Raw genomic sequence first — 57,671 nt, forward strand, 5'->3', positions numbered from 1 at the left:
AATCTTGAGTAAATGATGAAAACTCTCGAATCTCATGCTGTTCTTTCCCATTATCATCAACCGTAATTAAACAGGCCGAAATTTTGTCTTTATGGACATCCAAACCACAACAAATTGGGTGAACGATTTGGATTAATGTGTTATTTTTTGATCTCTTGGTCATGGCTATCTCCTTATATTTTCTTGGTCGAAAAAAAATTTGATAGCTATGACCATTTTTCAAAATTTGCAAGTGTTTCATGCTTCGTTGTGTCCGCTAGGACATGGGGGTTATATGAAAGAACCAATACGTTGCTCTCATGTTTTGTTGTGAGTTGAGCCTGGATGTTGATAGACCAATTTTAGGGTTTAAGCATGCAGGCAAAAATATTTATTAAAAATTGAGCATAGTGTTCATCATCCACCTCAATGCAATCAAAGTCGAAACCATTCATATTTGTTATACTTTTTTATGGCGATCATGCTTAATCTTAATCAAAAAAGGCCGCAATTTTTGAAAACTGAGGCCTTAAAGTGTATTTGAAATCAAAAATTATGAATTTTTTTACCGCCGACGTTAATTATCAAGGGTTTCAACGTCTACCCAACCCAGGTCAAAATCTCTCCAGGCCTTGTCAACGCTATCACCGACAGTTCCGAATAAACTATCCAGGTCCTTTTTCATCGGAGACCAGTCTGCCGGGCATTCATTTTTCAGTTGATCAAGGCGGTCCTGAGCAGCCGCTATCTCTTGTTCAATCTGCCCTATGAATGGTGCCATTTTTTCTTTTTCTGCAGAATCATAATTATCTGCAACCTTTTTCATAGCGTCTAATTTTTGTTTCCAAGCAGTCACTTCAGCCAACATTACTTTACAATAGTCTTTAACTTCCATGATTTCTCCTCTTAATTAGATTAATGATAGACATATAACCTCTTACAAAGACGAAAGAAATCGTCATACAATAACAAATCAGAATAGTCTTCGAATATCCAGGCAGCAACTGACGAAAATTTCATAAAGCTATATGATTATTTACTATACAATGTTTATCGATAATTTTATATGGTTTTTAACAAATTTAGCTACGCTTTGTGGCTGCACGAAAAAGCAGATGGGCTCAAGGCCAAACCTTCCCACAGCATCATAGGCGTCATTTTCAAAATCCCCATTGCATACCTACCTGAAGGTATATATAATGCGGACCATTAAATTGAGGGGCAATCTATGGCGAGAAAAACAAAAAAAGAGGCGCAGAAGACACGGCAGCAAATTCTGGATGCCGCGCTGAAGATCTGTTCTGAAAAGGGCTATTCAAAAACCACGTTCGTGGATATTGCCAATGAGATAGGATTGACAAAGGGTGCGGTTTATTGGCACTTCAAAACAAAACCTGAACTTTTGGCTGCTATGATCTCATATGGTGAAGAAAAACAGTACAATCTCTTTGAAAATATGATGCTGGAAAGCGTAGCAGACCTGCGCCGGGGAATCGCCGAATTTGCCAATACCTTTGTTAGTGATGAGGAGGCCTGGAAGTTTGAGTTTTTCTGTGGTTTCCAGATTGAATGGTCAACCGAGCTCATGGCGGAAGTGCATGAAAAATTAGCGGAACTGCGCGTTGATCCAATGAAGGAATTTGAAGAAAAACTTGTGCGGTTGCAGGAAAAAGGCGCGCTAAGTAAAGAAAAGGACGCCCGGTCCCTTGCGCTGTGTTTCGCTTCATCTTGGATAGGCGCAATGCATTTGGCCATGTACGGCGAGTATGATCTGAATAAATTTGTGGAAGTGGTCCTGGAAAGTTTTGACCTGCTGTTCGGCCCGCTTTCCATCTGAGGCATCGCACGTCAATATAACAGCCACGGGCTGACCTGACATATCAATTGCAAGGCATAGCCCACAACAAAGCTTGAAAGATCTGAGTAACTTACCCAGACGTTCTTATAAAGGAAAAATCTAATGGGAAAGGCAGTAGGAAACGCGGTGATCGCGATCATTTTGATCAGCGTGGGTTATGTTATCAATCTGGTTATTCCTTCAGGCGACCAGGGGCCGGGCATGATGGAAATGGGCCAAATGCCGCCGCCTGCGGTAGTCGCAGTTGAGCTGAAAGAGAAGCCCCTGGATGTGCTTGACGACCATATTGCAACGGTGGAGCCGGTGCAGGAAGTTATGGTCCGCTCGGAAGTTTCGGGGTACATTGATGATGTCCATTTCACGGAGGGATCTTTTGTGAAAGAAGGCGACCTGCTCTTCACCATTGACCAGAAACAATACCAGGCCAAAGTTGACGTTCGCCAGGCAGAGCTGGCCAGTGCAATAGCCGAACTGAACCGTGCAAAAAAATACTTCAAGCGTATGCGTGAGGCAAATAAACGCAGCGTTTCTCAGTCGAATCTCGACACTGCGGAAAGCGACCAGTTGCAGGCCGAGGCCAGCCTGAAACAGGCGGAGGCCAATTTGAACCTGGCCAAAATTGACTTGGGGTATGCCAAAGTGCGGGCGCCGATCAGCGGCCGAATCGGCTTGGCCAAGGCAACCAAGGGTAACTATGTCACTTCCGCCTCCAACGAACTTGCCCGCATTGTGCAAATCAGTCCCATCCGTGTAGTTTTTTCCATGACCGACCGCGCGTACCTGGATTTTCGTGCCCAGGAACTGGCGGGTGCCTCTGACGATCAGGCTGCCCGCATTCGCCTGCCCAACGGTACACAGCTTCCGCTGATTGGCAAAAAAGAGTTCGACGACAACGTTATGAATGCCGAAACCGGTACCATGGCAGTCCGCTACCTGTTCGATAATCCCGACGGACAACTGGTCCCCGGCGGCTATGTCAACATTCTGCTTGGATCCCGGCAACGCCCCATGGGCATCCGGATCCCCCAGCGGGCACTGTTGCTTGACCCAAAGGGTTCCTATGTGCTGACAGTCAACGGAGAGGGACAGATTGGCACCGCCCGGGTTGAGACCGGAGACTCGGTTGAAGGAGACTTTGTGGTGCTTTCCGGACTGAAGGCCGGTGACCGTATCGTGGTTGACGGTGTGCAAAAAGTGCGGCCCGGCATGACCGCCCAGGTAACTTTGCAGGAGGCCGGACAATGATTTCACGCATATTCATTGACCGCCCGCGCCTGGCGGGTGTGGTTTCCATTGTCCTGATGCTGGCAGGGATTCTTTCGATCACCTCCCTGCCCATTACCCAGTATCCCCAGGTCACCCCCCCGCAAATCGTGGTGCGTGCAAGCTACCCCGGTGCCAGTGCCGAAGTCATGGCCGACATCGTGGCCGGACCCATTGAAGATGCCGTGAACGGCGTACAAAACATGATTTACATGTCATCGACCTCTGACAATTCGGGAAGCTACTCGCTCACCGTAACGTTTGCTGTGGGTACTGATCCGGATATGGCCCAGGTAAAGGTACAGAACCGTGTGTCCCAGGCCGAACCTATGCTGCCCAGCGAAGTTGTGCAGGAGGGCGTGACGGTGGAAACAGAATCAGCCGACATGCTCGGCTTCGTGATTGTCCGCTCCCCCGACGCAAGTCTTGATGAACAGGTAATGAGTGACTACACCTATAAAATGATCCAGCCTGCCTTTGAACGGATCCCTGGCGTCAGCCGGGCACAGGTTTACGGTCCCAAATACAGCATGCGCGTCTGGCTTGATTCCGACCGCATCTCCGCACTCGGTATCGGCGTCGATGAAATAACGGCAGCCATACGCAACCAGAATGTGCAGGCCTCCATCGGCGCCATCGGCTCCACCCCGGACGACGGCTCCGGACAGGTCGCCTTTACCCTGACCGCCCAAGGACGGCTCAACGACACAGAATCCTTTGGCAACATCGTGGTGCGCACCGGCACAGACGGTGCCGTTGTCTACCTCAAGGATGTGGCACGCATCGAAAAAGGCTCTGACAACTATCTATTTTCCGCCAAATACAACAACGCACCCTGTGTGGCGCTGGGCTTAAGCCGGACTCCGGGTTCCAACGCCCTTGACACCATGGATGAGCTGCAGACGGTAATGAAACGCCTCGAAAAGGATTATCCCGAAGGCCTTGAAGCCGTGCTGTCCTATGACGCCTCGAAATTTGTCCGCACCAGCATCCGTGAAATCGTATCCACCCTGGCGCTGACCTTCCTGCTCGTGGTTATCGTCTGTTATGTTTTTTTGCAGAACTGGCGGGCCACACTGATTCCATCCATCACCATACCGGTCTCGCTATGCGCCACCTTCATGGTGCTGGCTGCCTTCGGCTACAGCATCAACACACTGACGCTCTTCGGCCTGGTACTGGCCATCGGCCTGGTGGTGGATGACGCCATCGTGGTGGTTGAGCGGGTCATGGAGCTGATGGAAAGCGAAGGGCTGGACCAAAAAAGTGCAGCCGTAAAAGCGATGCAGCAAGTCAGCGGAGCGGTCATTGCCACCACGTTGGTACTGCTGTCCATTTTTGTTCCCATTGGATTTATGGCAGGCATAACCGGCAAAATTTACCAGCAGTTCGCTGTGTCGATTTCAGCAGCGGTCTTCTTTTCCACGCTCAACGCCCTCACACTCAGTCCTGCGCTCTGTGCGACCTTTCTTCAGGTGTCTAAACCCGAACAACGGGGGCCGAAGCACTGGTTCAATACCGTACTAAACCACGTACGGGGCAGCTATGTCTCCGCCAGCATCTTTATTGCCCGCAAACTGATTTTGACCACCCTGATCCTGCTTGGTGTATTCGGCGTTACCTATTTCCTGTTCAACACCAGCTCGTCATCCTTCCTGCCCGATGAAGACCAGGGCGTCATTTTCGGGATGGCACAGCTGCCCGAAGGCGCCACCCGAACCCGCACCGAGGCGCTGCTGGAACATGTGTTGACACCGCTGCAGGATGAACCGGGAATTGAGTACACCATTCAGGTCACCGGTTTCAGCATGATGGGCGGTTCTGCCGAGAATGTGGCCTTCTTCATGTTCGGCCTTGACCATTGGAGCAGGCGGGAATCTCCCGGATTGAGCATTACGGCCATCCAGCAAAAACTACAGGGACGCCTGGCTGCGGAGCCCGGAGCCCAGCTCAACCTGTTTGTGCCCCCCGCCATCATGGGCCTGGGCAACAGCGGGGGCTTGGACATTCGTCTTCAGGCCACAGGGGACAACGATCCCCAGCAGCTCCAGTCTGTTATGAACAACTTTTTGATGCAACTTAACATGGCCCCGGAAATTATGTTCGGCTTCAGTGCCTATTCCGCTGCAACGCCCCACCTCTATCTGGATGTGAACCGCACCAAAGCCGCGTTGATGCAGGTCGATGTCAGCACTATTTTCAGTGCACTGCAGAACTATCTGGGTTCATTTTATGTGAATGATGTCAACTTTGACGGACAGGTGAACAAGGCCATTATCCAGGCTGACTGGGCCCACCGGAAGAACATTGAGGCCCTGGACAATATCCATATAAAAAGCCGCACCGGCGCCATAGTACCGCTGGGCAGCCTGGTTAAGATAAGAACCACCCTGGCACCGCGAATGGTCGAACGCTACAACAAGTTCCCGGCCGCCGGCATCACTGCTTTTACAGCACCGATGGTCAGCAGCGGCGATTCGATGTTGAAGGTTTCCAAGCTTGCAGAAACAACATTGCCCGAAGGCTATACCTTTGACTGGTCGGGATTGAGCTACCAGGAAGCCACCGCCGCAGGATCAGCCAACCTGATTTTCCTTATGGCCATTATCTTTGCCTATCTTTTTCTTGTGGCGCAATATGAAAGCTGGACCACGCCGCTGCCGGTAATCCTTTCAACCTCAGTGGCCGTGCTTGGCGCCCTGGCCGGTCTGATAGTGGTCAAATTACCACTAAGTATCTATGCCCAGCTCGGTGTGATTCTGCTGGTGGGCCTGGCCAGCAAAAACGCGATTCTTATCGTTGAATTTTCCAAAGCCCGGCGGGAAGAAGGCCTGTCCATCATTGATGCGGCCGCCGATGGGGCCAAGCAGCGGTTCCGTGCCGTATTGATGACCGCCTTCACCTTCATCCTCGGCGTGCTGCCCATGGTGTTTGCCAGCGGCGCCGGCTCTGCCAGCCGCCAGGTCATCGGTACCACGGTGTTCTCCGGGATGGTAGCCGCCACCTTGTTTGGAATTTTGCTGATTCCGGCACTTTTTGTGATGTTCCAGAGGTTCCGGGAAAAGATGTACGTCGTGCGAAACCGCTGGACGACGAAGAATATCTCCGTGTTGCTGGTATTATTATTGCCGGTGATCATGACCGGTTGCATGACAGTGGGACCGGACTATCAGCGGCCGGCCCTTCCGGATATTCCCGACACACGGGAAGTGGAGGTGGATGCGGCCCAATGGTGGAACCAATTCAATGATCCGGGGCTGACCGATATGGTCCAACGGGCGTTGAACAACAACCACGACCTCAAGACAGCCGTGGCCCGGGTCCGCCAAGCCCGTGCCCAGCTGGCCCGGACCAGGGCCGCCTACGGGCCGACCGTCGATCTAAGCGGCAGTATCACCCGCTCCGAGTCTTCGGCAAACGGTATGTCGGACACCGGTGCCACCACGCTTTACAGCACCGGATTCGATGCAGTCTGGGAAATAGACATTTTTGGCGGGACCAAGCGTGCCGTTGAAGCGGCCCTTGCGGACTGGGACGCGATCCGGGTCGGGCTGGATGATGTCCGGGTCAGCGTGGCCGCGGAGACAGCGATCGCCTATCTCAGCATCTGCACCTACCAACACCGACTGACCGTATCCCGGGCCAACCTGGAAGCCCAGCAGGAGACCTTTGAAATTCTTTCCGACCGTTTTAACGCCGGCTTAAGCAACGGACTGGCCGTACAGCAGGCGCGTTATAATCTGGAAAGCACACGGGCCGCAATCCCCACCCTGGAAGCCGGACTGGAAAGTGCCCGGAATGCTTTATCGGTACTGGCAGGCGAAATGCCGGGCGCTTTGCAGACCCCTAATATCGACCGGATACCGCAATCTGATCTGGTGCTTGAAGGCATTCCCGCAGACCTGTTGCGCCGCCGCCCGGATATCCGGCGCGCCGAGCGGGAACTGGCAGCCCAGACAGCACGAATCGGTGTTGCCGTGGCCGATCTTTATCCCAGGTTTACACTGACCGGATCCATCGGATTGGAGTCTTTGCAGGCATCTACCCTTTTCGAGTCCGACAGTGGGAAATACAGCATTATCCCCGGCATACGCTGGCCGATTTTTTACTCCGGTTCTATTCGTAATAATATTAAAATTCAGGAAGCGGTACAGGAACAGTACCTGTATGCATACGAAGCGGCAGTACTGAATGCCGTTCAGGAAGTGCGTGATGCGCTGATAAATTACCGTAAGGAAAAAGAGCGCAGCGCTTCGCTCAGGGACGCTGTTGAAGCGGCCCGTGCTGCGGAGGAATTGGCCCAGGATCAATACCGCAATGGCCTTTCCGACTTCAACAATGTGCTTGATGCCCAGCGTTCGCTGCTCAGCTTCCAGGAAGAGCTCGCCGTCTGCGAAGGCACGGTAAGCCAGAATACCGTTCGGCTCTACAAGGCACTGGGGGGTGGCTGGAGTTCTCTTGAAGAGTAGTCCCGCCGCTTCAAACGGCATGTTACCCAAAATGGACTTGATCATCTTTTCTGATTATAACGGATTTGGGGGACTAAGTCGGAGAGCGATGAAATAGACTGAAAAAAATCATTTTCTGCGTTATGGTTGAAGTGCTCAACAGCAACTATAACAAATAGGAAAAATGATGCCCCCAGCCTCTAACACTGCTCTCCGACTGAATCGAACTATTTGTATGCACATTTGTCAAGCACAATATTGCCTGCTCATTCAACATGCCATTGAATTTCGGATAATATTGGACGTGGCAATCAAGGAGTATCCCAATATTTTTCCGCCTGAAATCGCCTTCGGATACAAAATGAAGGATGCAAGAGTCTCCAAAAAAATGAAATTAACAATTAGGAGAATAACCATTGCTGGTATCAGTTATACAATAAGGCCGTCTTTTGCTATGCCCTATATGACTGGATTTGTAAAAGATGTTGAAAAACCCTTATTTTTGCGTAAATTTGCAGTTCCGTTTTGGGCTCTGAGTCACTGTTTTGGGAAAAATGCCATGTATTGGTATCGCCTTGAGGCAACTATTGGTCGATACAGCCTCGTTGGAACCACTATCAAATCTCCAGAGAAAATGCCCCAGCATCTTTCTGCTGATGAAAAACACACCCGTCTTCTCGGACAAAAGACCTATATTGCCACGATGGTCGGAAGTAACTGTATTTTAGGAGCCTGTGTCTCGGAAACCGCCTCCGGCAAAGATCTTCAAAAAGCATACGGTGTTTTTAAAAAGGAAGCTGAATGCATTAATCCGGAATATAGGCCGGATACGGTCAATACCGACGGATGGCCGTCAACGCAAAAAGCCTGGAAAAAACTGTTTCCCAAGATAACTGTGCTATCCTGCTTTTTACACATTTTTATTGGCATACGTGATCGGTCTCGCAAAAAAATACAAAGAGTCTTTTGGAGATGTGGTCACCAGGTTATGGGATTGCTTCAGGGCAGAATCCAAGAGATCATTCTCACAGAGAGTTCGCAGGCTTTCTGAATGGTGTCAAAATATGGACAATGAAGTACCGGCCGTCATTTCAGCCAAGATCAAGAAGCTCAGGGAAAATCTTCCACAGTTTTCTCAAACCTATGATTTCCCTGGCTCACATAGAACGAGCAACATGGTTGATCGGCTGATGCAGCGGATGGACCGTCATTTATTCAGTACCAAGTATTTTCATGGCACTATGAAAGCTGCTAATCTCAGCACGTGCCTGGACTCTTATCCAAAATTTTGCGCCAGTCAATCCATGGACGGTAAAGCAAAAAGGCTATGTGAGTTCTTTTGAAAGCGTTAACGAATTTAAGTATCACGAAAACTGGCTTCATAACCTTTTAATTTCGGGTTCTTTGGGGGGCTTACGGACAGGTCCCCAAAATCCGTTATAATCAGCATAGTTTTCAATTGGCCATCGTGGCACAGGCCTTCAATTTCCTGAACATACGGTCGAATCGTATAAGGCAGCCGCACGCATGGGCGCAGGTGTTTTAGAGTGTGATGTTACGTTCACCCGAGATCATGCGCTGGTCTGCCGCCATTCCCAGTGCGATCTGAACACCACGACCAACATCCTGGCTACCGATTTGGCCCGGAAATGCAGCGTTCCTCCCGAATTCGATGCTGATGGAAACCTCACCAACGCTGCAGATATAAAATGCTGCACCAGCGACATCACCCTTGAAGAGTTCAAAACGCTTCAGGGGAAAATGGATTTCTGTAATATCAACGCCACGACTTTGGAAGAATATATGAACGCCACCCCGAACTGGCGCACTGATCTTTACAGCGCGAAAGGGACTCTTGTCACCCATGCTGAAAGCATCGAACTTTTTAAAAGCTTAGATGTTAAAATGACCCCGGAACTCAAAGCACCGAGCATCGAAATGACACCTGGCTACACCCAGGAAGATTATGCACAACAAATGATTGACGAATATAAAGCCGCCGGGGTTTCGCCGAAAGACGTCTTTGCCCAGTCGTTCAATCTGAATGACGTGCTTTATTGGATCGAAACCGAGGCAGAGTTCGGCAAACAGGCGGTTTATCTTGACGACATCGACAGCCCGGACGAAGGTTATCCGAGTGTCGCTGATTTAGTGGACCTGAAAACCCAAGGGGTAAACATCATCGCTCCGCCGACCTGGGCGCTGCTGGCTGTTGATGACGACAAGCGGATCATTGCTTCGGACTATGCCCTATGCCCTGAACGCCAAAGCGGCCGGGCTGGACTGATGCCGGTTCGGGCATCAGAACGCACGGGAGGTCTCCTTGATCATGGGATGGATTTCTTCAATGATTGAAAAAACCTTTTCAGGATCCAGCTCCAGAATTTTCAGTGCAGACAGGCCGGACAGGTCCCTAATGACTTGATCGTGGTCCAGTTCAAATTCATCGTTGGTTTCCAGGGTAAGATCGCCTTCTTCCAACTCAGAGTCATTGTTTTCATTCTTTTCTAAAAAAAAGAGGAACCCCAGTTCCCTGGCAAGGGAATCCGCAAGGCTGAGCACAAGCAGCTCCTTGTCCGTATTCTCTTCAAACTGGTCCCAGTGGTGAAATTCGGCAATTTTTATAATCTGTTTGGAAAAGTTCATTTTTTTCAGCAGAACCCCGCCAAAGGTGGTGTGGATTTCGTGAATGGCACGCTGCAGATCCTCATCAGTAATAGGGAGATCCGGATACATGTCCACAAAGACCTTCATCAAAAGCATTTTACCGATATCATGGACCAGGCCCATCAGAAAAATGGTTTCCAGGTTGTCAAACTCTTTTTCTTCGGCCAAGCGTCTTGCCAGTGTGGCCACAGCAAAGGAGTGAACCCATAGTTTGTCCATTTCTGATTTAAGCGCTTCATCGTCTGAATCAAAAAGATTTTTGGTTGCAAGGGCCGAACATACACCCAGGGTGCGTTTAAGGCCAAGCCTCACCAGCGCGCCATTCAGGCTGGTTACATCGTCCAGGCCTTTGTAAAGTGAGGAGTTGGCAATGGTAATAAGTTTGCTTGAGATCACCAGATCCTTTCCTACGATTTTTGCCAGATCATCAACAGAGGGGTCTTTTCCGGTCAGCAGCTCCTCAATCTCCTTGACAATGCCCGGGAACACCGGCAGTATGATTTTTCCCGAATAAAACCGTTTGATAATCTCAGCCACACAGGCACTGTGGGACATGCTTTCTTCGTTGTTTTTTTCTGCGGTGGCAGGCTCAAAGCCCATTTGGGACAGACTTTGGATCAACTGAACCTGGCTTATCGGTTTTGTAAGGTACCCGTTGCACCCGCGTTTGATGCAGGCATTGATTGTGCCCAGGTTCATCCGGGCGGTTATCATTATAATTTTTACCCGGTCTTTTTTGGGAATTTTGTCCTCATTCTCTTTTTTGCGGATATGTTCAAGAAGTTCCTGACCGCCCATGCCGGGCATGGATACATCAAGGGTGATGAGATCAAAGGGTTTGTTTTCCGCCTTTGCCTTGTCAAGTTCCGCCAAGGCGTCTTTGGCGTTGTTCACGGCCACGCAGGTACCCATATCTGTCATTTTTGAGAGCAGAATATTTCTGGATATATTTTCGTCATCCACGATGAGAATTTTCATGTATCCATCCTTATGGTGAGGTTTTTATATGAAAGATCTGTGTAACCCACACAGATCTTTCAACATTCGTTGTGGGCTGAGTCTGGGGCTCGATAGACCCGGTCAGCCCATGTCTGTTATTATTGGAATATCATCCATGATATCGTTTTCGGATTCGTCAAGGCCCTGCATTATTACGGCTTGGGAGATTGTTCCGTCTACCAGAATTTTTAGGGGCCTGTCAAACCGGATGTGTTTCAAATACCGTTTGGTAGTAACCGGTTCCCGGCCGGCAAGAAAATCATAATCAATAAAATCATTGCCTCTGTCCTGTACGGTTATATAAGGAATGCCAAGGGCGGTGATATTCTGAAAAAAATGGGAGCCCTGGGAAAAATCCGCCTTGACGCTTTCAATGGTGGTTTCCACCATGACCCCCACGTTGGAAATATCGCTCCATACTACGGGAATGCCCAGCCACCGGTCCGAAGACCCCCATCGTCCCGGTCCGATGAGTACATATTTTGTTCCGGTATCATTGAACATGGCATTGATTTTGTTAATTTCCCCTGCCACCAAAGACATTCTATCCGATTCAAAGGTTTTGGGATCCACATACACGATATCTCGTATATCTTTGTATTCGCCGTTGCCAAGGGAACGGGTTGAATGGCAGAATGCGTTTTCAATGTCCGTTTCTAAGATTGTTACCCCAAGGTTCCGCTCGTATTGGCACATGGGCCGGATTTGCAGCAGGGAGAAGCGCGGTTTTGACCGGACACCTTCAACGGGAAGGTCCACGGCAAATTCCAAGTCAACGGATGCGCCCATCCAGCGGGTCCCCAGGGCTGTGACTTCGGCCAGGATGTCCGCCAGTGGGAAAGCGTTATATTTTAGAATATTGGCAAAGGTGAGCACAGGAAACTCCTTGTCGGAAAACCGGTCCCGGATACGGTTATCCTGCATATTAAAGGTGGAGCAAAGCATCCGGACGGCCGGATGATCCTTGGTATCGACAATGTCCAGCCGGGTCAGACATGGATCCTCACCAATGCCGAAAAATTTTTCATGGGTCGGGATTTCATCCATTTTCAGGGCGTAAAAATATTTCTGTGAGTTTTCCAGAATATCATCAACCATGGAAAACTGGGGCAGAAACTGTGGATACTTCGGACAGAGCCGGAGGGTTTTTCCGCCGTCCATGACAATTTTTCCAAGTCCCAGCGCAATGTAGGAAATGCCGTCTTCGGCGTTGAGGTGGGCAATGGGATAGAAATTATAGGACTGGACGACCCCTGAGATAGAAGGGTAAAAATAATTTTTGTGCCGGGTTCCGGTGATCTGCTGGAGTACCACGGCCATCTCTTCGTCCTCGGTTCTGTGCATGGTGGACTGGGCATAGGATCTCGGGGCTTTCAGATAGGTTGAGGCATATACCAGCTTTACCGCCGTGATCAGGTGCTCAAGACGTTTTTCAGTGTTTGTGCCGGAATTGGGCAGCATATAGGTTTTATAAATTCCCGCAAAGGGCTGGTAATGGGCGTCCTCAAACAGGGACGAAGATCTGACGGCAATGGGATAATGCACATGTTCAATATACGCCCTTAAATTCATTTCCAGGGGGCGGGGCAGTTCCGCTTGGAGAAATCGCTCTGTCACCTGGGCGTCATCCGGTACCTTATCCTGCTCTATAAGCCGGGTCAGCTTGTTCTCCTCCACAAACATGTTGAATCCGTCCGTGGCAATGACAAAGGTCTGGGGAATGGTAATGTCAATGTCCGGAAACTTTTGCTTCAAAGAGGGATCTACGCCCAGTTGATGGGACATGAACGCAAGCCCTCTGGCCTTGCCCCCTAATGACCCGGTTCCAATTTTCACGAAATCCGTGTCCAAGTCAAATTTTTCAGGATCAAATTCAATGACAAGTCCCTGGCGTGAGTCTTTACGGCGGTTACGGATGCGCTCTATGAGAAATCGCTTAATTTCTGATGCGTCGGTGAAATCTTTAATGGTATAGGGTTTAAGGCTCAGGGCAAAATCGACTTCGCTGCGGGCAAGCAGCCATCGGGAAAAATCATTGTGCCTGGCATGGTGGAGCACGGATGCATCGGGTATATCCGGCAGCAGTTTTTCAACTTCCCTTAAATTGGAAGCCCGGGCGATTTCACTGTTGTCCGGCATGCGAAACACAAACGCCCCGAATCCTAAATGTGTGACAAAAAAACTTTTGATCTGGTCATGGAGATTGTTGGAGTTTTTATTAATAAATTGGGCAGGTATGGCTGCGGCAATGTTTCGATTTTTCTCCTGCGTACTCAGGATCAGGGTGGGCAGATCCGGAATTTCCGATTTGATCCGGGTTAAAAGTTTGCAACCGGCATGGGGGTCTTCCTGCCCGTTAATGGCGTAGCGCATATCCGTGAAAACGCTGAGGACATAGGGTTTGTAGCGCTCGAACAGGGTCATGGCCTGTTCATAATCATGGGCCACAAGGAGTTTGGGGCGACCTCGCCTCTTTAAAATCCTTTGCTCTTCATTAATGGAATCATCCATGACCGACTGGGTCTGGATGACGATATGTTTGTATAGAACCGGCAATAAGGAAGAGTAATGATAGGGGGAATCCTCTACTATTATAATAACCCTGACCTTTGCATTGTTTGTGTCAAAGGCCACATTTTTTTCATCTTCAAAATTTTTTATAATGGCTAGCAGCAGGTCGGCCTTTCCTCCCCATATATAGGTCCGGTCAACAGGGGCTTGCCGGTCTTCATTCGCATGCCGATTAATATCCCAGGTGTTGTGAAACAGCAGGTAAAATGGGATCTGTGAATATTGCTCTTTCACCTGTCTGCCGAATGTGTAGACATCCATCCCGGCCAGTCCCGGCATGGCAAGTATCAGGTCAAAAGGTTTTTGTTCAAGATGCTCAAAGGCTTCCGTGACCGAGAATGCAAGGGTCAGTTTCGGGGGTTTAGACAGATTCAGACCCTTGTATTGATTTATAATCCGGTTTGAAAGCCGGCCCTCTTCTTCCATAATAAACGCATCATAGGGGCTGGATACCAAAAGGATATCCATCACCCTATAGGCCATGAGTTCATGATATATTTTTATGGAAGATGCATCAGCGCCTGTTTCGTCTGCCATCAGATTTTTTCCCGAAAGAGGGGGTTATATGAAACTATAATTCGTGTTTGGACGATAAGTTGCCCAGCTGCAAGGCGCAGAAAAATTTAAAACCGGAGCAACCTTATGGTTGTGAGGATTTTATATTTTTCTGCAACGCCGCAGATGGGTGACTTATCGTTCAAACATTAGTATAACTGGTATTTTACAAGTTTACCATCCAACCCCCCGATTTCCAGATTTTTTTTCCATGAGGGGGCCAAGGGCACATGTTTGATAAAACCCGGATCGCCGAAATAGACATAGGCCGTACAGCTTTTGCACTTTTCCTTTAAGAATAGGCCAAGGTCTTTGTAAAATAATTTCATGTTCTGGTCTTTGCCCATGCGGATACCGTAAGGGGGATTGGTAACAATGACGGCGTTTTTCACCGGGTCAAGTTGTCTGAAATCGGATAGATCAACGTCGATTTCTCCGCCATGGTGAAGCCCCATCAGGTTGGTTCTTGTTGCTTCAACGGCAGTTTCGTCTATATCGCTTCCCCGGATAAGCCCCCTGGGTAATGGCCGGATGGCTTTGTCTGCTAAGGCTTTTACCGCCTCCCATTCCCGGGCATTAAAATCGGGCAGGCGCTCAAATCCAAACTCTTCACGAAAAACCTGGGCCGGAATCCGGCTGTAATGCATCAGGGCTTCGCACAGAAGGGTCCCGGACCCGCACATGGGATCCAGCAACGGTTCTTCTCCATGCCATCCGCTCAGGGCGATAATGGCGGCAGCCACGGTTTCCTGCATGGGAGCCGAAACCCTGGCTTCCCTGTATCCCCGCTTGTGCAACGGCCCGGAACCTGCGTCAATGGAAATGGTGGCCCGGTCTTTATGCACGTGAACATTGATCATGATCCAGGGCTCCTGGGTATTTACCGAAGGCCTGCGGTTGGTTCTGTCCCTGAAATAATCGGCAATGGCGTCCTTGACTCTTAATCCTGCAAAATTGGAGTGGGTGATCTGTGACTCAGACACGTTGGACGCGATGGAAAAGGTTTTTTTGGGGGTTAAAAACTCTTCCCATCGAATTGTTTTGGCACCCTTGTACAATGCATCCTTGTCCTTGCATTCAAACTCGACCAGGGGCACAAGTACCCGTGATGCCAGACGGGAAAGATAAACTATTTTATAGAATGTGGATTTATCCGCTTCAAACCAGATGCCCCGGAATACAGGCTGTGCATTTTTTCCGCCAAGGTCCTGGATCTCTTGTAAAGCCAGGCTTTTGACGCTTTCAGCAACTTGGGCAAAATAGCGGGATTCCCGCTCGTAAATATATTTAAGCTTGGCCAGTTTCCGGGTTCTGCCTTGTCCCTTCTGGAGAATGGCCTTTTTGGGTGTGTTCAACTTGGGTTCCTATGCCTCCTGGTAAATTTTAATTCGACAGGCTGTTACACACTGCCAATTTTCCAATTTTTTGTGTTGGAGAATTTATATCAGATTTTATAGGAAAGTCACAATAAGTTGTTGAATTGCTTTCATCCTTTGTTGTGGATTGAGCCTATGTGTCGATAGACCAAGGTCAGCCCATGGCTGCTATCCGGCAAGATCAATGAATCCTTGGATATAATCGGTTGTACTGTCCTGGTCCCGGATGCCCACACTGATCTCTTTCCAGATGCCGCCCGGGCCGATGGAAATTGCTTTCAATCCAAACCTTTTTTGACTCTCTTCCACCAGCCAGCGGGGCAGGGCTGTGACGCCTCTGCCCGCAGCCACCATCTGGAGCATGATATCCGTGGTTTCAATGGTTTTATGCTGTTGGGGACGACATTGGGCCGGAATGAGACACCGGGTGAAAATATCCAGACGTTCCACGGGGACGGGGTAGGTGATCAGCACCTGGTCCAGCAGATCTTGGGCAAGGATGTGGTCGCGCCGGGCCAGGGGATGGTTTTGGGGAACCGCCAACACATGTTCATACTCAAAGACCGGCGTAAAAGAAAGAGTCTTTCTTATTACAGGATCCGGGGTGATGAGCAGATCGATTTCGAAATCCAGCAGCGCCTGTATGCCATCAAATTGAAATTCCTGTTTGACATCAACTTCCACATCCGTCCACTGGGCAAGATATTGGGCAACAATCGTTGAAAACCAGCGGTAACATGGATGACACTCCATTCCGATACACAACATTCCCCTTTTGCCCTGTGCATATTGCTCAAGCATCTTTTCGGCCAAAGCAAATTGGGGCAGTATTTTACGGGAAACCCCCAGTAAATACCGGCCGGACCGGGTCAGGCGCAACCCCCGGCCGTCTTTTTGCCAGAGTTGGGTGCCGATACTGGATTCAAGTTTTTTCATGGTGTGGGTCAGGGCCGGCTGGGTCAGGCAAAGGGCTTGGGCTGCCGCTGTCAAGGTTCCCTTTCGGTCAATTTCGTTCAATATGGACAGATGAATCCGGTCAATCATAAGGTTAAATAATATTTTATATTTTTTCTATTATTTTTGTTTATGAATAAATATCTGATTAAAGTAGTCTGGTCAATAAAAACCGTCTACCCGGAAAGCAAAAATGGGAATCGTATTGAGCATAAAATACCCCTCGCGGTTTTTATAGATCTCCGTAACTTAATGATTTCATGAACCTTTATTGACACATCATCGAGGGTTAAAACAAAAAAAATAGATTGATAAGCGTTTCCTAAAATATAGATTGACAAGCGTTTCCTATTTTATTAAATTTTTTAATCTTTTTTTATGAAATTTTAAAATTTTTCATGGAAAAAGAGAATTAGGGACGGTTCTCCAAACCATTGGTTGATTTATAATACGCCATAACGGACGTAGTAAGGCAGTGGAAGGAACTCTTACCGATTTTGGGAATTGAAGAATCTGTTGCCGATGCTGCAAACAGATTGAAGGAGCGTTATCATCTAAAACGAGGATATGTAAAATGGATGTTATGGGAAAAAAAATCAAGCGTCTCTTGATTGCCAACCGCAGTGAAATCGCTATCCGTGTAACACGTGCGGCACATGAGCTTGGGATAGACACGATTGCGATCTACTCCCAGGAGGACCGATTTGCACTTCATCGGTTTAAGACCGGGGAAAGTTATTTGATCGGAGAAGGAAAAGGCCCTATTGAAGCCTATCTGGATGTTGAAGGGATTGTTCAGCTTGCCAAGGAAAAAAATGTAGATGCCATCCATCCCGGATATGGGTTTCTTGCAGAAAAGCCGGAATTTGCCGAGGCATGTGCCGAGGCCGGTATTAAATTTGTCGGGCCCTCACCGGAGGTTATGCGTAAATTGGGGAACAAGGTGTCTGCCCGCAAGGTGGCGATAGACGCTGGAGCCCCTGTTGTTCCGGCCAGCGAACCATTGCCCTATGATGATGAAAAAGTCATTCAGATCGCAGAAGAGATCGGCTACCCGCTTATGTTGAAAGCCAGCTGGGGCGGCGGCGGCAGAGGCATGCGGGCCGTGGAAAGTACCGATGAGGTTCTGACCCAGGTTGATGCGGCCCGCAAGGAGTCCGCCGCAGCTTTCGGCAGTGATGAAGTCTATTTTGAAAAACTTGTCAGAAGGGCCAGGCATCTTGAGGTTCAGATTCTGGGGGATTCCCAGGGCAATATCATCCATCTGTTCGAACGTGACTGCTCTGTTCAAAGAAGAAATCAAAAGGTTGTTGAAAGAGCACCGGCCACTTTTCTTTCCGATGAAAAGCGCCAAGAGTTGTGCAATGCAGGCCTGGCCATAGCCAAAACCGTAGGCTATGAAAGTGCCGGAACCGTTGAATTCTTAATGGATATGGAAAACGAAAAGTTCTACTTCATGGAAGTCAATCCAAGAATTCAGGTAGAGCATACGGTAACAGAGGAAGTCACCGGTGTTGACATTGTCAAGGCACAGTTAAAAATTGCCCAGGGCATGCTGATTGGCGATCCTGGAAGCCTTATTCCAAAGCAGGAGGATGTCAGACTGAAGGGACATGCCATCCAATGCCGTATCACCACGGAAGATCCGGAAAACAACTTTATTCCCGATTACGGAAGAATTACAGCCTATCGGACAGCAGCCGGATTCGGCATTCGCCTGGATGCCGGAACCGCTTATTCCGGGGCCATCGTTACCCGCCATTTTGATTCCCTGCTCACAAAAGTAACCGCGTGGGGTGGAAATGAAGAGGAAGCACGTTTGAAAATGCATCGTGCCCTAACCGAATTCAGAATCTTAGGCGTTGCCACAAACCTGCAGTTTCTGGTGGGCTTGATTCTCCATCCAACCTTTGTAAATGCCGAATATACCACTAAGTTCATCGATGAAACCAAAGAGCTCTTCTCTTTTACCAAGAGACGCGACCGGGCAACCCGGCTGCTTTTTTTCCTTGGCGATGTAATTATCAACGGGAATGAAGATGTTAAAAACAGACCCGTTCCGGCAGCACATGTGCATCAGCCGACCGTACCCAAATATACTGCCCAGAAGGCCCAGCCAGGGCTCAAGCAATTGCTGGACAAAGAAGGACCCCAGGCCGTTGCAGATTGGATGAAAAAGCAGGACAAACTTCTGATCACTGACAAGACCATGCGTGATGCCCATCAATCCCTGCTTGCTACCCGGGTGAGAACTTTCGATCTTGTGAAGATTGCACCCACCTATGCCGCGCTCTTGCCTGACCTGTTTTCAGTAGAGTGCTGGGGTGGGGCAACTTTTGATGTGGCCATGCGGTTCTCCAAAGAGTGCCCCTGGGAACGTCTCCAGCAATTGCGTGAGGCCATGCCCAACCTGTTGACCCAGATGCTGCTCAGGGCGTCCAATGGTGTGGGATATACCAATTATCCGGACAACGTTATTACCTACTTTGTTAAACAGGCTGCTGAAAACGGTATGGACCTTTTCCGTGTTTTTGATTCCCTGAACTGGGTTGAAAACATGCGGCTGGCCATGGATGCGGTGTTGGAAAACAATAAAATTTGTGAAGCTTCCATATGTTATACAGGTGATATTCTCGATCCCAACAGAACAAAATACAGCCTGAAATACTATGTTGATATGGCAAAAGAGCTGGAAAAAGCAGGGGCACATATCCTGGCGATCAAGGATATGGCAGGATTGTTAAAGCCGGCTGCGGCAAAAGTGCTCGTTGGTGCCTTAAAAGATGAAATTGGTTTGCCCATTCATCTTCACAGCCATGATACCAGCGGCATTGCCGGTGCAACACTGCTTGCGGCAGCAGACGCAGGCGTTGATGCCATTGATTGTGCCATTGATTCCATGAGTGGGTTGACCTCACATCCCAATTTGGGGTCCATTGCCGCCGCACTTAGAAATACGCCACGGGATACCGGCCTTGATCCGGAGTCTCTGGCTTTGGTTTCCAACTACTGGGAAAAAGTAAGGCAGATGTACATTGGTTTTGAAAGCGAATTTCATAGCGGAACCTCTGAGGTGTATCTGCATGAAATGCCCGGCGGCCAATATACTAATCTGCGCCAGCAGGCCAGAGCTTTGGGCATTGAAGAGAGATGGCCTGAAGTGGCTAAGGTCTATAAAGACGTTAACGAAATGTTCGGCGATATCGTAAAAGTGACACCCAGTTCCAAAGTGGTTGGAGACATGGCCTTGTCCATGATTACCAGCGGCATCACCAAAGAAGATGTTCTGGATCCGGGAAAAGAAGTCTCTTTTCCCGAATCGGTCGTTACCTTTTTTAAAGGCATGATGGGGCAACCTCCCGGAGGATTTCCCAAGGAATTGCAGAAAAAGATATTGAAAGGCGAAGAACCCATTACGGTTCGCCCGGGACAACTGCTTGAGCCTGCTGACATGGACCAGGAGCGTGCCCAGGCCGAAAAGCTGGTGGAAAGAAAAATTTCCGACTGCGAACTTGCTTCCTATTTGATGTATCCGGATGTATTTGTTGATTACATGAAACATCGCAGGAGCTTTGGCAATGTAAGTGTTCTGCCGACCCTTAATTTCTTTTACGGAATGAAACGGGAAGAGGAGCTGTACGTTGATATCGCCTCCGGTAAAACCCTTATTATTCGTTTCATGGCCAAGGGAAAGGCCGATGAAGAAGGAAATAGAGAGGTCTATTTTGAACTTAACGGCCAAGCCCGGATTGTTAAAGTGCCGGATCGCTCCAAAGCACCGGAAAGAGCACCACGGGAAAAAGCCAACCCGGCAAATCTGGGTGAAGTTGGATCACCCATGCCGGGCCTGATCTCTGCAGTTTGCGTTTCAGAAGGAGATGAAATCGAACGCGGCGATGTGCTGGTAACCATCGAAGCAATGAAAATGCAGACCAATGTGGTTTCAGATGTCCCCGGTGTTGTGGAACGAATCGCCACATCTGTGGGAACACAAGTTGATGCAAAGGATCTGCTGGTTGTTATTAAACAGGCGGACGAATAACGTTAGATTTCTTGCCGTGCTAAAGAAAGCCGATTCACCCATTGGGTGGATTGGCTTTCTTTTTTTATTTCATAGATAGGTTCAAGCCCTCTATTATTTGCCACCAATGCCGCGATAAATATCTCGGCGGAACTTGCGGTCTTTTCGTTTTGCCAGAGCACAATTCGGGATGTATCAAACGAAAAAGACCCTGAATGCCACACGGACAAGAGCAAAAAATACAGGTGGGGACTTTGGGGTCAGGCTAAATCTTGAACTTTTTATTATAATAGTTTAGTTTTCTTTTACTGGCTGTGTCAAATATTTTTAGGAATAAAACAGCACTTAAAAAGACAATTCCAGGCATACTGTTGAAGCGTTTGAAATATTCTTTTATGGTTTGCTAAATGGGGCTGACAGGTATTTAAAAATGAGCCAATCCGGCGGCCAAGTAAGCCTTCAGGTTGAAACCCGCCTGATCTCCGCATGGGGCATTTCAGATCCGGGTAAAAAAAGAAAATACAATGAAGATGCTATTTTTATAGATGATCAAGGCAAATTTATGCTGGTAGCGGACGGCATGGGAGGGCAGCGCAACGGGGCCCGTGCAAGTGCCATGGCCATAGCGTCGGTAAACCGGTTGTTAATGCCCGAGATTATCGACCGGGAATTGGCAGACATTACTGTATCCGGAAAGATGCCCCCAGAAATAAGCGGCTTATGTTCCGTGGTTGAAACGGCCGTGCTTGAAACCAATCAAATGATATACAGGACAAATTGTCTGGAACATGAAACAAAAAATAATTTCATGGGGACGACATTGGCTGGTGTTTTTTTAGCTCCTTCCGGATATATCATTACCTTTCATATTGGGGACAGCCGCATTTACAGGCTTCATAATGAAAAATTAACCTTGATGACCCGGGATCATTCCTTGTACCAGGAATGGTTGGAAAGTGGACAAATCGCAAAACAGCCCAAAAAAAATATTTTAACCCGGGCCATTGGTTTTGACGAATACGTTAAACCGGACACGCATTTCAGTAGATATGCAAAGAATGACTTCTACCTTCTTTGCAGTGACGGCTTAACAAATATGTTGCCCGAAAGAAGAATTGAAGCCGTCTTAACCCGGCATTGTAATAGCTTCGATTGCGCAGATGTATTGGTAAAAGAGGCGAATGCCAATGGCGGAGCGGATAATATCAGCGTGGTTGTGTGCCGGATAAAACATTCATAATTTTACCCTTGTTATTTGAAGATACGCGATCATGAATAAATATCAAATTTAAAAGGAATTAAGAAAATGCCTCCGGCAGCAAGAATTTCAGATATGCATACCTGCCCCATGGTGACCGGTACGGTTCCCCATGGGGGAGGTCCCATTGTGACAGGATGTACCACGGTTATTGTCAATTTTATGCCGGCAGCCCGTGTGGGAGACACCGCGACCTGTGTGGGCCCGCCTGATACAATTGCCACAGGGTCTGCCACCGTGATGATAGGCAACATGCCGGCAGCCAGGATGGGAGATCAAACCGTGCATGGCGGCGTTATTGTTTCTGGTGATCCTACCACCAATATTGGGTGATATCAGCTTTCCAAAATCGAGGAGAGGGGGGATGGAGTTATTTCAAATGTCCTGATTTGTTGATACGTTACACATAATCTTTTTTCTCAGCTGACGGTTTCCTGATGAATCAAATAGGCCAAAATAAATGCCTTTAGAGTTAGAAAAAATTTACCGTTGGCTTGCCTTGATTTGTTTCCTTTGATAGAAAATACTATATTCTTTCCAAAGGGATGACATGTTTAAATCTTGCTTGCCATAAAAAGCCTCATATCCTTGAAAAAGAATCTACTAACCAAACAGACGAGTATTTTACTTCTGCTATGTTACATATTCGAAAAGATCAAATGAAGGTGTTGTCCGGTTATTATAGGAAAGCATTTATGAAGAAGCTCCGCTCTTACTTGGTCGACCAATACCCTGTTGAGTACGGTGCGATTGATACTGAGAGTACAGACCAGTATTTCGAAGAAGTCATGGAAAAGTCCAAGCTTTACGGTATCAAAATACAAAGAAATATTGCTGAGTTTGGGGGCTTTTGTATGATATATGGAATGAATTTTGAGAAAAAGAATGAATTCGCAAGGACACATTATATTCTGACAAGCAATGAAATGGCCGAAGGTACTAAGTTGCTTCAGTTGCGTAAATTTTTTGAAAACTATGATGGTAACTAGTTGCATTCATGACTAGTCTAAGCAGCTTTTCTTCATGTTCTGATGGCGAGTCGGGGATTGAGCAATGCCCAGTGAACACAAACACCACGATTCCCTGTGATGTCTATTCTTTGGTGGTCAGCGAGGCTATCTCGAATAAAAGCCTGGACTGTAGTAAGAAGCTCCGAAAGGAGCCATTTCCCGCGAATGCCCCGAATCACCTGAAGAATTATTTCTCGACCTATGACCTGATCCTTGAGGCTGTGTCGGAATACAAGACTAGTGATCCTGCGCCACTAAAGAATGTTGCCAGCCTTAGTATCGAAACGTCGTCTATCTGGACCTGTCCTCTTGGCAAGCATATTCTAATTGCTGTAACACCACTTGGCAACTACGACGCCCACAAGACGTGGCTCAATACTACGGTACAAGGATATAAGATAGAGGGTCTAAGCACGGAGAAAGACAAGGCGGTCAATATCGGTAAATGGTTGTCGCCATTTTGGGTATTTGGTGATGATTACATCAAGGAGTTCAGAATAGATGCAGAGGGTTGTGGTGTTCGTGATGAGGGAGACCCGCTGACTAACTTGAATGCGCTTGTCAGGGTATATAGAAAAGACGACTATGAGCTTTATTTCAAGATTCCACCTTTCAAAAAGATTAAGCGTAGCCGTGCAGGCTCAGTTGACGCGAAAGGAAATAAAGTCATTTCCCAGTCCGAATCTTTAGAACGGGGTGGGCAGATGCAGTCAGAATCATCTTCTGTTAGAACCGTCAATAAAAAAGAACATACTGATTACACTACGGAAACTTTAGGCGCAAAAGACGGTGCTGGCTACACTACATTAAGCGAATCTTCTGGAAAGAAGAAAAATAATGACTACGTTGCGGAATCCGAGAAATATCAGGAAGGCCGTGGTTCTGTTACAGTGAATGATTCTACTGATGAAGGCGAGGAATTTCTTTTCGAACTTGAGCGCCAGGATGAGATAAAACCTACTGTCTCCCTCAAGCGAAACGGCAGTGAGGTTAATTTTACCAAAGCTATTAACGACATTGTCAATCTCCAATATACATTGATGCAGGCCTGGAACGATATTAAGGAATGGGTGCCTAAAATAGGCTGGAGCGCGGAACTCGAAATTTCCCTAATGGTCGGAACCGTCTCCGGCAAATGGGGCTACCGTGTAGGAAACCTTCACGGTCCCCGCTTTGTGGCAGTCGAGCGTTATGTGGACATTTTTTTCAATATGGATGTTGTAACCTATAAAGCATCGGTTATGTTTGGCGTGGATTTCGGCTCTTTTGATGTACTCGACTGGTTTGGCGTGGGCAAAACGGAAATTATACTCAAGGTAGAGGGAAGTATCAGCGGCGGAGCAAGCGTGTCCGATACAATCAAGACAAACGGACAGCAAGGGTTCACCGGGAATGATTCTGAAGTGAAAGGGAATAGTAGCGTTGATCTTTTTGTGCAAGGCAGAGTGATGGTTGTCGGATACGGGTATGAGGCAAAGGGCGGTGTTACCGGTGGACTGAAATTTGAAGGTAAGCTTACGGCCGATTTTGACAATCCGCCTGCAGTAGATGGAAAATTTTTTTTCGAGGAAACGAAAATCTATGCACGATTTTATGATGCCGTTGAGGGTGAACGGTCTAAACAATATGAACGTATAGTGTTTAAGAGGAAAAATATATGGACAGGAAAAATTCCGAATACGTCACAAAATACATAGCTAACATAATTTTATTTTTACTGTTTGTTGTGTCTTACAGCTTTGCAAACGAGGAAGGTGACAAGATGAATGGCAAGATTGGCGTAGATTATTTGATGTATGCAGAACTTGAAGTCAGAAATTGTAGCGCTGAGGGGTATATCAACGGGATACCCTTCCATATATGCAGATTTGATTCAAGCGAGAGCCCAAAAGTCTCTTTCCCTGTGAACCAGTATCTGATCGACGGGCAGAATATGATCGAACTGGTGATCAATCCGGGGCCCACCCCGAGCAAAGCCAAGGAAGGTAAAAATGTCGAGAAAGCGGATGGCATTGCTGCAGAGTTTCGACTGGTCACGTATCCGGTCGGAGTATTTGTCGGAGACGAAAGTGGCAAAACAATATGCCGGGCTTCATGGCACAATGAAAAAGGAGGGGAAGCTACTTTCCCCATGTCTTTTACTTCTGTTGTAGACTTGGGCCCTGTCTTTGGTCCTTGTCTGTGGCAAAAAGCAGATGTTCTCAGACTCGACAAGAGTACAACCAATCAAGTAATTGATTTTATCAAGGTAATCTACGATGCCTATGAGGCGGGTAAACCGGAGATAATCAATAAATTGGCGAGTATCCGGTTAAATGAAGGATACCGTGCTTATCCAGAACGGGATCGCTCTACCATGGGAAGGCGCTTTGCAGTTAATCTCAAAAAGCGGGCGGCAATGAAGGAGTGGACGATGTTGCCATTCAACCCCGACTTGTTCGACCTGAGGTTATGTGCTGGGGGCCGGATGGTAGAGTGCATCCGAAAAGATTGGCAGCCTATTGTGGCCGCAACTTTAGAGGATAAAAACGTAGTCTATTCCTATGCCATGTTTCTCAGCAGGATAAATGGACAGTGGGTTATTGTTCGCTAGCTTCCTGTCTTTGGATAGGCGTACTGGATAAATTTTTTTTCCTTCCAGATAAAGCGCTGTTCTATAAAGATGGGTTAAGTAAGTCTAATATCATCAATTATGATGCTTTTTGAATTATCTTGCCTGGACTTAAGCAGTGTATCCGGTTCATCCCCCTCCTGGATATAACAGAGTACCGGTCCGAAGATTTCTGTCAGTTCCTCTTCAGTGCATGTGGGTAAAAAAATGTTAAATACCCGGGGGTCATAAAATCGAAAAAACAGGCGGTTCCCATCAGGATCTTTGACCATGACCAGGGTACGGAAATGCTTTCTCATGGCCTTTATATTTTCCCGGGCAACGGCAAAAATGCCCCAATGATTGCCCCAGCCCTTTTCGATAACCCATTGGGTAAAGGGGCTGTCTTTTTTAAGATGGACAAGATAGGGGGCGGCCTCTTCCACATCATGGGGCAAATCTCCTTGATACAGGCAGAAATAATCCGGCTCATGTTCATCGAGATGCAAAAGCAGATTTTTTATGGACGCTCCGTCAAGCACGGCATATGCACGTGATTTGGGAATCGAGAACAATTCCCGGTGAATTTTTTCTATGCGGGTGGCTGTCATGGATGTTTAATCTCTTTTCACTTCGGTTTTCCCTGCAGCACTTTTTTCCTGTTCCCGTCTTGCCCTTTCACACTCTTCACAAAACGGGGTGCCATCTTCTGCCGCCTGGTGTAAAACTTTGGCAGCAGGCGCTTCGGGCTTGGAAACAGCTGGACGTGCCGGTTCTTCAAAAGGCTCACCAGGCTGGGCATTATCAGCAGCTTTCGGCTCCTTGGGTATATCGGGTTGAGCCGGTGACGCGGCAGACACCGGAGGCCCTGATCCGCTGTTTATATTTATCAAAGGTCCGCCGGCAAGAAATAAGGCTGCCGGAGTTAACACGATGGATGATCCACCGCACTTGAGTTCAATGCCTGAACTTGCTTCAATTTTGATGGACATTCCTTTTAATGATATTGTACCGGCTGCCTCTGTCAGAAGATCGCCTTTGACCGAAAGGTTGTCATCTTTCTGAATCGCCACCATCCGGCCGGCTTCCACGGTCAGGTTGTCATTGCTCTGAATTTTGCTGATCCGGTCTCCAATGATCTTTAAATGCTTGTCTCCATGGACAAGTTCTATTTGATTACCATCATCTTTGCTTCCTATGGTCTGGTGCCGGTTGCCCAGGATGGATTCAAAGGAGTCATTTTTAACATGGACATCCATGTTTTTTTCGGCATGGAAAAAAACCTGCTCATCTCCTTTTTTATCCTCAAACCGGATTTCGTTAAATCCGTTGCCGCCTTTGGAGGAATCCGATTTGATCGTGGATTTGGTTTTCTCTGCCGGCAAGTCGTAAGGGGGCATGGATTTTCCGTTATAGACCCGGCCGGTAATAATGGGCTGATCCGGATCACCTTCCAGAAATTCAACAATCACTTCCTGGGTGATTCTGGGGATGTACATGGCACCCCATTTTTTCCCGGCCCAAAGTTGGGAAACCCGAATCCAGCAGGAGCTGTTTTCATCCAGTTGACCCTCCCGGTCCCAATGAAATTGTACTTTTACCCGGCCGTATTCATCCGTATAGATTTCATCGCCCTTGGGGCCGCAGATAATGGCGGTCTGGGGACCCTCCACAACCGGCTTTCGGGTTTTCATGGCTGGTCTGTAAGGCGTGTCAAAATCAATGGCCTGGAAAAATACATTGCATCCAGAACCGTCAATGGGAACACCGGACTGAAAGCCGGAACCGGTAGACAACCGGTGTTCAACAGAGGTCACCAGATACCGTTTGTTATATAATTGCCCGGGATGACCGGTTAAATCAAAATAAAAGCCCGATGAAATGCCCCTGGCATCAGATTCACAGGAGATGGTTTCATATCCGGCCCGGATGGCCTCTATGCGTGCCTTTGTATACGCCTCTCCATGGCTTGACTCTACATAATGACCCGGGTAATCATAGACTTCATACTCTGAGTGGTCATGTTTCTTTGAAATGGCGTGCAGGGTGGTCAGGTCTTTTTTGGGGACCTTAAAATCAAAATCCCTTTGGGTGAAACTGCCCGGATGGATCTGTTTTTCCATGTGTACGGACCGGATCGCTTCCTGGGTGGCGGATCTGCCCGATGCATCGGTAAGGCTGAAGGGGATGGACTCAAAACCGTCAAATGCCTTGAGAGAGGCGTTTGAATCGGCTAAAACCAGAATGTGCCGCTCTTCTTCGTGGGTAAAAAAGTAAAAAATCCCTTCATGTTCCATAAGGCGGCTGACAAAGTTAAAGTCAGATTCCCGGTACTGCACACAGTATTCCCACTCCTTGTATTCTTCGGTGAGACGGATTTCATAATCATTGAATCCCAAGTCATTAAAGATCTGCCTGATGATATCGGGCACCTTTTGGTTCTGGAATATCCTGCAGTCGCAGGTATGGGTGAGAAACCAGAGCCAGGGATAAACCCGGGCCGTATACGCCCACATCCCGTGCTGAATGCCGCATCCCTTGAAATGGCCCACAAACCCGTTGAAAAAGCGGATCTTGTCATTGGGAAGCGCCTGCTTGAGGGTCACCTGTTTTCCCAAAATGGACTCAAAGTCCACATTGGGGTCTTCACTGAGTATATCCAAGTCTATACTGAACAGCCCGGAAATTCTTTCATGAACAGTGGCACCGGTTACAAGTAACACATCCTTTCCCAAAGGGGTAACAAGTTCAAGCTGCCTGTTTTCCTGTGTGTTCTCGGCCATGGGGTTCCCTTTTCAAACCTTCAGGATCAGTCGATTTTATAACTAAAATCACCTTTGCTGACACTCACGTTGATCTTTGATATTTCCTTGCCCTCCACCACAGCTGTCAGGTATGCGTGACTGATGGCCGGCAGAAGGGTGTTGGTGAGAATAGTATCCACCATTCTGGCACCGCTTTCAAGCTCTGTACACCGTTCCGTGATTAACTTAAGGACTGAAGACTTGTAGGTCAGTTCAATGTTTCTGTTTTCCTTCAGCCGGTCCTGGATCCGTTTAAGCTGCAACTTTATAATGACATCAAGCATTTCATCACTGATGGGATAATAGGGAATGGTAACCAGCCGTCCTAATAATGCTGCCGGAAACACCTTGAGCAGCGAAGGGCGAAGCGCTTTGGCAATGCCCTGGGCATCCGGCATCAGTTCCGGGTCTTTGCACAGGTTCATGATCAGGTCACTGCCCACATTACAGGTCAGCAAAATAATGGTGTTTTTAAAGTCTATAAGCCGTCCTTCGCCGTCCTCCATCATACCTTTGTCAAATACCTGGAAAAAGATTTCATGGACATCAGGATGGGCTTTTTCAACTTCGTCCAGCAGGACCACGCTGTAGGGGTGGCGGCGGACAGCTTCAGTCAGTATACCGCCTTCCCCATACCCGACATACCCCGGAGGGGCGCCTTTAAGGGTGGACACGGTATGGGCTTCCTGGAACTCGCTCATGTTGATGGTGATCAGGTTCTGTTCGCCGCCGTACATGGCCTCGGCCAGGCACAGCGCGGTTTCTGTTTTGCCCACGCCGCTGGGGCCGGCCAGCAGGAAAACCCCCACGGGCTTGTTGGGGTTATCCACCCCGGCCCTGGACGTCTGAAGCCGCTTTGTAATATCTTCAAGGGCGTGGCGCTGGCCCACAACCCGTTGTTCCATTCTGTCGGCCAGGGTCAGGACAGAGGTCACCTCATCTTTAACCATGCCGCCCACGGGGATTCCGGTCCAGTCTTCGACCACCGATCCCACACAGACGGCATCGACACAGCTTGCGATCAGGGGGCTGTCCCCCTGGCACTCTGCAAGTTCGCTTTCTGCCTGTTTCAGTCTGGCAAAGAGTTCTTCGGTTGTGGGACTTTCCTGGCTTTTTTCGTGATCGCTCTCCTGTTCTGGGGTGGTTTCTGAAAGATCCGGATTTTCATCCCGGCCGCGAAGTTTGGCCCTTAGATCCAGAATTTCATCAACCAGTTTTTTTTCTTTTTCCCAGGCGGCTTCATATTGTAAGAGTTCTTCTTTTACTGACGCCAGACGCGCTGCCACCTCTTCTTTTCTTGTATCATGTTCAAACCCTACGACCTGTTCATTTTCGATGATGGAAAGTTCTGTTTCAAGGGTTTGAATCCTTTTTCTTCGATTGTCCACCTGGGGCGGCACCGTATGCTGGCTGACCGCAGTTCTTGCACAGGCCGTGTCAATAAGGCTGACGGCCTTGTCCGGCAGCTGCCGCCCGGCAATATACCGGCTGGATAAGGAAACCGCCGCATAAAGGGCTTCATCCAGCACCATGACCTTGTGGTGGGCTTCAAGGGTTCTTGCAAGCCCCCGGATCATCAGCAACGCCTTTTCCTGGGAGGGTTCTTCGATTTTTACCACCTGGAATCTGCGGGTCAGGGCCGGATCCTTTTCAAAGTATTTTTTATACTCGGCCCAGGTGGTCGCGGCAATGGTTCTTAAGGTTCCCCTGGCCAGTTCCGGCTTGAGCAGATTGGCCGCATCACCAGTGCCGGCAGATCCGCCTGCACCGATCAGGGTGTGGGCCTCATCAATAAAAAGGATGATGGGGGTGGCGGAAGACTGGACTTCTTCGATCACCTGCTTGAGCCGGTTTTCAAATTCGCCTTTCATGCTCGCCCCGGCCGAAAGCAGACCGATATCAAGGGATCTTATGGTAACATCCCTTAGGGACGGCGGAACGTCCCCTGCCGCGATTTTCTGGGCGAATCCTTCAACAACCGCGGTTTTTCCCACACCGGCTTCCCCGGTTAGAATGGGGTTGTTCTGTTTTCTTCTCATGAGGATATCAATAATTTGCCGGATCTCATCATCCCGTCCAAGGATCGGGTCCATTTCTCCTTCCCTGGCCTTTTGCGTCAGGTCCACTGAAAACTGGGCCAGGGCTTGCTGTTTACCCATTTGGGCCGGTGCCATGGCCCCGCTGGCTTCCCCCGGGCCGGCGCCTGCGGTAATGGATTTGCCGTCCTGCGACCCAAGGGAATCTTCAACAGAACCGCTGACAATGGCGTAAAACGCTTCGGTCAGGGGTTCCAGCTTGATTTTTGAAAGCTCAGGGGAGATGCCCAAAAATATGCCGGCCACCCCTTTGTTATTGAGCATGGCGATAATCAGCTGCCCGGTTCTAATGCAGTTCTCATCAAACATCAGGGTGGCGAATGTCCAGGCCGTTTCCAGGATTTCATCTAAATGCGGAGACACGGAAGATACCGAAGACGCTCCCGTGGGCAGTTTTTCAAGGGTTGTGGTGACATCTTTTGCCAGCCGGGACTGGTCCACATCAAAATGATTCAGGATTTTAATCACATCACAATCGCCATGCTGAAGCAGCTGCTGGAACCAGTGGACAATTTCCACACAGGGGTTTCCCCTCATTTTGCAGAATACCGTTGCGCTTTCCAATGATTTATAACCAAGGCTATTGAGCTTGCCGAATAAAACTGTTCTTTTAATTTCAACCATTTTCTTCTCCACCAAAATGATGAGTGGTTTTAATCCTGACTCATAAAATTCATGGCTTATCGATTGCCGGATAAGATTAAATTGTCAGCGTCTTTTTGATCTTTTCGTTTTTTAAACCAACTGGTATACCCCAGTTTTATTTTTTTATCCGCTGTGAAATCAGGGATTTCGTCGGCACTTAATATCAATTGAACATCCCAGTCAAAACTCATTCCCACATAATTATCGACCCAGCTTTTTAAATGGGAAAACCCTTTTGATCCGGGCACCATTTTTTCGTACAGTTCAAGTTTCATGGGACCTAAAACCAGTCTGAATTTTTGGTTAACATCCCAAATCCGTCTTCCGATAATGCAGGTTTGTCCCATCAGGCCGGTATCTTCGGATTCTGCCAGCCTGAACCGGTCCGGGCGGGGAATGGGAATCCATTGTCCGGTAAACTGTTCCATTAAAACCCGCGTACCGAAATAGCCTTTTAAAATAGCGCACAGGCCTTCAACGTTCATATCCTTTTGGATCAGTCTGCCTGAGTAATACAGACGGGCATCTTTAGGAATATCATCGACAGTGGCCCGGGTCTTTCCTTTAATGTTAATCAGGGCGCCGATGTAATCTGAAAAAGGATCTTTTTGCCAGTCCCGGTTAACGGTGATCTGATTAATGGCCCAGGCCCTGTAATACAATGAAATCATGCGGTGATGAAAAATATCCAGAAAATTTCTCAATGCATGGTCTTTATGCTGGTAAGATCGCTCAAACACATATTCGGTTAAAAACAACGGCATGGGACCATTACAGCCTAACAGGCCGAAACAATTGACCATCATTTCAGCCGCCTGATCGTCATTTCCCGGCCGGTACCCGGCAACATCGGAAGGTGGAAATGCAAGAGATGGCTTTTGCCTGAAGCGCAGGGCCTCTTTTCTGACTTTATAAGAAAAGCCGGTGGGTTCCGTCTCCTGGTCTTTTTTGTCGAAAAACCGGTCAAGCTCCCGGATCAGCAAAAAAAAATTCCACTCCCAGGGGGCAGCGCTTATTGATTCTTCTAATTCAATCTCTGATTTGAGCTTCGTTTGGGCCATGTTTTAATTTTTCCCCGTTCAACTGAGTGCAGCACAGTCTGGGTAAATGAATTGATTTGTGCCGTTGCCCCGAAATACCGGTCAAGGATGGCGCCCAGCAGAAAAATTCCCATGCCTCTGAATGCATCTTCATCCAGGGTCAGGTTGATTTCAAGCCCCCGTATGAAAGAGATGGGGCCGTTTCCATAAAACCTGCTGGTCACAGGTTTTGCATTAATATCGGCAATGCCTTCAATCTGCCTCCTAAAATAGTATGCATTCGGGTCGCAATACAGTCTGAGCAAATCTTTGAGCTGTTCTATTTTCCCTGAATCAGCGCTTCGAAGAACGGAAAGATAATTTAAAGAGAGGTGGTTAATGATATTCCACTCTGATATTTTTTCCTTAAAACTGGGAATAGGGCTTGTGGGACCGTCAATGCAGTAAACCGCTGTGACCGGAACGTTTATATCCAGGGTAAAGTCTGTTTGCGCCTTTCCCACCGGCATCATAACCGGAAGGTCCCTGTTGCTGATCAGGGCGGTTACCGATAACTCCTTGACGTCTGAGTCAAGGGGCCTTGACAGTTCATCCACCAAGGCAATGTAAACCTGACTGCCCACATACCCTGTCCGTGTGCCATACTGTTTTTCGGTCTGCGTCAGGCTTCTGGGACGGCGGTATTCGGCATAATAGGCGTCTGATCTGGCTGAGCTTCGGTTAAATTCGCTTTTTGAATAAAACGGTAGAAAGGGTTTTCCCGAAATAAAATTAACGCCGTATCCGGTAACCTTTTCGATTTGCAGCACCTCGTAATCAAGGGTCCTTGTTCGATCCACAACCACTGGAAATTCAAAATTATTTTTTTTTATGTGGATGCGGTCAGTTCGCTTCCTGAACATGTTAATCGCCGGTGTGGAAAAAAGATTGAAATTATCTGTGGTGATTTTTTTGTCAAGATGGGTTTCCGCTTTATCAAAGACAAAAATAATGTCTATTTCATGGTCGGTACATCGGGACATCATATTCTTTAAATCCAGTAATTTAAAGAACATGAAGCGTTGGGGAAAGGCAAAGTATTCACGGATGAGCCGGTATCCTTGAAAGGTCCGCGGATCATTGGGGAACAGGGCCTGCTCGCTTGAGAAGCCATCCTGTACCAGAATATTATCTACGTCTCTACGAACAATTTTAAAGTCTTTGCTATCCCCTGCAGATTGAAAGACAACCGCCTTGCAATTGGCAAAGAGCTGCTCATAAATCTGCATAGGCGTCGAATCTTTGGTATCTCTTATGTGGATGGAAAGCTCAGTTATATCAATCTGATTTATTGGAATGGATTGGGGTGATGACAGCCTTAAGTGTAAATTTGCCGCCGCTTTGATGCCGCCGCCAAATCCCATGGCATCCCTGTAGCCGGTTTGATAAACCGCTCTTTTTAATTCAAGCGGATAAAGTGTGATGTCATGTGCCGTCTGGAATCGGCACGCGGTTTTTTCGTCTTTTCCAATGGCGGAATTCAGTCTGGTGTCCGCAGGTATCTTAAATCCCTGGGCCAGGTCAGGATCACTTAGATCCGGCGCAAAAGATACCATGGCCATGGACGGCGTGGGCATCAAATATTGGGGATAAACCGTATGGATGATGGAGTGGGTAAATCTTGGAAATTCTTCATCTAATTTTAAGTGAACCCGGGCAGAAAGAAAGGCAAAACCTTCAAGCAGCCGTTCCACATAAGGGTCTTCGCAGTTAAACCGGTCCAGGCCTAACCGTGCGGCGATTTTCGGGTTTTCTTTGGAAAACCGCCCGCTGGATTCCCTTAAATGCTGCAATTCAATATTGTAATAGGTTAAAAACTTTTTATCCATAATGGCCCTTGTTTTTTGCTGCCAAGGTCTGTGAATATTTAAGTCACCCGGCATTCGCCGGTTTCAAGATCAAACTCGGTCTTAATAAACAGCTTTTCAGAAATGGGCTCTGCCCATAACTCCCCTTCAATCTCAAAATGGATTTTGGATTTTTGCCGCTTATGGGGTGAATTGGATTGATGAACCGAAAGGGTCTCTTTTAAAATTCTGGGCTCAAACTGCACAATAGCCTCTTCAATTGCCTGGATGAGGTGTCTGGTTCCTTCTGTGTCGGCCCATTCACCACTGACATATTTAATCCCATAGTTCAAAACAGATTGCCTGACATAGCTGAATTCATTGAGTATTTTGCCGTCCGGCCGGGTTTGGTTGTTGAACAAAAATTCAAGGTCCCTTGCAACGGAGAGCCGGTATTGCCTTAAATTCAGCACGCGGTACTCCCGGCTTTCTTTACGGGCTTTAGGATATCTGTCCGTAAGCCGGTCCAGCAGACAGGGTAAAATACGTTTTTTGGAAGGATGTGTTTCCATTTTAATGATTAAATATAACTTCTCTGACATCCATAATAGGGTAATCCTGCTTCTCAGTGGCCAGCATCCGTTGGCCTAAGCCCCAAAAAACATCTTCGTAAACCTCATTCCAAATTGTTTTTCGGCCAAGCAGAACCGCGTCTTCCTTGCTTGCGACAGATCCCTGGTACCGGGCAGGAATAAACCCGACAGACTGTCCGTCATTTTTCCAGACAACGGAAACCGGCAGCCAGAGAACATCCCTGAGATCACAGGGGGGTGTAATTTCCAGTTTTTTTATGTTTGACAGCGCCGTAAAATAAAATTTGCCTTCAACAATGATTTCCAGAATTGGACCAAGGCGGGAATCCGCGTCCGCCAGCCATTCAAAAGGCTCTTGGTTGATGGTCCCGGGCACCGGTTCAGCCAGTTCCAATGCCTTTTGCCGCATTTCATTTGCGGCTTTGTGTTCTTTTTTGCCGTCCAGGGTCAGGGCCTGAATCATTTGTCCGATCCACGCTTCAGGTTCCCCGAAAATCAATGGGGAATGCCGGCCGTTAAAAATTTGCTCCCTTAATGCCTCACAGTTGAGAAGCGGACGGCACACGCCTGCCATGAGCTTGTTCATATCATCCATATCTGCTGCGATATTAAGCTGGGTCATGGCCCGCTCATAATCCCCTGCAATGCAGAGCAATTGAAACAGATAAATTCTCAGCTCAGGTTTTGCCGGATCTTTGCGGATTTCTTGTTTCAGCGTTTCAAGACTCCCGGAAATGGTTCCGGAAAACAACATTTTCTTTTCAGACATTTCATTTCCTTTGCCCCAAGGATTAAAGGGCCACCCTTATTTCTCAAAAGGCCTGTATTAACAGCCATGGGTTGACCTGGTCTATCATAGCCAGGCTCAACCCACAACTTATCCAGCCGGTAACAATTAATATCATCCGCCTGTGTTGGCTTTGCAGTCCCAGTATTTCGTAATATCGCCCATGGAACTGCCTGAGTCATCATAGGGCGTATAGGTCCATTCGATTGTTTTGTAATTCAGGCCGATTGCTTCAGTCGGACGGCCGGGTTGGTCGGATGAGTCGGAATATGTAACGCTTGCAATCAAAACGTCATTCATGACAATGGAAAGAAACCGCTGGCTCGGGGATGCTTCGGTCCCGGCGGTAGAGGTCATCATCTCAATTTCAATGGTGCCGAAAGACTTGCCGGCGCAGCATTTGGACATGATGGGGAGACTGGACTTGTCCAGCACCTTGGTCACCAATAAATCTCCATGTTCTGTGGCGCCTACGGCATGCCCGCCGGAGCCGCTTGCGGCCACCCGGTCAATATTGGCCGCCAGGTTGTGGCTGATCCCGTTAATCTGAATCCAGTCTTCATGGCCGACTTCCCTGCATTCGCCGTCAACACCTTCGATTTTCATGAAAATAGCATTTGCCATTTTACAACTCCTTTCAACTAAAAGAATTAATTTTTCACGTGTTAATAAAAACCTTCGACCCTAAAAAAACAAATTCAAAAATAGTCAAGTTAGAGGCCTATCGGGCTCAGTCGGGGCCCTCAACTCGGCTCAATTTTAAACTCGAATTATTGTTCCTTTTTAGAGGGCAGTTTGGATACCAACCGCAAGGATACTGACAGCCCCTCTAACTGGTAATGGGGCCGCAGGAAAAATTTGGCACTGTAATACCCGGGATTTCCCTCCACCTCTTCAACCTGAACCTCAGCGGCTGCAAGGGGATACCTGGCTTTCATTTCCTGGCTTGCAGTGGAATCCGATGTAACATACTGCATGATCCATTTGTTGAGAAATTTTTGCATATCATCTCTTTCCATATCCGAACCGATTTTGTCCCGGACAATACATTTAAGGTAATGGGCAAACCGGCATGTGGCGAACAGATAAGGCAGTCTGGCGCCAAGATTGGCGTTGGCCGTGGCATCGGGATCATCATATTCGGCCGGCTGGTGCAGGGTCTGGGCGCCGATAAACACGGCATAATCCGTATTCTTCCAATGGAGCAGAGGCATCATTCCGTTTTTGGAAAGCTCGGCCTCCCGGCGGTCGGTGATTGCGATCTCCGTGGGGCATTTCATAGCGACCCCGCCGTCATCGGTGTTAAAGGTATGGCAGGGAAGCCCCTCTACCATGCCGCCGCTTTCAACCCCCCGGATACGGGAACACCATCCATAGAATTTGAATGCCTGGTTGATGTTGGTCGCCATGGCATAGGCTGAATTGGACCAGACAAATTTGGAATGATCTGCTCCGCCGGTATCTTCGTCAAAATTAAATTCGTCTATGGGATTGTCCTTAATGCTGTACGGCTGACGGGACAAAAACCGGGGCATGGCAAGGGAAACATACCTTGAGTCCTCGGATGCTCTAAACGATCGCCAGGGGGCATACTCCGGGCTTTGGAATATTTTTGTCAAATCCCTTGGATTGCTCAGTTCCTGCCAGGAATCCATGTTCATCAGGCTTGGGTCGGTGCCGGCAATGATCGGACAATGGGCGGCCGCACCGATCTGGGCCATTCCCTTTAACAAGCCGATATCCTTGGGTGAATGGTTAAAATAATAATCCGTTACAAGGCAGCCGTACGGCTCGCCGCCGGCAACACCGTATTCATCTTCATAGATTTTTTTGAACAGGGGGCTTTGATCCCAGTTGGTGCCTTTGAACTTTTTAATCGTTTTGGCCACTTCATCTTTTTTAATGTTCATTACCCGCAGCTTCAGGGTCTCATCGGTTTCCGTATTGGATACCAGGTGGTGCAAGCCCCGCCAGCTGCCTTCCAGGGTTTTAAAATCTTCATGGTGCATGATCAGGTTAATTTGTTCGGTCATTTTCTGGTCAATATTGGAAATAATGGACTCAATGGTGTTCACGGCATCATCGGTGACCACCATGGTGTCGATCAACGCTTGTTCTACCAGGGTTCGGACCGCCGATTCAACCGCTTTTTTGGCGTTATCCGATTTGGGCTTAAATGATCCTGCCAGAAGCTGATCCAGTTCGCTGACCTCAATGGCCACCCCCTGTTGGGTCTGCTCTTCTTTTTCAAGATTTTTATCGTCCGTCATGTCTTAATCCTCCTGATCTTCCTGGTTTCCTTCGGGCTTGGGCGCAGCAGCCAGGCTTTTCATCAACTCGGGGTCATTGAGTATCTTGCCGATCAGTTCTTCCGCATCGGTCTTGCCGTCCATATAGGTTAACAGATTGGACAATTCGCTTCTGGCCTTGAGCAGTGTATTCAAGGCGTCCACTTTTCTGGCCACTGCCGCAGGTGAAAAATCTTCCATACTGTCAAAGGTAATATCTACCGGAATATTTCCTTCTCCGGTCAGGGTATTGGGCACACGGAATGCCACCCTGGGTTTCATGGATTTCATCCTGGCATCAAAGTTATCCACATCAATTTCCAGAAATTCCCTTTGGGCAACCGGTTCAAGGGGGTCTGCAGGTTTACCGGAAAGATCCGACATGACGCCCATTACAAAGGGAAGATTGATTTTCTTTTCCGCCCCGTAGACCTCAAGATCGTATTCAATCTGAACCCGCGGCGCTCTGTTTCTTGCGATAAATTTTTGTGAACTTTTGCTGACCATTACATTTTCCTTTTCTCATATATATGCTTTTGTATGAAAATACCAGCAAGTTGCTGAGTTAATTTCATATTTTGTTGTGGGGCGGGCCTGGGCGCTGATAGACCAGGTCGGCCCATGGCCGTTATTTAATAATTTTATTATTCAGCAGTTCTTCCACGTTTTTTAATAAGGCTTCATCTGCTATTTTACCGAGAATTTCTTGAAAATTTTTTCCCACAAGCTGTCTGGCCCTGTGAAGAAAAAAGGGGACCGGGCTTGAAGGCTCAAAGTTCCCATACCACTTTGTTGTTTTGTCCAGCCAGTCCAAAATATCTTTGCGCGACTGAATATGAAAACCTGACTGCCGTCCGGCCGGAAGGCTTTCTATATCCGGGTATTCTTCGGGAGGACCGAACAGAGCATTGATCTGGGGAACAGGTCCCAAAACATGGGAGATGATCTGGAAAAAATTTTTTCCCACCAGGGATTTTGCCCGGTTCAACAGCATGGCAACCGGGCTTGCCGGTTCATTTTGTTCATACCATTGGACCATTTCGCCTAACAGCGCATAGACATCATCGCGGCTGTTAAGCGTTTCTTGCACACCAGCATCGGCGGGATCTTCCGTGTCGCCGGAAATAGTTTCTTTGTCGGTATCACTTTCTTCCTCAACCCGGGTGCCAGTATATGGCTCTACAAAAGTCAGGATAGATTCAATTGTATTTTCAATATGTTGTATATTTGAGCCGTTGCGCTTTTGGCCTGCCGTTTCTGTTAAAAAGGTTTCAATATCCCTGATATGTTGCAAGGTCTCTTTTAAAGAGAATATCATTTGGGCTGTAAATTCAGGATCCGTGTCCCTGATGGCCGCTTCAATCAGATTTTTTTCGGCAGGAGTCTCATCTTTTGCCGCTTTGATTTCTCCCTGTGATATCAAAACATCCCTGTAAGAGAAGGCGCCTATCTGCCTGGACTTGCAGATGGGCATGCTTCTGATATTGTTTAACAACGGAGATGTCATGCTTGAAAGGCTTTGCAACACTTCCATTCGTTGTTCAAAGGGATTGGCGTCGTCAAGATCCGGTTCCGGAAAAATGTCGTCCCAGAAAGCAGTCATAACTTCCAAAAGAAAGCGGAATCCTTCGTTGAGCCCTGAGGTGCCATGGTTGGCCGTCATGGCGCACACCAGATGGAAAATGACCCACATTTCCTTACCCTGGAGCAACAACTTTTTGGCAAGGGCCTCGGCCTGCTGCCAGTCAGGGGGTTCGGCCTCGCTAAATTGGGTCTCTTCCTTTCCCTTGGCATGTTCTTCGAGTATATAATATTCGGTCAGGTCTGAAAGGTCTTCCCCGCAAGGATTTTCTTCGGTGACCGGGGCAAGTAATTTATCAAAATTTAATATGCTCATTTGATACCATGTTTAGTTGCATATTTGCATAGTGGGGTTGTTTTTCCCAGTTGGAAATAATCTCTTTGCCGGATAGGGTCCCTTTGGATAGGCAGGAAAATCCGGATTTTTCAAGGATTGAAAAAACTGGAAATTCACTGTCCTGTCCCCGAATGACGGGGGTTAAATCCGGAAGCCTTACCGATTTCAGATACACTGATTTAATGTCTTTTCTGTTGGTTTCCACGCTTGCCCCGGACAGCGTACGGTAGAAGCCGTCAATATCCGAAGCGGTGTAAACGGTTCTATATATTTCAAGCAGGTTATCTCTAATAGTAAACAGTTCTGCCCATTTTAACTGATTTTTTATGGCCGGCCTGCCCAGGGAAACAAAGAGGCTGAAAGGAAAATCCCGAAGTCCGTCGGATCCCTGCATAATCAAGCCGGTTACCAGATGGGCATCTTTGGCCGGAAAAAATAAAAAATGCCATATCCCCTGGGGGATCAGGGTGTTTTTTTGTCCAAAGACGTTAAGCAGCCACTCCTGCCACAGGCTGGTTTCAGTTGAGGTTATAATATTAATATAATCCTTATAAAATGGCAATTTGCCGTAAACTTCCACCATATATTGATTTTTAAATAGTCCGAACATGGGTTTGCAGCTCTATTTGCCCAAAGGAATGAAGGCCGGTAACGGCTCATCCCATTCAATGATCAGATTAACCTCTTGGGGTTCCGTGTCCGAATTTTTAGAAAAAAAGGCCAAAGGAAGCTTCCATTCACGGCTGTTGCTGATCCGGGTCTTTTTCCCGTTTCGGACCAGGTAGGCCGGGAATGAAAAATCGCTTTCCAGTAAAATCACCTGGGCCGATTCCCGGGTCTCCTCATTTTCAACCAAAAACTGGACCGGAATATCCTGGTCAATGTGCCATACCCCTTTTGCGGTTTTGTATCGGGAGCCGCTGAATCTTAATTTTAAGGTTTTTCCTCCCCCGTCTTTGTGCAGCCCCCTGATTTGAAGCACGGTATATTTTTTTGAAATTTGGGAGTCTTCATCAGAGATGGTAATTTTAATATCGTGGACCCGGGGCGATTGGTTCGGGCCGTATACAAAATCCATCCACTGGATGCCGGGGCGGGAAAACCGGTACCGTTTGCCTGTGGTGTCCTTTTCTATGGCCTGCCGTAATCCGTATTTTTTGTCCAGCGCATCCAGGCCCAGGGACTGGTCAAAACAAAAATCATAAAAATCTGCGCTGGATGCGGTGGTGTTGTGAACAGAAACCGTATTTTCGTTTCGACCGGACCAGGACTTGATGTCATTGACCCGGGCGAAGGGATAATTTCCCTTAAACCGATCATACCACTTGCCGATCAATTGCTTTTTGCCTTGGTTGAGCCCGGAATCATATCCTTTCTTGAGGATCGTAAGGCCGTGCGTTTGGATTTTTTCCAAACGTGCCGCAAGAATCTCTCCGCCGCCCAGGCCGCTGTCCACCCGGTTGCGAAAGGACGAGAATGATTTAAAGCTATACATCATGTCGTCGTCGTCATCCAGGGAACTCAGGGCTTGGGAGGGCATTTCCGATAATGAGTCAACGCATTGGTAAAAACGGTCCTGGGCACTTCCCAATGCCCCGAGATTCCCTGAAGCCATACTGTAAACAAAGGCCGTGCGGGTCACATTTTTTTCAAGCCCGATGATGGATTCATCACGGTCTTCTCCCAAAATTTTTTTCAGATTATCGAGTCCTGTTGATGTAACATTTTCTAAAAACAGATTAAAAGGCCAGGAGCCGGGATCTAAAAACAACCCCCTTTTGTTGAGCACCTGTTTGCGGTACTGCTCCCAGGTCCTTGCTGAAACAATGGATAAGGACGGATCATAGCCTTTCAGCGTATTGTTCCAAAAAATCAGATAATCTTTATATATCCGGGTCATGGACTGGGTGATTTTTTGGGTTCCCTGGGTGATATCCGGCCGGGAGGGATATTTTTTAACCATCCATGAATTGATATCTGAAAATAATTTAAATTTTTCTTCCAGCCATTTAATCCGCGCAGCATTGGGCAGATTCATGCCCCGTGTCAAGACGGTTTCTGTCAGGGTATTGCCTTCCAGGACCGTTGAGATTGCCGTTAACGCGGCTTTAAGGTCTGCATCCCATATTTCATCGTTCAGGTAGTTGCCGATAACCGTTTTAAGCTGCTCTTTTTTCCATCCCGGCGCATTAAGGGATTGGATTTTTCCGGACAAAAGCTCTTCCAGTTCCGTTTTTTTGGTATGCCATTTCGTATCCCAGGCCTCCAAAAACCCGATGATTCTTTCCGGGTTTTGGATAATCATTTTTTGATGGGGTTCATAAAAAAGCGGCGTGAATTTAAGTACCAGATCCACTATCCCAAGAACGCTCTCAAATTCCGGGTGGATATCCCCATCTTTGGTTAGCAGGGAATTGAGCAGATCCGGGTGATGGCCAAGGTCAGACAGTATGGCCCGGTTTGTTTCTTGGCAGACGCCTAAATGGCGCTCAACAGTCGGTTGAAAAAAATCAATTTCCCTTTGGGCCTTTCCCTGATCAAGCAGGTTGTAAAGCAGCTGGTAATCTTTTTCACATTCCTGGTGCAGTTTGGCCGGGAATACGGCACGGGTGCCGCTGCTGTATTTGACAAGCCGGTCAGCGGCAGATACGAACTTGCCGGCATTATGCTTAAAGGCCCTCTCTTCTTCTATCTTGGTGTCCTTGGAATTGAGCATGGCCCTGTATTGTTTCATGGCGTCAAGGAGATCTTTTTTCAACATGACCCAATTTTTTTCCGGAAAGGTTTTCCAGAAACGGTATAATCCTGTGATTTCCTGCCTGATAAACCACCTGGAGTTTTCAGGATCAGCGTGTGAAAGGTCAAGGGTCTCTCCTTTGGGAAATTCATCTGCCAGATTAAGAACCGTTTCGGTCTCAACATCCATCCAGGGGGCTTGGCCCTTTACCGTTGCTATGTCCGGCTCAAGTGAATAGAGCTGTCTTGGAGATTTGAGTAAAACCCCAAGTCCCAGTGACAGGTTTTCTATAAGCCTGATTCTGTCTTCATACCGGGGCGGCGGAATGATTATTTTTTGGGCGGCATCCTCCATGATGGGTTGAAACAACCCTTTAAGAAGAACAGCGTCCTCTATAGTTTTCATGTCCTTGATAATGGAGTTGTCTTTTCCCCGTAAAAACCGGTATGAGACCCCTTTCGAGGCAAGACGGTTACGATCTTTTTTGAGCCCTTCGGCCAGGGTGACGACATGACTGGCAGGATAGCGCGTGGCGGGATCCTTATTGGTTCCGGCCAGGTTTCCGGCCTGCTCCACCCGGGTGTGGGTGGGGTTTAAGACCTTTGTCAGAAGGGAATATCCGGTCCACAGGTACCAGACCGAGACCACACTGAAAAGACAGGCAATGATCATGGCACAGGTCTTCAGTTTTCTTTCCTTTTGGGAGACATTGCCCATCCGGGTGACCAGTCCGTTTTCAAGAAATACTTTTCTATAAAAGTTGTAAATAAAATAAGGCCTTGATTTGGAAAAGGACTCGGAAAACTGTGCGGCCCCTGAACCATCTTCTGATTCCAGCGCCTTGACAATGGCCTGGCCTTCCTGGAGCCCGCTGCTGAAAAAACAGCCCCTGAAAAGAAGGGTGGGATGAAATTTATCCGCTTTAAAGATCGTGCTTAAATAAGATTCCAGTGGTTTTTTGATATGGCTGAATCCGGTATGAAATGAAAAGATTCGGTCTGCCTCGTTTCCAACGGGAAGATCCCGAAGCCGCCGAAGGGACCATTTATAAAATCGGTGCCTTAGGGTTTCGAAGCGGTGATGAAAGGATTCCGGATTAAAGGGCTTGGGGTCGGTATCCTGGTTCCAACCTAGAATCTGGGTGTTTTCAATGGAAGCCAGGGACGCGCAAAATTCGGTAAACCCGTTGATCAGATCGGATTTTGAGACCATGATATATATGGGGAATTCAACGCCCAGCACCTCGGTAATTTCAAGCAGCTTGTCCCTGATTTTTCCGGCTTTTTCTTTTTGTCTGGCGGCATCATCATCTAAAAAGGAGGTTACCGGGATGGTAACAATAACGTTGTTGATCGGACATTGGGGCCGGTGTTTGGCCAGAAGCTTTAAAAAGGCATGCCATTCTTCTTTGTCCGGTGCCGAATCCACAGGCAGGGTAAACCGGCCGGCCGTATCAAGGATGACCGCGTCATTGGTAAACCACCAGTCGCAGTTAACCGTTCCTCCGGCACCGGACAAGGCATCTTTGCCGATTGGAAAATCAAGTCCGGATTGTTTGAGGGTGGTGGTTTTTCCCGATTGGGGTTCTCCGATGAGCAGGACCCATGGGCTGTCATAGATATTGATTTTTCTGGCTTTAAGGGTGGCCATGGCGGTCTGCCATTTATCTTTGATGGAACCGATGGCCGTTTTTAACTGCTGCTGGCGTTGTTTCTTTTGTTGGGCGGTTTCCCCCAAGGCCGCTTCCATTTTTTTTGAGCGGCTGAGCTGAATGTTTTTCCATAAAAGATAAATAATGAGCAAAATCAAGGCGGCAACCACTATGCCGCCGATGACCATATAAATCGCCCGGGAACCAAGGGAGGCACAGGATTGCCACAGCATGAAAAAAAGAAGTGTAAGGATAATACCGCCGATAACACTACCCGTGATCTTGGCCCCGGAGGATTTTAGGAGCCGGGAAACAAAACCTGTGATGGTTGACAAAATAGAGGTCATGGGATCAGTATCCTTTAGTCAAATTCCGGCTTACATTGTGGATAAACTCTGATGCCTCATGCCAAAGCAGCTGGCTTGAAATGGTATATACCACCATCGACACAATCAGCACGGTGGTAATGGCAACGATTCCAAACAGGGGGGGCAGTATTGAAATCGGCTTGACAACGGCTTCTTCCGCGCCGGGTGAAAGCCTTCGTTCATCTTCGGGAAGTCTTTCATTGATAAGGGCATAAAGCCTTTTTTTCATTTCTTTATCCCGGACGATTTTCCGGTCAAACCCAATGGCCAGACAGACAAAGAAAAGTTCGGCCAGTTCCGGGTCCCGGTAGCCGTCATTTTCCAGTAATTCAAAGAATCTTTCTCCGGCAATGTTTTTTTCGAACAGATCCATTTCCAGCGGGTGATTCTGCCATTCATTATGGTATTCCCAGGATGAAAATATAATCACCTCATCAATTAATGCCGTCAGAACGTATTTAATCAAATCAAGCCGGGTATGAAAACGGGAATGTTCCAACAACTTTTTTTCAACGTCTGATAAAAGTGTCTTGGCATCGTTGCGAAGCACATCAGGAGATATCTGTTCTCCTTTTGACAGTTTGAGCTTGAGTTCCACCAGATAGTTCAAAAGGGGGGACGCCGATTGAATGATTATATTCCCCGGACTTGAAGTCATTGGAGACGGTGTTTCCTGATGTTGACCGTTGTGCATGGCATTCTTTCCTGATTATAGGCATGTGCCTGGATAAATATTTAAGCATTAAGACTGTTTGATATGAACAAACAATTTCATATCCGGCAGCAGGTTGCCTGGAATTCCCCGGATTTCAAACATCAGCTCTTTTCTGAATCGCTCAATAAATTCCAGGTTGTCCGTAAAGCTGAGTTTGAAATAATGAAGGCCGCTCCGGTCCTGCAGGCCGATGGGTATCCTTTTTATGTTTTCACAGGAGATCCCCCTGCGCCTTTCCGCTAAAAGATCATCAATGACGGACGGGGGCCCCATTTTCACCCTTAAATCACTGATGATGGCAATCAACTCGGTGTCTGTCATATCGGTTTCAATACACAGGTAAACCGGGTAATCATTTTCAATCCACTCCAGATCCAGGGGACACAGCCGGGTATTTTTACGCAGTTCAAAATCCCTCTGGGCAAATTCGGGAACCACCCCGCCTTCAAGGAGGCTCCAGATCAGTTCAAACAATCTTTCCATGACCTGGGTTAAATGGGTATGCCGGTATTCAGGGACATCAAGGGGCATTTCAGTGATCAGGGCTGACAGGCCGCCTGCAAGTCTTACCAGCTCCAGATAAATTTGAAGGGGATGGGTTTCGTCCATGGCTGTCAATTGCCTTAAAACCAGTCCGAAACTTGCAGTGATCTGGCAGCGCACCAGGGCTGTTAATGCATTTGCCGGGTCCGCCAGCATCATCCGGTGTTTTTCAGTCAACTCCCGTCGGATATACGTGGCCTGATTGTTGAGATGGATAACCAGGTTGGTCAGTTTTTCTCTAAATCCTGTTGCGGCGTTTAAATTCAAAAGAGGCGGAATAAAATCCACGTCAACGGCAGGAAGATCTGTCTGGGGGGACAGGATAATCCGGGTGAGCTGAATACTTTCAAATTCTTCTCCGGGCGGCTCTCCAAAAAAGGTTCTGACATTCCATAGCCGGACTTGGATGGCCTGCTCATTCTCCCCGGTGGAATCATCTTCAACTTCAACCTCCCGGATGAGTGCGGGCTTAACCGTACCGGTGTTTTCTTCCTCAAATCTGTGAACTGCGGGCAAATGGTCTTCTTTTTTTCGGATGGCGGCCCAGACCGGCAATGCCGTATTGCTTTGTTCAAAGTGCTCTTTAAAGGATTTTTCAGGAGAAACCGCATTCCCGGGGATTTCAACCCAGGTCCCATCAGGCATCCTGAAACAGGCCCGGTGGATTTTAAGACGGAATCCCTCCAAGGCACTTTTGTCAATGGACAGGGATGCAACACCCCAGTTGTTGGGCAGTGCCATGGTTTGGTGGTTTATCCTTGTATTTGCAGCCTGTTCCGCGACCTGAAAATGATGGGGCTGGATAAACATTCCCTCATGCCAGTTCACTGGTGCCGTACCATAAATCATCGTTTTTGCTCCAACTGTTTAAGCTCTAAATTATTTCCCCTGATCAAAACAATATACTGGTTGACGGTGTCCGGGCAGTCGATGATCAACTGCTGGGCATCCCGGTTTATGGCATCTTCAAAATCCGCGAATACAAGGACTTTAGAAATATCCGGTTTAAGAACGATGTTTTTAGTCCGTTGCCCTCCCCCTGACATTGCCAGAAGATATAACTCATCATCTAAGAGCGTATCCCGCAGTTGGCTTCCAAACCAGTCTTCCGGACCGATTTTGATAATTTTTTGCATGACCGGCGCCGGGGTGACAATAACATCAACGGGCAGTAACACATTTGAATTGATAGTAGAATCTGCCTTAAATTCCAGCGTCAGGGTCCTGGCTTTATGTTTGTTTTTGAACGCACAGGATGTCATCAGCATAGCGGTCAGAATACAGATGATGAATTTTAAACCCCATTTTTTCATGTATCTTTTCTCCTTACGAAATTATTTTATTTTTTATTATTTGCCTGACAATGCATGCCCCTAACCCTTCTAGCTCGGCCTCTTTTAGAACCCGTTTTACAGAAGTTAATAAAGAGGGATTATTATTGGAAAGCGATGGAAACAGACCTTTATGTTCTTCGTGATCTAAGACCCTGATAATCCGACTACCCAGCTCTTTTTCAAGTATTGTCAGGGCATCCCTGTGGGCGGCCAATACCGCAACCATGTTTTTTTCCAGTCGTTCAACACGGCCGGTCAGATCTGATTGTTCTGCGGCATCTAATGCCTTTTCAATTTCCAAACTAGAAAACGGCTTGCAAGTCGTTCCTTTTGCCAGTCCTGAAGAAACGGCATCCTCAATAAATCCTGATACAATTGTCTCCATGCGGATAAGGGTGTCGGCCAATATTTTTTTTACAGGATCAGGCTTTTCCGGCGCTTTCAAAACCACAGCCGGCTTGTTTTCAGGAACACAAAAATTATTGGTAAGCCCTTGAACAAATGCCGTATCCTGGCTCAATATTCTTGCAGCTGGGCTTCGCTGTTCTTTTAAAACCGCTTTGATAAATCCAAGGGAATCAATCCTTTTTGTGTTGCCCTGGCTGGCAATGTCGAGAATCGCCCACATCCTTGGAGGGGTCATGACCTGGCCCTTGTGAGGAAACCGATACCTTGGGTTTACATCATATGCCCCGGTCCAGCTCGATATGATTGTATTAAGATCGGGGCCGCATACTTTTTTCATCCCATCATACATATTCAACTTTTTGGGGCTATAAAAGTCCGGTTGCGCAAAAACATCTGAAATATCAATGTAATGATTTTTGTCTTTAAGTGCGCCCCAAATTGCTTTTAACGTGTCACTGAACCGGTATGTATCCGGAGGATCATTAAAAAAATCGTCTTCAAGGCTAATATCACCTTTGTATACGGGGAGTTCAATTATTTCTATAATGGTTCCCCCAACCTTTAACATCATACCCGGGGCCAACTTGATTTTGCTGATTCGCGAGCCATTGTGCCAGGTGCCGGCAAGGCTTTTGTCATCGGTAAGATAGAACTCTTTTCCTTGCTTTGACACATTGGTATGCCACCGGGAAACGGTCATGTCAAAGGGAAGGGTTAAATGGTTACCAACCTGCCTTCCGATCAGGGTCGGTGATTTATTGTTCCTGATACAGGTCCTAAGACCGTCCATTGGGCCGCCGATCACCTCCAATGCCAACGTCATAGCCGTATCCATTTTAGTTCTCCGGATATTTATCCAGCAGCCGTTGTGCCCGGCCGTAGTAATGGGAACCCTCCGGAATATCTTTTAAATAATCCCTGGCAATGTCGACATCTCCTTGATTTATAAGCCGCTCGGCTTTGTTAAAATGGGTCTTATACGCATCTGCCTCATTGTTTTCGAACCTGTCAAACTTCGGGGTTTCGACCGCTGCCGGTGGCGATTGTACCTGAGCACCTGGGACGGTTTCTTTTTGGCCCGGTCCACTGAAAAAGAGCATGTAGACCATAGAAATAATGATCAGTACGGCCAGGCAGATAATGCCTGCAATTATCAGTTTGTCCTTATCCACACTTATTTTTCGGGCCTGGCCGGCGGGATTTGACGGCACAGGTTCAAAAATGCCGGGAGCCGCTTGAGGCGCCGGATCAAAATTCGGTGGCGGGGGGCTTGCGGGTTGTTGGAAGTCGCCGTGGGTTTGGTTTGACAGGTCTGGGGCGGTTCTTTGTATCGGATCAAACCCGCCGTCACCTTCAGGGCCGGTGCTTGAAGGTTGTGGTGACGGACCGGTATATTCTTGTTTCCAATTATCTGAAAACCTGCTGTCAGCTGAAAAAGGAGGCCGGTCATCCAAGGATCCCGAATCAGGGGACATAAAGGTGTCCTTGGGCGAAGGGTCAAATGGTTTCACGGGCTTGGGTTCAAGAACGGCTTCCGTAAAAGAAGGGGGCGGCTCCGGAACGGCCCGGCTTGCCTGTTCGGGACGGTGCCTTGGTGTTATGATAACGGTTTTTTCCTCATCATATTCAAACTCTAAGCGGCACAATACATCACCAATGCTGAAGGATGCAGGCGGCGTGATATCAATGGTCGGGCCGGCATAGAGATGACTATCCATATAAAGCCCGTTCCGCCCGTAAATTTCTATTTTTACCTTTCCACCGTTCCTTATGATTTTTAAATGTTTTCGGCTGACAGTTCTATTTTCAATGAAGAAGTTGTTATCCATCTGTCGGCCGACCGTAACCTCTGTCCCGGAAGATAAACACAATTTGTTTTCCGGGTCGTCCTCCATGAAAAACAGAAGTTTTTCTTCCTCAAAGTCAGATTTTACACCTCCATATACAGTTCCGTCATCATCGAAAAAATTACTGGAATTCATGATCTGTTTCTTTATGTTGATTAATATAATATTTCATATTTTTAATATTATCTTTCTTTTAAAAGCAAGCAATTTCAATAAAAATTCAGTGATATCCGGTTAGGGTTTTGCGTTAGCTGATTTGATTCGTTCTTTAACTTCTGCTGCCTGGTCTCCTTTGCATAACAATTGAGAAATTCGTCGCTGGAAAAATTCAACAATTGCTGTTTCGTAAATTTCGTATTGAGGTGATGTCATAAATTTGGTAATTTTAAGCAATTACAAGAAAATCATGTCTTCCCATCTCCGGGACGATGCATGCTTGCCATTTAAGTTCATTTTTTAAATCCGGGGGGAACGATGAAAAAAATTGTGGATCTGCCGATTTTTATCAAATTTATGGCTGTGGGTATTGGTACAACAATTCTGCTGGTCTGTGTCCTGCTCTTTTTTTATGTTCGTTCCGACAAGGTTGCGACCGTTGAATCGTATGCAGAAAAAGCAAGGTCCATTTGCCTGGTCAGTGAATCCGTGCGCCAGGAAGTGGAGGAAAAATGGGCACTGGGCCTTTTCCCCCTGGAGAATATTCAATCCTACGCTGAGTCAGGCCAGACAGATAAACTCCTGGCAACTGTGCCTGTGGTCTCCGCCTGGAAGGCGGCCATGCGCAAGGCAGAACAGGGCGGTTATACCTTCCGGGTCCCTAAGTTCAGCCCCCGAAATCCCCAAAATGAACCTGATTTTGGACAACCTTATAAAATTGAAGGGCCGGCTCTTGAAAAGATTAGAAAGGAGCAGTTGGATGAATACTATGTGGTGGATACACATACCAATTCCGTCCGGTATTTCTTGCCCATCCGTCTGTCTGAAACCTGCCTGGTCTGCCACGGTGATCCGGAACAGTCCAAAACCCTTTGGGGACGGGACGATGGAAAAGATCCCACCGGCGGCCCCTTTGAAAACTGGAAAGCCGGGGAAATCCATGGCGCCTTTGAAGTCATCCAGTCCCTGGATGAGGCAGATGCACAACTGCGATCCAGAGTTTTTAAAGCCGCTGCACTTATCGTTGCCGGTACGCTTCTGGCTGCTCTGGTGTTTTTCCTTGTGTCCCGGTCCATCACCGGCCGGTTAAAACAGGGGGTGGCGTTTGCCAATGTCATGGCAGAAGGGGACTTGACCCATGACATTGATATTGAGTGCGAGGATGAGACAGGGAAACTGGCCAGGGCCATGAACAGCATGGTAAAAAATCTGCGGGGGATGATGGAGAACATCCGCCAAGGGGTGGAGACGCTGTCCGGTTCCTCGGACCAGTTGAACGAGGCATCCCAAACCATGTCTACCGATTCTTCACAAGCTTCTGAACTAGCTGTATCCGTAGCTGCAGCCGCCGAAGAGATGAGTGCAAGCATGGCCAGTGTCAGGGCATCCATCGAGGAAACTGCCGGTAATGTTAATTCCGTTTCAGCCGCAGCCGAGGAGATGACGGCAACCATCAATGAAATCGTAACCAATACGGAACAGTCCAGACAAGTGACCGAGACCGCCGTATCCCAGGCGGGACAGGCGTCGGAAAAAGTGGCGCAACTGGGATCGGCCGCCTTGGAAATCGGGAAAGTAACCGAGACCATCACCGATATCTCCGAGCAAACCAATCTTTTGGCCTTAAATGCCACCATTGAAGCGGCCCGGGCCGGGGAAGCGGGTAAAGGCTTTGCCGTGGTGGCCAATGAAATTAAAGTACTGGCCAATCAGACGGCGGAAGCGACCACTGAGATCCGGATGAAGATCGAGCGGATGCAGGGCTCCACCCAGGAGACCACAGAGGGTATTGAACGAATTATTGGTGTGATTAATGCAATTAACCAGAGCGTCGCCGCCATTGTGGATGCTGTGGAACAGCAATCCCAAGCCACGGCGGAAATTGCCCGGAATGTCTCCCAGGCCTCCCTTGGTATTTCCGAGGTGACTGACAATGTGGGTCAGTGTGCCACGGTTGCCGATGAAGTGGCCAAGGATATATCCCGCGTCAGCCTCGCGTCAAGCGAAATCTCAAACCGCAGCATTAATGTTAAATTCACGGCCGAGGAGTTGTCAGGATTAGCGGCCAAGCTTAATGAATTAATGGCTGGATTCAAATTGTCCTAGGCTTTTGGAAAACAAGGGGAAAAAGTATGAAATTGAATTTCAAGTATAAAATTATCCTGCCTGTATTTTTTTTGCTCATTGTGGGTTTAGGTGGTTTGGCCTATATTGCCGGTTCGAAGGCCAAAAGCGCGCTTAGAAACAATATCATAAGTCAGCTTGTTAAAACCAGCCAATCAACAGTTGTAACGATGGATACATGGGTGGAGGACCGGACCAAGGATATTGCGGCATGGCGGACCCTGCAGATTTGCCGTGATGCATTAGAAAAGGGGACACAAGGCGAGATAGCCCGGGAAAACATGAGCCGGATGTTTACAGAATGGCGCCGGCAATACGGGTTTTATGAAGGAATCAGTCTTGCGGATCCGGCCGGTGAAGTTATCTCGGGATCTCCTAGGTCAATTATAGGGAAAATTAATATTGGGGAAAGAGATTATTTTAAAGCATCCATGGCAGGCAAAATCAAAGTTTCAGACATCTTGCAGAGCAAAATCTCGGGGAATTCGGCTTTTGTTATTTCAAGCCCCATAAAAAAGGGGGGTGTCGTTTATGGGGTCTTGTTTGCAGTGGTGGATCTGCAGGCATTTTCAGCGAAATTTACCGATCCTGTTAAAATTGGAGAAAAAGGCTATGCATATCTGATAGACAGCAACGGGATGGTCGTTGCACATCCGGATAAAAGCAATATCAACAGGTTGAACCTGGCCGATACTGAACACGGGCAGCAGATCATAAACCTGAATAATGGCTGCCTGGCGGCAACCGTGGATGAAAGAGCGATTCATAACGCCTTTGCCCGTTCAAGTAAAATCAATATCATTGCAGTTGTCCAGTCTGATGATCAGGAAATGTTCACACCCATCAGTGCGCTTACCCGTTTTAATATTATCATATCCGTAATGATCATCCTCTGTGCCATAGTCATTGTTTGGATCATGGCTTCAAGGATTGTCCGGCCGATCAATGCCACTGCAGCAGCGCTTAAGGATATCTCTGAGGGTGACGGAGACTTAACCCAGCGGGTTGCCGTCCAAAGCCAGGATGAAATAGGGGAATTGGCAAGGTGGGTAAATAGATTCATCACCAGGTTGAACAAAATTATCGTGCATATCGGCATGGATTCGGAGACCGTCTTTGCTTCTTCCGAAGAACTGCTTTCTGTGGCGGAATTTATGTTGGAAGATTCAGAGAGTCTTACAGGCAAGTCTGAAACTGTGGCTGCTGCCGCAGGAGAAATGAGTCAGAACATGAGTTCCGTAGCGGCTGCCACTGAACAGGCTGCCGGCAATCTGGCATCGGTGACGGATGCTGCAGGACAGATGAAACAAGGCTTGGATCATGTGGCTGAAAATTGTGACAAAGCCAGACAAATAACCAAAACTGCTGCAGAAACGGTGAATGCGGCAACCAATAAAGTTGCTAGATTGGGCTCCTCTGCTGAGGATATCACACGGGTCACCGAAGTTATCACTGATATTGCCGAGCAGACAAACCTTTTAGCCCTGAATGCCACCATTGAAGCGGCAAGAGCCGGCGAAGCCGGAAAAGGCTTTGCGGTGGTGGCAGGAGAAATAAAGAACCTGGCCGCCCAAACAGCTGGTGCAACCATGGACATAAAACAAAGGATAGAAGAGATTCAGCACTCTTCAAATGCCACTGTTCAAGAGGTTGAACAGATCACCCAGGTTATTTCAGAAGTGACAAGGATTGTTTCGCAAATTGCCGAGGCCATAGAAGAACAGTCCGGATATGCATCCCAAGTGGCTGAAAACATAGAGCAAGCGTCATTAGGTATCAGGGAGATCAATGAAAATGTCGTTAATAGTTCCATGGCATCAACACAGATTTCCGACGATATTGCAGAAGTTAACGAAGTGTCCGGAGAGATGACCCAGCGCAGCGTCAGATTAAAGCAAAGCGCCCAGGATCTTTCCAGCCTTTCCGGTAAACTGAGGAATATGATCGGTGTTTTTAAAGTATCGGTTGAAGAGGCCGGTGTGGATGAAGAACCGGATATAAAACCCGAGGCGATTAATGATCTCATGCCCTGGGGAAGACGTCTGGCCCTTGGCATTCCCGAGGTTGATAAGCAGCACAAGGAGCTGGTTTCCATGGTGAATGAACTTCACCGGGCCATGCGGATGAAAATGGGAAACCAGGAGGCGGGTTCCATTTTGACGCGTTTAGCCAATTATACGGTGTATCATTTCGAGTATGAAGAGAAATTGTTTGATACCCACGGATATCCGGATACTCCGAATCATAAAAAAATACATAAAGATCTTGTGGCCAAGGTTTTGGCGTTTACCAAGGAGTTCGAAGAAGGCCGGGCCGCGCTTTCCATGGATTTGATGAAATTTCTTACGGACTGGCTGAAAAATCACATAATGAAAACAGATAAGGCCTATGCCCCATTTTTAAAAGAGAAACTGGGGCTGTAAAAAAGAAACGGTATCGCGGATTCAGTGGAAACCGTCCTGTTCAGAGACATTCTCAAGACAGTCCACGATATTTTTGCATGCGTCTTGTAACTGCAAAATTAAAGGGGACGTATCTTTAATCTTTGATTCCGCCCCCATTTGTTCGAGCCGGTAGGCGGTTTCTGCCGTAGATTGGGCGGCCAGATACTTACACATTCCCTTTAGCTGGTGCGCGCTTTTTTGCAGCCCTGGACCATCGCCGGCAGAAATACTGTCCATAATCCGGGTCAGAACAGGGCCATGGTTCTTTTTAAATGTTTGAATACATTTATCGAGCAGGGATTTGTTTGAATTCATAATTTCCCTGAGTTCGGCCATGTCCACAACCGCTTCGTCTTCATGTCTTTGAACCAGTGCTTCCTTTTGGTCAGCATTGCTTTTGAAGCAGTCTTCGGGCAGAATTCGTTTAAGCACACCTGCCAAAGCGCCGGCAGTCAGGGGTTTTGTAATGTAATCATTCATCCCATTGGCCAGGAAGAGCTCCCGGTCCTGCTTCATTGCGTGGGCGGTCAGGGCAATGATGGGTACCGGCGCAAGGTTGTGTTCCTTTTCATACGCCCGAATATTCACAGCGGCATCCAGGCCGCTCATTACCGGCATCTGGCCGTCCATAAGTATCAGATCAAATTGACCGGCTTTGAATAGATCCAAGGCTTCCTGACCGTTCTCAGCGACCTGGATATCCGTCAGATTCATTCTTTTCAAAAGATTTTCAGCCACAATGCGGTTTATTTCATCATCTTCTGTAAGGAGCAGTCGGCATGGACAGGTCACCCGGACAGTTTCAGAGTGCACCTGCATTTTTGGGATTTCGCCCTGGGTTTCAATGTTAATTAAGGAATCGGCCGATGACATACAGGCGATAAAATCCGCATACTTTACGGGTTTGTTCAGGTTTATGATACGGGGGTGGGCGGCCGTGCTTTGTTCCGGGTTTTGCCGGCCAAGGAAAGCCAGACGCACAAATGTCGTATCTGAAATATCGCAAGTCTGCGCTGCGGCTTCAACCAGGTCCGTTGACGGCATTCCGGAAAGATCCTGGTCAAAAAAGACATAGCTGAACGGCGTACCCGACTGCCGGGCCGAAAGGATTCTGCTGCAGGCATCAATGATATCGCAGGCTTCCTGGAACGCGCATCCCAACGGTTTCATATATTCAATCAGTACCCGTCTGGCTGCCGGGTTGGCATCGGCGATCAAGACCAAAGAATTTTGTTCCAGAGCCACATCGGACATGGGTTCCGGTTTGTTCTGCTGTTTAAATTCTATTTTGGACCAGAAGGTGGACCCTTCATTCTCCTGTGATGATACGCCGACTTTTCCGCCCATCAGTTCGGTCAGCTGCTTTGAAATAGCCAGTCCAAGCCCGGTGCCGCCATATTGCCGGGTCATACTTGAATCCATCTGGGAAAAAGATTGGAATAATCCGCTTATCTTGCCCTTTGGAATCCCAATGCCTGTGTCCGTCACTGAAAATTTCAGCAGAACGCCGGACAAGGATTTTGATTCTAAACTGATCTGAAGCACAACGCCTCCCTGCCGGGTAAATTTAACGGCATTTCCGCAGAAATTCATGATGATCTGGCGTAGCCGCACCGGATCGCCCTTTAACATCACCGGCACATCCGCTTCAAAAATTGTGGCAAAAAAGAGGCCTTTTTCAAATATGGATATGGAGATAATATCTGAAAGCTCTTCCATGACCTGTCTTAGATTGAAATCAATTTCCTCAATATCCAGTTTTCCCGCTTCGATTTTTGAATAATCCAGGATATCGTTAATGACGTTGAGAAGTGCGTTGGACGAGTTTTTCATGAGCATGGCAAAATGACGCTGCTCTTGGGTCAGCGGGGTCCCCAGAAGAATTTCGACCATGCCGATCACCCCGTTCATGGGGGTTCGTATTTCATGACTCATATTTGCCAGAAATTGATCTTTTGCAATATTTGCGGCTTCTGCCCGTTCCTTGGCTTGGGCCAGGGCTTTGTTGGACTGTTCCAGTTCAGATGTCCGGTTTTGAATTTCGGAGTGAAGCAGTTTGGAATATTCGGCGCTTTGGGTCTGGTTCTGGGCCAGAATATCCTGGTACTTTTTTTCCAAAACCTTGATTCTTCGATCACGCTGCTCTTTATGGGCTGCGAGCAATGCCTTCTCTTCAGACAGGAGCTGTTCTTTTTTATGAAGATTCTTGCATAGATTGATAATATCCCGGGTCATGGCAAACGCCATGGGCGGATCAGCGTCCCGGGGGATTCCACATACAATAACCGAATTCATTTCTCCCAGGGATAACGACAGTAAAGGCCCGTTGGGGCCGGTTAAGATCTGTCCGCTGTCAGCGCTCTGCCGCAGCTGGGTTACAAGGCTGTCATCCATGGGATGGCCTGATAAGGTCCCCACAACGCCGCCTGTGTTCAGTAAAATCGCAAAGTTGTATGTTGGAAGATATTTATTCAGCAGCGCAAGAAAGTCGGCGTTGATTTCGTCATCGGATTCTTGAAGAATATCATCAAACAAGTTCATCGGTATCGTCATCCCCAAGGGAATAAATCTCCTTAACCCTTGCAATTTCCTGGGGCAGATCATCCATTATGGCACGATAGCCCATGATATTTTCCTTGATGTGGGAAAGCAGTGGCGGGGAGTGTAATTTTTTTTCTGTTTCCGGGTATGCCGTATACTCTAACATAGAGGCCAGATATTCCGCGATTTGCAGGATGCCGGCGTGGCTGTCAGGATCCACCGTTTTCATGACATCGTGATGATTTTTCATCCCCTGGCAAAGGTCCGGCTTCAACCCCCATTGCCGGGTCAGCAGATAACTGATGATGGTATGATCCGTTCCCATGACCATTCGTTCGTGATCAATCAGTTTTTGGTTTGCCGGTTTAAATGTGCGGCAGAACGATTTGAACTTTTCCGGAGCCACCTGATCCTCAACGATCAGGCCGATATCGTGGAGAATACCGCATAGGAAGTCATCCTCTCCTTTCCGGGCAAAAATCCGTTCAGCAATCATTTGGCAGCAAATGCTTGTCACGGCACAATGGGCCCACAGTTTTTTTCTGGAAAATTCTATGGTGCTTGAATCCTTTGAAAAAAGATTTTTCACTGCGTCGAGAACAATCATGTTTTTTAGGTTGTCCATCCCGATGTAGGCAACCGCTTCAGATATGCTTTTGATTTTTGTTCTCAGGGAAAAGTAGGAAGAGTTGATCAGCTTTAAAATTCGTAAGACCAATGTGGGGTCAACCCGGATCACCGTTTCAAATTCCTCAAGAGAAGAGGTATCTTCGTCAATCATCTTCATCAGGCGGGCCGCAACGGGGGGGACTGTTTTCAGGGCTGTAAATTTATCCAGGTATAGCTTTGCCGTATTGTGATAACCGGATGATTTCACATGAAATTCCTAATCAATAACCTCGGAAAAATAACCGCTTTTGGGAAAGCGTGTTCCGGGTCTTTTATTGGGCGGGGGAAATTCCCAGGTCAGCCATCTTTTTATCCACCGCCTCCTGCTTCAGCGGTTTTATGAAATAGGCCCTGCACCCCGATTTGATACAACCGATGACGATGTTTTTTTCACTGTGGGAGGTAACCATAATGACAATGGATTTGTGCTCTTTGAGCCCGGCATCAATTTTTTTGATTTTTTTTAAGACCTCCACCCCGCTGATATCGTTAAGAGAGATATCCAGCAAAACCAAATTAAAGGGTTTTCCTTTTTCAATGCCTTTTTGATAGACTTTCAACGCATCGGCACCGGAAGAGACAGAGATC

At 47.7% G+C, this 57,671-nt stretch carries 40 protein-coding genes and 1 pseudogene (1 of these 41 running past the window's edge); 14 read left to right on the forward strand and 27 right to left on the reverse strand.

The genetic code is table 11. The features are described from left to right. Together B147_RS33445 and B147_RS0106975 are read right to left on the reverse strand one after the other, a co-directional pair. Positions 1-163: pseudogene (locus B147_RS33445) on the reverse strand (IS110 family RNA-guided transposase); the annotation flags it as partial. A gap of 393 nt (positions 164-556) precedes the next feature. Then, positions 557-874, reverse strand: coding sequence for a sll1863 family stress response protein (locus B147_RS0106975; protein WP_020586503.1), 318 nt, complete (start codon positions 872-874; stop codon positions 557-559). A 333-nt stretch (positions 875-1,207) separates the two neighbouring features. Between B147_RS0106975 and B147_RS30125 the strand changes: the two genes are divergently transcribed. The 6 genes from B147_RS30125 to B147_RS27695 all read left to right on the forward strand — a co-directional run bounded on the left by B147_RS30125 (position 1,208) and on the right by B147_RS27695 (position 9,903). Then, positions 1,208-1,816 (forward strand): TetR family transcriptional regulator, encoded by a 609-nt coding sequence (locus B147_RS30125; protein WP_020586504.1) that lies wholly within the window; start codon positions 1,208-1,210, stop codon positions 1,814-1,816. 123 nt (positions 1,817-1,939) lie between these two features. Next, entirely contained in the window at positions 1,940-3,082 is a 1,143-nt protein-coding gene (locus B147_RS0106985) for an efflux RND transporter periplasmic adaptor subunit (RefSeq protein WP_020586505.1), read from the forward strand. Continuing rightward, complete coding sequence (locus B147_RS0106990) at positions 3,079-7,569, forward strand: efflux RND transporter permease subunit (RefSeq protein ID WP_020586506.1); 4,491 nt, start codon at positions 3,079-3,081, stop codon at positions 7,567-7,569. The genes B147_RS0106985 and B147_RS0106990 overlap by 4 nt, the downstream gene beginning before the upstream one ends. A gap of 283 nt (positions 7,570-7,852) precedes the next feature. Next, positions 7,853-8,599, forward strand: a complete 747-nt coding sequence (locus tag B147_RS30130) for a hypothetical protein (protein ID WP_157237807.1) — start codon at positions 7,853-7,855, stop codon at positions 8,597-8,599. Between the two features lie 13 nt (positions 8,600-8,612). Beyond that, positions 8,613-8,891: a hypothetical protein gene (locus B147_RS31040; protein WP_020586508.1), complete on the forward strand. Its 279-nt coding sequence runs from the start codon at positions 8,613-8,615 to the stop codon at positions 8,889-8,891. A 115-nt stretch (positions 8,892-9,006) separates the two neighbouring features. Beyond that, positions 9,007-9,903: a glycerophosphodiester phosphodiesterase family protein gene (locus tag B147_RS27695; RefSeq protein ID WP_083927831.1), complete on the forward strand. Its 897-nt coding sequence runs from the start codon at positions 9,007-9,009 to the stop codon at positions 9,901-9,903. On the opposite strand, the gene B147_RS0107015 is transcribed toward B147_RS27695, so the two are convergent. From B147_RS0107015 to B147_RS0107030, 4 genes are all read right to left on the reverse strand, one after another. Beyond that, the gene (locus B147_RS0107015; protein ID WP_020586510.1) at positions 9,850-11,193 is read right to left on the reverse strand and encodes an HDOD domain-containing protein; all 1,344 of its coding nucleotides are present in this window, start codon (positions 11,191-11,193) and stop codon (positions 9,850-9,852) included. The genes B147_RS27695 and B147_RS0107015 overlap by 54 nt on opposite strands. A 102-nt stretch (positions 11,194-11,295) precedes the next feature. Next, entirely contained in the window at positions 11,296-14,322 is a 3,027-nt protein-coding gene (locus tag B147_RS0107020; RefSeq protein ID WP_020586511.1) for a PEP/pyruvate-binding domain-containing protein, read from the reverse strand. Between the two features lie 167 nt (positions 14,323-14,489). Continuing rightward, entirely contained in the window at positions 14,490-15,695 is a 1,206-nt protein-coding gene (locus B147_RS0107025) for a THUMP domain-containing class I SAM-dependent RNA methyltransferase (RefSeq protein ID WP_020586512.1), read from the reverse strand. A gap of 189 nt (positions 15,696-15,884) precedes the next feature. Continuing rightward, on the reverse strand, positions 15,885-16,733 hold the full coding sequence (locus tag B147_RS0107030; protein ID WP_211216922.1) for a LysR family transcriptional regulator: 849 nt from the start codon (positions 16,731-16,733) through the stop codon (positions 15,885-15,887). 511 nt (positions 16,734-17,244) lie between these two features. Here B147_RS0107030 and B147_RS0107035 point away from each other — a divergent pair. The 6 genes from B147_RS0107035 (at position 17,245) to B147_RS0107065 (ending at position 25,552) form a co-directional block, all read left to right on the forward strand. Then, positions 17,245-20,712 (forward strand): pyruvate carboxylase, encoded by a 3,468-nt coding sequence (locus B147_RS0107035; protein ID WP_020586514.1) that lies wholly within the window; start codon positions 17,245-17,247, stop codon positions 20,710-20,712. A gap of 409 nt (positions 20,713-21,121) precedes the next feature. Further along, the gene (locus tag B147_RS0107045; protein WP_020586516.1) at positions 21,122-21,931 is read left to right on the forward strand and encodes a PP2C family protein-serine/threonine phosphatase; all 810 of its coding nucleotides are present in this window, start codon (positions 21,122-21,124) and stop codon (positions 21,929-21,931) included. A gap of 66 nt (positions 21,932-21,997) precedes the next feature. Continuing rightward, positions 21,998-22,282 carry a PAAR domain-containing protein gene (locus tag B147_RS0107050; protein WP_020586517.1) on the forward strand — a complete coding sequence of 95 codons (285 nt, stop codon included), beginning with the start codon at positions 21,998-22,000 and terminating at the stop codon, positions 22,280-22,282. 362 nt (positions 22,283-22,644) lie between these two features. After that, positions 22,645-22,938: a hypothetical protein gene (locus B147_RS0107055; RefSeq protein ID WP_020586518.1), complete on the forward strand. Its 294-nt coding sequence runs from the start codon at positions 22,645-22,647 to the stop codon at positions 22,936-22,938. 71 nt (positions 22,939-23,009) lie between these two features. Further along, the gene (locus B147_RS0107060) at positions 23,010-24,656 is read left to right on the forward strand and encodes a hypothetical protein (protein WP_157237808.1); all 1,647 of its coding nucleotides are present in this window, start codon (positions 23,010-23,012) and stop codon (positions 24,654-24,656) included. Beyond that, positions 24,617-25,552, forward strand: a complete 936-nt coding sequence (locus B147_RS0107065) for a hypothetical protein (RefSeq protein WP_020586520.1) — start codon at positions 24,617-24,619, stop codon at positions 25,550-25,552. Before B147_RS0107060 ends, B147_RS0107065 begins: the two co-directional genes overlap by 40 nt. 74 nt (positions 25,553-25,626) lie before the next feature. Here B147_RS0107065 and B147_RS27700 read toward each other — a convergent pair whose 3' ends face one another. The 18 genes from B147_RS27700 to B147_RS0107155 all read right to left on the reverse strand — a co-directional run bounded on the left by B147_RS27700 (position 25,627) and on the right by B147_RS0107155 (position 49,284). Then, positions 25,627-26,160 carry a DUF4123 domain-containing protein gene (locus tag B147_RS27700; protein WP_020586521.1) on the reverse strand — a complete coding sequence of 178 codons (534 nt, stop codon included), beginning with the start codon at positions 26,158-26,160 and terminating at the stop codon, positions 25,627-25,629. Positions 26,161-26,166: 6 nt separating this feature from the next. After that, complete coding sequence (locus B147_RS27705; protein WP_020586522.1) at positions 26,167-28,332, reverse strand: type VI secretion system Vgr family protein; 2,166 nt, start codon at positions 28,330-28,332, stop codon at positions 26,167-26,169. A gap of 26 nt (positions 28,333-28,358) precedes the next feature. Next, the gene (gene tssH, locus B147_RS0107080) at positions 28,359-31,073 is read right to left on the reverse strand and encodes a type VI secretion system ATPase TssH (RefSeq protein ID WP_020586523.1); all 2,715 of its coding nucleotides are present in this window, start codon (positions 31,071-31,073) and stop codon (positions 28,359-28,361) included. Positions 31,074-31,129: 56 nt separating this feature from the next. Continuing rightward, positions 31,130-32,155, reverse strand: a complete 1,026-nt coding sequence (gene tssG, locus B147_RS27710) for a type VI secretion system baseplate subunit TssG (RefSeq protein ID WP_020586524.1) — start codon at positions 32,153-32,155, stop codon at positions 31,130-31,132. Then, positions 32,119-34,002 carry a type VI secretion system baseplate subunit TssF gene (tssF, locus tag B147_RS0107090; protein WP_026259555.1) on the reverse strand — a complete coding sequence of 628 codons (1,884 nt, stop codon included), beginning with the start codon at positions 34,000-34,002 and terminating at the stop codon, positions 32,119-32,121. The genes tssG and tssF overlap by 37 nt, the downstream gene beginning before the upstream one ends. A 38-nt stretch (positions 34,003-34,040) precedes the next feature. Beyond that, the gene (tssE, locus tag B147_RS0107095) at positions 34,041-34,562 is read right to left on the reverse strand and encodes a type VI secretion system baseplate subunit TssE (RefSeq protein ID WP_020586526.1); all 522 of its coding nucleotides are present in this window, start codon (positions 34,560-34,562) and stop codon (positions 34,041-34,043) included. Further along, on the reverse strand, positions 34,534-35,322 hold the full coding sequence (locus tag B147_RS0107100) for a type VI secretion system accessory protein TagJ (protein WP_020586527.1): 789 nt from the start codon (positions 35,320-35,322) through the stop codon (positions 34,534-34,536). Before B147_RS0107100 ends, tssE begins: the two co-directional genes overlap by 29 nt. A gap of 132 nt (positions 35,323-35,454) precedes the next feature. Continuing rightward, entirely contained in the window at positions 35,455-35,964 is a 510-nt protein-coding gene (locus B147_RS0107105) for an Hcp family type VI secretion system effector (RefSeq protein WP_020586528.1), read from the reverse strand. A 146-nt stretch (positions 35,965-36,110) separates the two neighbouring features. Continuing rightward, the gene (tssC, locus tag B147_RS0107110; RefSeq protein ID WP_020586529.1) at positions 36,111-37,610 is read right to left on the reverse strand and encodes a type VI secretion system contractile sheath large subunit; all 1,500 of its coding nucleotides are present in this window, start codon (positions 37,608-37,610) and stop codon (positions 36,111-36,113) included. 3 nt (positions 37,611-37,613) lie between these two features. Next, on the reverse strand, positions 37,614-38,135 hold the full coding sequence (tssB, locus tag B147_RS0107115; RefSeq protein WP_020586530.1) for a type VI secretion system contractile sheath small subunit: 522 nt from the start codon (positions 38,133-38,135) through the stop codon (positions 37,614-37,616). Positions 38,136-38,256: 121 nt separating this feature from the next. Beyond that, entirely contained in the window at positions 38,257-39,525 is a 1,269-nt protein-coding gene (tssA, locus tag B147_RS0107120; RefSeq protein WP_020586531.1) for a type VI secretion system protein TssA, read from the reverse strand. Further along, entirely contained in the window at positions 39,506-40,156 is a 651-nt protein-coding gene (locus B147_RS0107125) for a hypothetical protein (RefSeq protein WP_020586532.1), read from the reverse strand. Before B147_RS0107125 ends, tssA begins: the two co-directional genes overlap by 20 nt. Positions 40,157-40,168: 12 nt before the next feature. Continuing rightward, a complete protein-coding gene (locus B147_RS0107130; protein WP_020586533.1) occupies positions 40,169-44,281 on the reverse strand; it encodes a type VI secretion protein IcmF/TssM N-terminal domain-containing protein in 4,113 nt (1,370 codons plus the stop codon). Positions 44,282-44,285: 4 nt separating this feature from the next. After that, positions 44,286-44,996, reverse strand: coding sequence for a type IVB secretion system protein IcmH/DotU (icmH, locus tag B147_RS0107135; protein WP_083927832.1), 711 nt, complete (start codon positions 44,994-44,996; stop codon positions 44,286-44,288). A 48-nt stretch (positions 44,997-45,044) separates the two neighbouring features. Then, positions 45,045-46,409, reverse strand: a complete 1,365-nt coding sequence (gene tssK / locus B147_RS0107140) for a type VI secretion system baseplate subunit TssK (RefSeq protein WP_020586535.1) — start codon at positions 46,407-46,409, stop codon at positions 45,045-45,047. Further along, positions 46,406-46,873 carry a hypothetical protein gene (locus B147_RS0107145; protein ID WP_020586536.1) on the reverse strand — a complete coding sequence of 156 codons (468 nt, stop codon included), beginning with the start codon at positions 46,871-46,873 and terminating at the stop codon, positions 46,406-46,408. The genes tssK and B147_RS0107145 overlap by 4 nt, the downstream gene beginning before the upstream one ends. Positions 46,874-46,886: 13 nt before the next feature. Further along, entirely contained in the window at positions 46,887-48,137 is a 1,251-nt protein-coding gene (locus tag B147_RS0107150) for an FHA domain-containing protein (RefSeq protein WP_020586537.1), read from the reverse strand. A gap of 1 nt (position 48,138) precedes the next feature. Further along, complete coding sequence (locus tag B147_RS0107155; RefSeq protein ID WP_020586538.1) at positions 48,139-49,284, reverse strand: FHA domain-containing protein; 1,146 nt, start codon at positions 49,282-49,284, stop codon at positions 48,139-48,141. Positions 49,285-49,623: 339 nt separating this feature from the next. Between B147_RS0107155 and B147_RS0107165 the strand changes: the two genes are divergently transcribed. Further along, positions 49,624-51,411 (forward strand): methyl-accepting chemotaxis protein, encoded by a 1,788-nt coding sequence (locus tag B147_RS0107165; RefSeq protein ID WP_020586540.1) that lies wholly within the window; start codon positions 49,624-49,626, stop codon positions 51,409-51,411. Positions 51,412-51,437: 26 nt separating this feature from the next. Then, complete coding sequence (locus B147_RS30135; protein WP_020586541.1) at positions 51,438-53,852, forward strand: bacteriohemerythrin; 2,415 nt, start codon at positions 51,438-51,440, stop codon at positions 53,850-53,852. Between the two features lie 21 nt (positions 53,853-53,873). Here the strand turns inward: B147_RS30135 and B147_RS30140 are convergent, their stop codons facing one another. The 3 genes from B147_RS30140 to B147_RS0107185 form a co-directional block, all read right to left on the reverse strand. Further along, positions 53,874-56,414 (reverse strand): hybrid sensor histidine kinase/response regulator, encoded by a 2,541-nt coding sequence (locus B147_RS30140; protein WP_020586542.1) that lies wholly within the window; start codon positions 56,412-56,414, stop codon positions 53,874-53,876. Beyond that, positions 56,401-57,291, reverse strand: a complete 891-nt coding sequence (locus tag B147_RS27725; RefSeq protein WP_020586543.1) for an HDOD domain-containing protein — start codon at positions 57,289-57,291, stop codon at positions 56,401-56,403. The genes B147_RS30140 and B147_RS27725 overlap by 14 nt, the downstream gene beginning before the upstream one ends. Before the next feature lie 64 nt (positions 57,292-57,355). Beyond that, a protein-coding gene (locus B147_RS0107185; RefSeq protein WP_020586544.1) for a response regulator crosses the window boundary here: on the reverse strand, positions 57,356-57,671 show its 3' portion. Its footprint extends 80 nt past the window's final position; only the last 316 of its 396 coding nucleotides appear in the window; its start codon lies beyond the right edge, outside the window — the gene reads right to left on this strand; its stop codon occupies positions 57,356-57,358.

The organism is Desulfobacter curvatus DSM 3379 (genome assembly GCF_000373985.1).
Taxonomy (GTDB): Bacteria; Desulfobacterota; Desulfobacteria; order Desulfobacterales; family Desulfobacteraceae; genus Desulfobacter; species Desulfobacter curvatus.

What these genes read in the sequence shown, in the direction of transcription:
- B147_RS0106975 (WP_020586503.1), bottom strand. Translation starts at nt 874, where the DNA reads ATGGAAGTTAAAGACTATTGTAAAGTAATGTTGGCTGAAGTGACTGCT.
- B147_RS30125 (WP_020586504.1), top strand. Translation starts at nt 1,208, where the DNA reads ATGGCGAGAAAAACAAAAAAAGAGGCGCAGAAGACACGGCAGCAAATT.
- B147_RS0106985 (WP_020586505.1), top strand. Translation starts at nt 1,940, where the DNA reads ATGGGAAAGGCAGTAGGAAACGCGGTGATCGCGATCATTTTGATCAGC.
- B147_RS0106990 (WP_020586506.1), top strand. Translation starts at nt 3,079, where the DNA reads ATGATTTCACGCATATTCATTGACCGCCCGCGCCTGGCGGGTGTGGTT.
- B147_RS31040 (WP_020586508.1), top strand. Translation starts at nt 8,613, where the DNA reads ATGGACAATGAAGTACCGGCCGTCATTTCAGCCAAGATCAAGAAGCTC.
- B147_RS0107015 (WP_020586510.1), bottom strand. Translation starts at nt 11,193, where the DNA reads ATGAAAATTCTCATCGTGGATGACGAAAATATATCCAGAAATATTCTG.
- B147_RS0107020 (WP_020586511.1), bottom strand. Translation starts at nt 14,322, where the DNA reads ATGGCAGACGAAACAGGCGCTGATGCATCTTCCATAAAAATATATCAT.
- B147_RS0107035 (WP_020586514.1), top strand. Translation starts at nt 17,245, where the DNA reads ATGGATGTTATGGGAAAAAAAATCAAGCGTCTCTTGATTGCCAACCGC.
- B147_RS0107045 (WP_020586516.1), top strand. Translation starts at nt 21,122, where the DNA reads ATGAGCCAATCCGGCGGCCAAGTAAGCCTTCAGGTTGAAACCCGCCTG.
- B147_RS0107050 (WP_020586517.1), top strand. Translation starts at nt 21,998, where the DNA reads ATGCCTCCGGCAGCAAGAATTTCAGATATGCATACCTGCCCCATGGTG.
- B147_RS0107055 (WP_020586518.1), top strand. Translation starts at nt 22,645, where the DNA reads ATGAAGAAGCTCCGCTCTTACTTGGTCGACCAATACCCTGTTGAGTAC.
- B147_RS0107065 (WP_020586520.1), top strand. Translation starts at nt 24,617, where the DNA reads ATGGACAGGAAAAATTCCGAATACGTCACAAAATACATAGCTAACATA.
- B147_RS27700 (WP_020586521.1), bottom strand. Translation starts at nt 26,160, where the DNA reads ATGACAGCCACCCGCATAGAAAAAATTCACCGGGAATTGTTCTCGATT.
- B147_RS27705 (WP_020586522.1), bottom strand. Translation starts at nt 28,332, where the DNA reads ATGGCCGAGAACACACAGGAAAACAGGCAGCTTGAACTTGTTACCCCT.
- tssH (WP_020586523.1), bottom strand. Translation starts at nt 31,073, where the DNA reads ATGGTTGAAATTAAAAGAACAGTTTTATTCGGCAAGCTCAATAGCCTT.
- tssG (WP_020586524.1), bottom strand. Translation starts at nt 32,155, where the DNA reads ATGGCCCAAACGAAGCTCAAATCAGAGATTGAATTAGAAGAATCAATA.
- tssF (WP_026259555.1), bottom strand. Translation starts at nt 34,002, where the DNA reads ATGGATAAAAAGTTTTTAACCTATTACAATATTGAATTGCAGCATTTA.
- tssE (WP_020586526.1), bottom strand. Translation starts at nt 34,562, where the DNA reads ATGTCAGAGAAGTTATATTTAATCATTAAAATGGAAACACATCCTTCC.
- B147_RS0107100 (WP_020586527.1), bottom strand. Translation starts at nt 35,322, where the DNA reads ATGTCTGAAAAGAAAATGTTGTTTTCCGGAACCATTTCCGGGAGTCTT.
- B147_RS0107105 (WP_020586528.1), bottom strand. Translation starts at nt 35,964, where the DNA reads ATGGCAAATGCTATTTTCATGAAAATCGAAGGTGTTGACGGCGAATGC.
- tssC (WP_020586529.1), bottom strand. Translation starts at nt 37,610, where the DNA reads ATGACGGACGATAAAAATCTTGAAAAAGAAGAGCAGACCCAACAGGGG.
- tssB (WP_020586530.1), bottom strand. Translation starts at nt 38,135, where the DNA reads ATGGTCAGCAAAAGTTCACAAAAATTTATCGCAAGAAACAGAGCGCCG.
- tssA (WP_020586531.1), bottom strand. Translation starts at nt 39,525, where the DNA reads ATGAGCATATTAAATTTTGATAAATTACTTGCCCCGGTCACCGAAGAA.
- B147_RS0107125 (WP_020586532.1), bottom strand. Translation starts at nt 40,156, where the DNA reads ATGTTCGGACTATTTAAAAATCAATATATGGTGGAAGTTTACGGCAAA.
- B147_RS0107130 (WP_020586533.1), bottom strand. Translation starts at nt 44,281, where the DNA reads ATGACCTCTATTTTGTCAACCATCACAGGTTTTGTTTCCCGGCTCCTA.
- icmH (WP_083927832.1), bottom strand. Translation starts at nt 44,996, where the DNA reads ATGCACAACGGTCAACATCAGGAAACACCGTCTCCAATGACTTCAAGT.
- tssK (WP_020586535.1), bottom strand. Translation starts at nt 46,409, where the DNA reads ATGATTTATGGTACGGCACCAGTGAACTGGCATGAGGGAATGTTTATC.
- B147_RS0107145 (WP_020586536.1), bottom strand. Translation starts at nt 46,873, where the DNA reads ATGAAAAAATGGGGTTTAAAATTCATCATCTGTATTCTGACCGCTATG.
- B147_RS0107150 (WP_020586537.1), bottom strand. Translation starts at nt 48,137, where the DNA reads ATGGATACGGCTATGACGTTGGCATTGGAGGTGATCGGCGGCCCAATG.
- B147_RS0107155 (WP_020586538.1), bottom strand. Translation starts at nt 49,284, where the DNA reads ATGAATTCCAGTAATTTTTTCGATGATGACGGAACTGTATATGGAGGT.
- B147_RS0107165 (WP_020586540.1), top strand. Translation starts at nt 49,624, where the DNA reads ATGAAAAAAATTGTGGATCTGCCGATTTTTATCAAATTTATGGCTGTG.
- B147_RS30135 (WP_020586541.1), top strand. Translation starts at nt 51,438, where the DNA reads ATGAAATTGAATTTCAAGTATAAAATTATCCTGCCTGTATTTTTTTTG.
- B147_RS30140 (WP_020586542.1), bottom strand. Translation starts at nt 56,414, where the DNA reads ATGAACTTGTTTGATGATATTCTTCAAGAATCCGATGACGAAATCAAC.